Origin of the sequence: Arenimonas oryziterrae DSM 21050 = YC6267, assembly GCF_000420545.1 — a bacterium.
In the GTDB taxonomy this organism is placed as follows: domain Bacteria; phylum Pseudomonadota; class Gammaproteobacteria; order Xanthomonadales; family Xanthomonadaceae; genus Arenimonas; species Arenimonas oryziterrae.
This window is the reverse complement of sequence record NZ_ATVD01000007.1, coordinates 1-57671: the sequence shown is the minus strand read 5'-3', so window position 1 is coordinate 57671 and position 57671 is coordinate 1. Positions and strand designations below refer to the sequence as shown.

Here is a 57671-nt window from a genome sequence, read left to right as displayed (position 1 = left end):
TTTCCCCCTGGACTCCATGCCCTGGCTCGAACTTTCCCTGCGCTGCCGCGCCGCCGATGAAGCGCGGCTCGAAACCGCCCTCGAGGATCTCGGCGCGTTGTCGGTGTCGCTGATGGACGCGGCCGATGCCGAAAACGAACAGGCGATCCTCGAACCGGGGGTCGGCGAAACGCCGCTGTGGCCCGACGTGACCTTGCTCGCTTTGTTCGCCGAAGACACCAACGAACACCTGCTGCTGCATGCGCTCGAGGCCTACGACGACAAACTCGACCTGTCGACGGCGCAGTTCCGTGTCGTCGCCGACCAGGACTGGGAACGCGCCTGGATGGATCAGTACGCGCCGATGCACTTCGGCACGCGCACCTGGATCATTCCCTGGAACATGGACGCGCCGCCGGAAGCCGAGGGTGCGGTCATCGTGCGTCTGGATCCGGGCCTGGCTTTCGGCTCGGGCACGCATCCGACCACCGCGCTGTGTCTGCAATGGCTCGACGGACTCGATCTGCGTGGCCAGACCGTGCTCGATTTCGGCTGCGGCTCGGGCATTCTCGCACTCGCCGCACTCAAGCTCGGCGCCGCGCGTGCGGTCGGCGTCGACACCGATCCGCAGGCGCTTGCGGCCAGCCACGACAATGCCGAACGCAATGGCGTGGGTGCGCAGTTGGCCGTATTCGGTCCCGAGGATGAACCGCGCGCGACCTATCCGGTCGTGGTCGCGAACATCCTGGCGTCCGCACTCGATGCCCTTGCAGAAACTCTCGCCGCGCGCGTCGCGCCCGGCGGCGTGATCGCCCTGTCCGGCATCCTGCACGGACAGGAAGACGCGCTGCTCGTTCGCTTCGCACCGTGGTTCGAATCGCTCGAAGCCACGCAGCTCGACGACTGGATGCGCATCACCGGCGTGCGCAAGACCGACGGGGCGAAGGCATGAGCTCGCCCTCGCCGGATTTCCTGCAACCGTCCGCCCCGGCGCCGAAGGCCCCGGGACATCGGTTCTGGTTGTGGTTCGCGTTGCCTTGGCTGGTGCTCGCCCTGTTGATCCAGATCGCGGTGGCCGATCGCGCACGTTTCGCCGCCGATCCGCTCTGGCGTCCGCGCATCCAGGCGCTGTGCGATTTCCTGCGCTGCGAGCTGCCGGCCTGGCACGAGCCCGACGCATTCCATGTCACCTCGCGCGAAATCCGACCGCATCCCTCGGTGCCCGGCGTACTGCTGGTGTCGGCGAGTTTTCGCAACGACGCCGCGTTTCCGCAGCCGTGGCCGCAGCTGGAACTGTCGCTATCCAATCTCGATGGCGATGCGCTCGGTCTGCGCCGTTTCAGCCCGCACGAATATCTGGGCAGCGAACCGACGACGATGCAGATCGCGTCCGGACAATCGGCGAGCATCACGCTCGAGGTGCTCGATCCGGGCAAGCGCGCGGTGAGTTTCAATTTCGGATTCCGCTGATCCCCGGACCGGTGAATCATCGGCCCGGCGCGGGGCAAGATGCGTGCCTGCCTGACTTTTGTCTTGTTCCGTCAAGCGTTTGCGACCACGATGGCGCCGAGAAAATTTGCGGGGTAGACTGCGCGTCCGCCCGTCACCGGCGGCCCGCAGGGAAGCGGACAAAACTACGGAGCCCCCTGACTGTGAATTCTCTCCACGCATTGCGCGCGGACCCCGCACCGCTTTCCCATCCGCAACCCGCGCTGCGCGATTACGTCGCCAAAGCTGTGCGTCGTTATCTGCTGGATCTGGGCGAGTGCGAGTCGCACGAACTCTACGACATCGTGCTGCGCGAGATCGAACATCCGATGCTGGAAGAAGTGATGCGCCATTGCGACGGCAACCAGAGCCGTGCCGCGGCGACGCTGGGCATCAACCGCGCCACGCTGCGCAAGAAACTGCGCGAACACGGCCTAGCCTGACGCTGTTTCTACCGGCCGGGAAGGCTATAATTAGCGCCTTTCCCGGGGTGTCCTCCATGTCTTCCGACCGTTTGCCCGTGCGCCGGGCACTGCTTTCTGTTTCCGACAAAACCGGCGTGCTCGAGCTGGCCCGCGCCCTGGCCGGACTCGGCGTCGAACTGCTCTCGACCGGCGGCACGGCCAAGACCCTGCGCGAGGCGGGCATCGCGGTGCGCGATGTCAGCGACGTCACCGGTTTCCCGGAAATCATGGACGGCCGCGTAAAGACCCTGCATCCGAAAATCCACGGCGGCCTGCTCGGCCGCAGCGGCACCGACGACGCGGTGATGGCCGAACACGGCATCGCGCCGATCGACCTGCTGGTGGTGAACCTGTATCCGTTCGCAGCGACCGTCGCCAAGCCCGACTGCGGCTACGACGATGCCATCGAAAACATCGACATCGGCGGCCCGGCGATGTTGCGTGCCGCCGCGAAGAATCATGCGCGCGTCAGCGTCGTCGTCGATCCGGCCGACTATGCCGTGCTGCTCGACGCCCTCGCCGCGGGCGGCACCACGATCGCGCAACGTCGCGGTTTCGCGGCCAAGACTTATGCGCACACCAGCGCCTACGATGGCCAGATCACGCAGTGGCTGTCGCCGAGGGCAGCTGATCCGACCACGCCGGAAGCCTGGCCGCATACCTTCAACCTTTCGCTCGATCTGGCGTCGGCGCTGCGCTACGGCGAGAACCCGCACCAGCGCGGCGCGCTCTACATCGAGAAGATCGCGCCGCAGGGCATCGTCGCGACCGCGCGCTTCCTGCAAGGCAAGGAGCTGTCGTACAACAACCTTGCCGATGCCGATGCCGCGCTCGAATGCGTCAAGGCCTTCGATGCGCCGGCCTGCGTCATCGTCAAACACGCCAATCCCTGCGGCGTCGCGGTCGCGGCCGATTTGCTGACTGCCTACGATCGCGCCTATGCCGTGGATCCGACCTCGGCCTTCGGCGGCATCATCGCCTTCAACCGGCCGCTCGATGCGGTGACCGCGGCGGAAATCCTCAAGCGCCAGTTCGTCGAAGTCGTGCTCGCGCCGGCGATCGCCGCAGACGCGCTGCCGCATTTCGCCAAGAAGCCGAACGTGCGCGTGCTCGCGACCGGCGAACTCGGCGCCGGCCATGGCGCGCTGGAATTCAAACGCATCGCCGGCGGCCTGCTCGTGCAGGATGCCGATACAGACCAGCTGCAAGCGGCCGATCTCAAGATCGTCAGCAAGCTCGCGCCGACGCCGGCGCAGATGAGCGACCTGCTGTTCGCCTGGAAGGTCGCGATGTACGTGAAGTCCAATGCGATCGTCTACGCGCGCGATGCCCAGACGATCGGCATCGGCGCTGGCCAGATGAGTCGCGTGGTCAGCGCGAAGATCGCCGGCCTCAAGGCCGAAGAGGCGGGCTTGGTCGTGCCCGGTTCGGTGATGGCGAGCGATGCGTTTTTCCCCTTCCGCGACGGCATCGATGCGGCGGCGGCGGCCGGCATTTCGGCGGTCATCCAGCCCGGCGGTTCGATGCGCGACAGCGAAGTCATCGCCGCCGCCGACGAGCACGGCATGGCGATGGTGTTCACCGGACGCAGGCATTTCCGGCACTGAGATCAGCGTAGCAGCCAGCTTGCTGGCGAACAGCGATTAGGTCGCCAGCGAGCTGGCTCCTACACAGAGGAAGCGCAATGAAGATCCTGGTCATCGGCAGCGGCGGTCGCGAACATGCCCTCGCCTGGAAACTCGCGCAATCCGCCCGCGTAAGCGAAGTTCTCGTCGCTCCGGGCAATGCCGGCACGGCGCGCGAGCACAAATGCCGCAATCTCGACATCGCGGCGAGCGATCTCGACGCCCTGCTCAATATCGCCGAAACCGAGGGCGTGGCCTTGACCGTCGTCGGCCCGGAAGGTCCGCTGGTCGCGGGCATCGTCGACCGTTTCCGCGCAGCCGGCCAACCGATTTTCGGGCCGACCGCCGCCGCCGCGCAGCTGGAAGGCAGCAAGGCCTTCGCCAAGGATTTTCTCGCCCGCCACGGCATTCCGACGGCGTACTACGGCGTGTTCACCGACACCGCCGCCGCGCTGGCCTACGTGCGCGAAAAAGGCGCACCGATCGTGGTCAAGGCCGACGGTCTCGCGGCCGGCAAGGGCGTGATCGTCGCGATGACGCTCGCCGACGCCGAAGCCGCGGTCGTCGACATGCTGTCGGGCAATGCGTTCGGCGCTGCGGGCGCGCGCGTGGTCATCGAGGAATTCCTTGATGGCGAGGAGGCGAGTTTCATTTCCATGGTCGACGGCCGCACCGCGCTGCCGATGGCGACCAGCCAGGACCACAAACGCGTCGGCGACGGCGATACCGGTCCCAACACCGGTGGTATGGGCGCGTATTCGCCCGCGCCCGTGGTCACTGCCGACGTGCATGCGCGCGTGATGCGCGAGGTCGTCAATCCGACCGTGCAAGGCATGATCGCCGACGGCATGCCGTTCACCGGATTTCTGTACGCGGGCCTGATGATCGATGCGCAGGGCGCGCCGAAGGTCATCGAATTCAATGTGCGTTTCGGCGATCCGGAAACACAGCCGGTCATGCTGCGCCTGCAATCGGACCTGGTCGCCCTGGTCGAGGCGGCGATCGCGGGCCGGCTGCACGAGGTCCGCGCCGACTGGGACGATCGTCCGTCCCTGGGCGTGGTCATGGCGGCGGCGAATTATCCCGAGGCACCGCGCACTGGCGATGTCATCCGCGGGCTTGACGCCGAGGCGCCGGCGGGCAGCAAGGTCTTCCATGCCGGCACGCGCCTGGTTGACGGCCAAGTGCTCACCAGCGGCGGTCGCGTGCTCTGCGCCTGCGCGCTGGGCGAGAGCGTGATCGACGCACAGCACCGCGCCTACGCGGCGGCCGCGCAGATCGGCTGGGACGGCGAATTCCATCGTCGCGACATCGGCTGGCGCGCCATCGCACGCGAACGCGGCTGATCCCCGCCCGCAGGAGCCCGCTTGCTGGCGATCACGGCGATTGGCCAGCAAGCTGGCTCCTACAAGGAATTTTGTTAGGCTTCCGGCATTACAGGGGAGCCCCATGGCCCACAACCAGTTTTCGCTGCTCGGCGTCCGTCGTTTCGCTCCGTTTTTCGTCACGCAGTTGCTGGGCGCGTTCAACGACAACGTGTTCCGCAACGCCACCCTCGCCCTGATCACCGTGCACATGGGCCTGAACACGGACGAGCAGTCGACCTACACGAATCTGGCGCCGGCCCTGTTCATCCTGCCGTTTTTCTTCTTCTCGGCGATCGCCGGGCAGCTCGCGGAGAAGTACGAGAAGACCCGCATCATCCGCGCGGTCAAGATCTTCGAGATCGTCGTCATGGCGATCGCCGCCTGGGGCTTCTACGGCCACCATGCCGGCCTGCTGCTGGTCGTGCTGTTCCTGATGGGCCTGCATTCGACCGTGTTCGGACCGATCAAGTATTCGATCCTGCCGCAGGCCCTGCACCCGGAAGAACTCACTGGCGGCAACGGCCTGGTCGAGAGCGGTACCGCGATGTCGATCCTGCTGGGCATGATGCTGGGCATCGGCCTGATGACCTCGGGCAGCCCGACGCCCGCGTCGATCGCGGTCATCGCGATCGCCCTGATCGGCTACGCCGCCTCACGCTTCGTGCCGTCGGCGCCGCCGACCTCGCCGGACCTGAAGATCAACTGGAATCCGATCACCAGCAGCTGGCCGATCCTCAAGCTGTGCATGAAGCAGCGTGCGGTATTCAATTCGGTGCTTGGCATTTCCTGGTTCTGGTTCTTCGGCACCGCGCTGACCGCGCAGCTGCCGGTCTACGTCGAGGTCAATCTCGGCGGCACCGGCGAAGCCGACAAGAGCGCACTGATGATGCTCGCCCTCGGCGTGTTTTCGATCGGCACCGGTATCGGTTCGCTGCTGTGCGAGAAGCTCTCCAACCGCACCGTGGAGATCGGCCTGGTGCCGCTGGGCGCCTTCGGCATCACCGCGTTCGGCATCGATCTGTATTTCGCGCGTTCGGGCCTGGCGCCGACCGCTGGCCTGGATCTCATGGGCTTCGTGCAGGCCGCCGGCAGCTGGCGCATCCTCATGGATCTGACCCTGATCGGCGTGTTCGGCGGCTTCTTCCTGGTGCCGCTGTTCGCGATGGTGCAGAGCCGGACGCCGCGCGGCGAACTCTCGCGCGTGATCGCGGGCAACAACATCCTCAATGCCGGCTTCATCGTCACCGCCGCGGTGTTCGGCATCGTCGCGCAGAAATTCCTGCACTGGACGATCCCGCAGTTCTATCTGGCGATCGCGATCCTCAACGGCATCGTCGCGATCTACATCTTCTCGCTGGTGCCCGAATTCCTCATGCGTTTCCTCGCCTGGGTCTACGTCAAGCTGCTGTATCGCGTTGACGTGGCGGGTGTCGAGGACAACGTGCCCGACGAAGGCCCGGCGCTGCTGGTGTGCAACCACGTCAGCTACATGGACGCGCTGATACTGAGCAGTGCGATTCCGCGACCGATCCGCTTCGTCATGTACTACAAGATCTTCCGCACGCCCGGTGCGGGCTGGATCTTCAAGGCCGCGCGCGCGATTCCGATCGCCGGCGCCAAAGAAGACGCCGCGCTCATGGATCAGGCCTTCGAGGAAGTCGATGCCGCACTCGCCGAAGGCGAGCTGGTCTGCATCTTCCCGGAAGGACATTTGACCAAGGACGGACAGATCGCGCCGTTCCGCGGCGGCGTCGAGCGCATCCTCGCGCGTCGCGCGGTGCCGGTCGTGCCGATCGCGCTCAAGGGCATGTGGCTGAGCATGTGGAGCAAGCGCGATTCGCGCCTGGGCCGCCTGCGCCTGCCGCGGCGCTTCCGCGCCGAGGTTGAAGTCGAAGCCAGCGCGCCGGTCCCGGGCGAAACCGCGACCGCAGCCGCCCTGGAAGCCAAGGTGCGCGCCCTGCGCGGCGATCGCGCCTGACGCGCCGCCGCCGCGTTTTGCTTGACCGACCTTCGCCGCGCCGCTAGCGTGTAAGGCCAATCCGGAGATGCCTCGATGAACCAGCCCGTAGTCCAGAACCACATGATCTGGGCCGTCATCTCGACGGTCGTCGCCACGCTCGCCAGCATGATGGCTTGCTGCTGCCTGCCGCTGGGCCTGCCCTCGGGCATCGCCGCGATCGTCTACGCCAGCAAGGTCAACCCGCTGCTCGCTGCGGAAAACGAAATCGGCGCCATGGAAGCATCGCGCAAGGCGAAGATGTGGTGCTGGGTGACGACCATCCTCGGCAGCGTGTTCCTGATTCTCGTCGTGCTCTCGTTCGTGCTGCAGATGCTGGGCGTGGTCAACGAAGACTACCTCGAAGATCTGAAGCGGCAGATCGAGGCCGGCCGCCACTGACATGCCGGCGCGGCACTGGCTGTGGCTCGTGCCGGTCGGCCTGTTCGGGGCCGCCGGCATCTGGGCGCTGCGCACGTTCGATCCCAATGTCGCGGGTAATCCGTTTCTGCCCTGCGTTTTCCACAGCCTGACCGGCCTGTATTGCCCCGGATGCGGCGCCACGCGCGCGCTGCATGCCCTGGTGCATTTCGATTTGTTGCGCGCCTTGAGCATGAATGCCCTGCTCATCGTCGGCGCGCCGATCGGCGGCCTGCTCGCCCTGCGCGCTTTGCACAAATTGCCTGCGTGGACCGATGCCTGGCTGCGCCCGATCGCCAATCCCTGGCTCTGGGCCGGACTGGTGACGCTGTTCGGTGTGCTGCGCAACCTGCCGTGGCTGCCGTTTTCCTGGCTCGCGCCGGGTTAGACCGGTCGCCGCGCGATCGCGCTCAGTTGACGAAGCCGGCGACGACGAAAATCGCGATCATCGCGAGCCACAACAAGAGGATGCGCCAGACCAGGCTCATCGCATCGCGCAGTTCCAGCAATGCCGGCGCCTGCGCAGGACCGTCGATCGCGTAGGCGTCTTCCTCGATCAGTTCGCAGACCACGCTCGCGCGCGCGGCAGCACCAAGAAATCCGATATCCAGGCGCAGGCCGCCGCTCGCGTGCCAGTCGCGCCATGCCGCGAGCACGCTGTCGAAATTCGCGGCCAGGGCCAGGCCAAAACTGATCAGATGCGCGACCGGCCAGTTCAGGATCGCGACAAACAAGCGCGCGGCCTGGCTCTGCGCGGGTGGCAAGGTGCGCTGTGCTTCGCCCTGCGCGCTCAGCGACACCAACCGATAGAGAATCGCCCCGGCCGCGCCGAGCAGCAGAAACCAGAACAGCACGCCGAACCAGCGCCACAGCGCGCAGCGGAATACCGCTTCGACCAGCACCGGGCCTTCGATGACCGGATCGCCGCCCTCGGGAAACAAGGCGGCGGCGGCCGCGCGCCGCGATTCGGGATCGGGCGCTTCGATGACCGCATCGACATCCAGATCGAGATCGCGCGGACCCCAGGTGTAGAGCAGGGCCAGCAGCGCAAAACCGAAGGCTGGCAGACCGTAGAAACGATCGCCGAGCAGCCACTGGCCGGCACCGATCGCGAGCACCGGCACGCCCACGCCGATCAGCAGACCGAATCGTCCCTGCCAGACATGCTGGCCGCCGAGCACGCGACCGAGCCACTGCAACCACGCGATGAACCAGCCGTAGCGACGCAGGCCGATCAGTCCCGGCGCGATATGCCCCAGGACGAGCGCAAGCACGACGGCGATGAGGGTCAGGGCCATGAAGGTTTCAGTGGCATCCGGTCGCAATGGCAAGGATTGTAGTGCATGACGTGGGACCTGACCGTCGCGTCGCCGCGCCGGTCGGCGGGACCCGGGCGCGGACCGCCGCGCGTCAGGGCTGCTGGGCCAACCAGTCGTCGATGAGCCAACGCGAGATCGACAGGCTCGGCGACAGCCGCACCTCGCCGGTGACGGCGCCGTCACGCAATTCTGCGGCGGTGAACCAGCGGGCTTCTTCCAGCTCCTCACTGACCTGCGCGGGCTGCGGCTGCGCCTGCGCGTGGAAACCGAGCATCAGGGCGCTAGGGAACGGCCAAGGCTGCGAGCACGCGTACTGGCAGGCGTCGACGCGCACGCCGGCTTCCTCCATGACTTCGCGCACGACGGTCTGCTCGAGCGATTCGCCCGGCTCGAGGAATCCGGCCAGCACCGACCAGCGTTTCGGCGGCCAGCTCGCCTGCCGGCCCAGCAACAGGCGCTCGCCATCGCTGACCGCGACGATGATCGCCGGATCGGTGCGCGGATAGTGTTCGATGCCGCATTGCGGGCAGCGCGCACAAAAACCGCCGCGCTCGAGCACGAGGGCGCCGCCGCAGGCACCGCAGTAGCGGCTGCGCTGCTGCCAGTGCAGCAGCGCGCGCGCCTGCGCGAACACAGCGGCAGGCAATGCCGCCCAGCGCGTGCCGGCGCTGCGCAGGTCGAGGGTTTGCGCGGGCAGTTCGGGCAGGACTTCGGCAGGCAGCGCAAACCAAGCCTGGCCGCCCTCATCCAGGCCCAGGAAGCTGGCGATCTCGGGACGCTGCGCGAGGCATTGGCCGCCGCGCGGAAATTCGGGCTGATCGTCGCTGCCGGCGAAACGCGCCTGGCCTTCGACGTCGAGAATCAGGACGGGCGCATCGGGCCAACAGGCGTCGAGCGCGGCGGCATCCTTGCGCAGGTGTTCGGCGCGGTCCAGACCGGCGTGCTGGAACGCATAGCGCCGCGGTGTCGGCGTCACACCGAGAAACTGCTGCCGCAACCGCAGGTGGTCTTGGCGTTCGGATTTCGGATGACGAACTGCGCCCCCTGCAGGCTTTCGCGATAGTCGACTTCGGCGCCCATGAGGTATTGCAGGCTCAGCGGATCGACCAGCAAGGTGACGCCGTCGCGTTGCAGGGCCAGATCGTCCTCGCCCTGCTGCTCATCGAATTCGAACCCGTACTGGAAGCCCGAACACCCGCCGCCGCTGATGTACACGCGCAGCTTCAACGCCGGATTACCTTCCTCGGCGATGAGGTTGGCGACCTTGGCTGCCGCCGCCGCGGTGAAGTCGAGCGGGGCGTCGATCGTCTGATAGCTGGGATGCATGTCCATGGGTTCTAGATGGCTTCGCTCGGGCGCGCTTTCAAGCGCAGGGTCAGGCGGCCACTTCCGGTTCGATCGGGCCGAGCAGTTGCGCAACCGGCGCATCGGCATGGATCAGGCGACCGGTGATCATCGCGCCGGCGGCCATTTCCACGATCTTGTAGTGAATATTGCCGTGCACACGGGCGTTCGCCGCCAGTTCGATGCGCTCGCTGGCATACACCTCGCCGTGCAGCTGGCCGGCGATCACCGCGATCGGCGTGCGGACCTCGCCTTCGATCTGGCCCTGTTCGGCGACCGTCAGCACGGCCGCGCTGCCGTCTTCGGCGATGACCTTGCCGATGATCTTGCCTTCGACATACAGGCCACCGGAAAAGGTGATGTCGCCGCGGATGGTCACCCGCGGACCGATCAGCGTTTCCACGGTATTGGTGCCGTTGCGTGCGCTCTTGCCTTTATCGCCGAACATCTCACTCTCCTGTCTTCTTGTCCGACCAGGCAAAGGCCTGGTCGACGGTGTTGCCATCGGCGTTCAGCTGGACGCGGACGCGTTGGGGGGTAAAACCCGGCGGCAGCATCACACTGCCTTCGAGCTGCTGAAAATAGCGGAACGAGAACGGCTGCCCGGGCGACGCCGGCTTCTGCAGCAGATCGTCCCATTTGACGCTGCCCAGCTTGCCGCCGCGCACGCCTTCGACCGACAGGCGCATCTGGCCCTTGCTGATCGCGCCGCGGTTGATGTTCTGGGTCAGGGTGACGGTGTAGTGCCAGGTGCCGCCGGCCTCGGGGGCGAACACGGCCTCGTGCACGCTCAGGCCGTGGCGCTGGCCGGTCGAACCGACCAGGCGTTCGTAAAAATCGACGTCGGCGCGCAGGCCGGACACTTCTTCCTCGCGCTCGGACAGCGTCGACTGCAGCTCGATATTGGCGTTGCGGCTGATCTGGTCGGAGCGGCGCAGGGTCGCGACCTGCTGCCGCAGCTGCCGCAATTCGGTATGCGCGTCCTCGAGCTGGTCGCTGCTGCTGCCCAGGGCGCTGCGCGCCGCCGACAGGGACGGGGCCGCCCGGCTCGATGCGAAGTACCAGGTCCCGGCCACGGTCAGCGGCCACAGCACGGCCACCAGCCACCACCAGCCCCGCTGATACGGGCGGTGCGGGACGATGACGAAACGGGCGGGATCCGGGCCGGGGGAGCTCATCGGGGAAGGATACCGGGCGGGGGCGGGGGGATAAAGGAAAACAGGCCCCGGACTCAGCCTGCGTGCAGCCGGAAGCGGGCTATATTTGCCCTGTTCGCGCCGTAGGCGCGGGGGAGAGTGTGATGACCGAAGCCCATCTTTTCGCCCTCGGGATCGCCCTGGCGGCCCTGTCCGGCGTGCGCGCCTACCTGACGGTGTTCGGCGTCGGCCTGGCCGGCCTGCTGGGCTGGGTGGACCTGCCCCCGGCGCTGGCCGCCACGACCTCGCCCTGGGTGCTCGCGACCGCCGGCTCCCTGACCGTCATCGAGTTCACCTTCGACAAGATCCCCGGCGTGGATTCGGGCTGGGACCTGGTGCAGACGCTGTTGCGTGTCCCGGTCGGGGCCTTCCTCGCGGCCGCCACGCTGTCGCCGGACGGCCAGCTCAGTGGCGGCGCCCTCGCCATCGGCGCCAGCGCCGCCTTGCTCACGCATGCGGTGAAGACCGGCACGCGCGCGCTCATCAACACCTCGCCCGAGCCGATGTCGAACTGGACCGCGTCGGTCGGCGAAGACGTCGTCACAGCCGGCGGACTGGCGATCGTGTTCGCACATCCGTGGTTGGCCTTGAGCCTGATCCTGGGTGTCGTGCTGAGCTCGGCCCTGCTGGTGCTATGGCTCGCACGCAAGGTCCTGCGACTGCTGTCTCCGCGCACCAGCGCCGGCTGATTGTCCTTGCGATCGACGTGGCCGCGTTGTGCCGGTAACCACCGGGACCGATGGCACCCTGACAGCCGCTTGACGCAGGGGGCATAATCCTTGGCCACAGGGGGCCACGCGATGAATCTTGACGACGAGTCCCAACTCGCCGAACTGCGACTTGCCTTCCAGCGTCATCTGCCACGACGCGTGGAGGTGATCGCGCGCCGATTGCAGCGTTTCCTGCAATCGGGCTGGGACATCAACGGCCTGGCGCTGATCCATGCCGACGCGCGGCGCCTGGGCGATGTCAGTGCCCGGCACGGTTTCGCCGAAGCGGGCGAGCATCTCGTTGGCCTCGCCGATCTGCTCGACGAAACCCTGTCGCTGGAAACCCTGCCCGACCCGACCGTCGGCGAGCGTCTGTGGAACCTCACCGAACATCTCGTCGCCGTCGTGCCGCGCGCGCCCGAACCGGTGCGCGATACCGCCCCGCGCCAGCTGGGCAATTCCGATCGCGCCGAATCGCCGCCCTTGAGCTGGTGGCGTCGCTGGGGCGAAGACGCGGCTGCGCCAAAGTTCGAGGCCGAACCGGCGCCCGGCGCCTATTCCGACAGCGCGGCCAGCGGAAAAATCAGTCCCGATCCGGGGCACCACGTCGACCCCGGCGCGAACGGTCACGACGACAGTCTCGACGGCATCGTGCTGACCGACGAGGCCTTCTCCGGCGATTTCACCGTGCAGCCGCTCGCGATCACGCCGGCCTTCGCGGCGCCCGCGCGCCCGACGCCCGCGCCGGCTCCCGCGCCTGCCGTGGCGCGTGCCCCCGCAGCCCCTGCGCCTGTAGTCGCGGCGGCCCGATCCGCGCCTACGCCGGCTCCGGCACCGGTAGCGGCACCGATTCCGACCAACGCGCCACCCGCCGCCGAACCTGCGCGCGCGGCGCTCGCTTCGGGATTGCGCCTGTATCACCTCACCAATCACGGACCGCTGTCGCTCGAACTCGACCAGCGCTTGGAAGCGCAGGGCGTGGAAGTCGAGTTGCTCGAGGACATCGAGGAACTTGGCGAACTGCTCGGCGCGCTGCCGGCCGATGTGGTGCTCATCGATGCCGAGTTCAACATGCTGCTCGAGGACATCGGCGAGATCGTGCGGCAGACGCGTCAACGCACCAACAAACGATTGCTGCTGGCGGCGATCAGCGACGCCGACGATGTCAGCCTGCGGCTGTCGGCGCGGCGCGCCGGCGTCGATGCGCTGATCATCGGACCCGACAGCGTCAACGACGTGATCCGGCGCCTGCAGGCCCTGGTCGATCCCGAGCGCGAAGTGCCCTATCGTGTGCTGATCGTCGAAGACGACCGCAGCCAGGCGCTGTTCGCGGAAGGCATCCTGCGCAATGCCGGCATGGACACCCAGGTCGTGCTCGACGCCTTGGGCGTGATGCCGACGCTCGAACAGTTCCAACCCGATCTCGTGCTGATGGACCTGAATATGCCCGGCGCCAACGGCATCGAGCTGACCGCGCTGATCCGCGAGCAGGAATCGTTCATGCACACGCCGATCGTGTTCTTGTCGGGCGAAAGCGACGAAGACCGCCAGTTCGATGCGATCGATGCTGGCGGCGACGACTTCCTGGCCAAGCCGATCCGGCCACGCCACCTGATTTCCGCCGTGCAGAACCGCGTACGCCGGCATCGCGCGCTGGAAACCCGTCGCAGCAAGCGCAGCAACGGCAAGGATCCGGGCACGGGCCTGATCGAGCGCGCGGAACTGCTGGAGACGATCGCCGAACGCCTCGCCCGCTCGGAGACGCAACGCAGCGGCGGCGTGCTGTTCCTGGAAATCGAGAGCCTGAGCCTGCTGCGCGAGCGCATGGGCCTGACCGCGCTCGAACAACTGATGTCCGACGCCAGTCGCCTGGTTACCGGCACCGCCGGCGATGCCGGCGTGGCGCGCTTCGGTGACGGCAGTTACCTCGTCTACGACGCGCAACGCGACGATGCGGCGCTCGATACGCTGGCCGCGCAGTTGCGCGGCGTGCTCGTCCAACATCCGTTCCAGGCCCAGGGCCATCCGCTGCGCCTGCGCGTGTCGGTCGGCGTCTGCGCCTTGCGCCATGGTTTCACCGAGACGACGGCGCTGCTGAATGCGGTGGAAAAGGTTGCACGCGAAGCGCGTACGCACGAACGCGGTGTGCGCCGTTACGAACCGCCGAAGTCGTCGGAAGCGTCGCGCGAAGCGGCATTGCTCGCGCAGATTCGCGAAGCGGTCAGCCATCACCACCTCGAGCTGCTCTACCAGCCGGTGGTTGCGGTGGCCGGCAGCGACGACTCGCAGTTCCAGGTGCTGCTGCGCATGCGCGACAGCCAGGGCCGCCTGTTGTCGGCGGCAGAAGTGATCCCGATGGCCGAACGCGCCGACTTCATCGTCGACATCGACCGCTGGGTGACCATGCAGGCGCTGGCGCTGATCCGCGACCGGCGTTCGGAAGGCCGGTCGCTGCGCCTGTTCGTCACGCAATCGCCGCTGACGCTCGCCGATCCCGCACAGGCGACGTGGCTGAAGACCGAGCTGACCGCGCATGACGTTCCGGGCACGTCCCTGGTCATCGAACTTCGCCTGGAAGACGCCGCCGTGCATGCCGCGACCGTGCGCCAGTTCTGCGATGCGATGGTCGCCGACGGCGTGCAGTTCTGCCTGAGCCAGTACGAGGCCGGCACCGACGCCGAGGGCCTGCTTGAACAGCTGCCGCTGGGCTTCGTAAAGCTGGCACGCAAATACACTTCCGGCACCCTGACTTCGCAACTGCGCGACGAACTCAAGACCTTGATCGCGCGCGCGCACCGCCGGGGCCTGGAAGTGATCGGGCACGGCGTCGAGGACGCGCAATCGGCGGCGACGCTGTGGATGAGCGGCATCGATTTCATCCAGGGCAATCTCGTGCAACAGGCCAACCAGGACCTGGACTTCGATTTCAACCAGGCGGTGCTTTGAATGAATCGCTTCAAGCCCAACGACGCCCTGCTCGTGCGCTGGCTGGCGATCGCCGGTGCCGGCGGAGCGGCGACGGCCGCGGCGTTCGCGCACTTCAAGGACAATCCTCTGTGGGCGACCTGCGCGCTCATCGCGGCCCTGCTGGCTGCGGCCGGCATCGCCGGACTGTGGCGCGCGTTTCATCTGCGCAACCGTGCGCTGGATGAATACAGCCACGAACAGGGCGAACAGAAACGCGAGGTCAGCGCGCTGCAGCAGGAGCTGGAAATCCATCGCCAGCTCGAGCGCGAGCTGACTGAGGCCAAGCAGGCGGCGGAGTCGGCGATGATGGCCAAGGGCGAATTCCTCGCCACCATGAGCCACGAAATCCGCACGCCGCTCAACGGCATCATCCCGATGCTCGACCTGCTGATGGCTTCGCGTCTGCCGCCGGACCAGCACGACATCCTGCGCACGGCCTATACCTCGGCACGGCAGATGCTGCGCATCGTCGACGACATCCTCGACTATTCCAAGCTCGAAGCGAACAAGCTCCAGCTCGAATCGACCAGCTTCAATCTGCGCGAACTGATCGATTCGGTGATTCGCCTGATGGAGAAGCCGGCCGAAGCCAAGGGCCTGCGCCTGAGCTTGCAGATCGATGCCGCCGTGCGTCTTCCGGTGCGCGGCGATCCGGTGCGTCTGCGCCAGATTCTTACCAACCTGATCAGCAACGCGGTGAAATTCACCGAGCGCGGCGCGGTCAGCCTGCAGATCACCCGCAAGGGCGAAACGCGCACGCAGCACGAACTGCGCTTCGAAGTGCGCGACACCGGTATCGGCATCGCCCGCCAGAATGCGCAGAATCTGTTCCGCGCCTTCAGCCAGGCCGATGCGTCGACGACGCGCCTGTACGGCGGCACCGGCCTGGGCCTGGTGATCTGCAAGCGCATCGTCGATCTGATGGGCGGCACGATGGGTGTCGACTCCGAACCCGGGCGCGGTTCGATCTTCTGGTTCGAGATTCCGCTGCTCAAGGCCTCGGGTGACATCCAGAACCAGCGCGCCGACCTCAATGGCGCGCGCATCCTGCTACTGAGCAACGATGCCGCCGTGCGCCAGCGCCTGCAGAAGGCGATGCCGGACTGGGGTGCGCAGCTGACGGAATCCGAAGCGACCCAGGACGCCCTGACGCAACTGCGCACCGCGATCACCCGCGGCAACAACTGGGCGTTCGATCTGCTGATCGTTGATCTGCAAAGCGTGCGCGCGACGGCGATCGCCCTGCACCGCAATCTGCGCCGCACGCCCGAGCTCGAAGATTTGCGCGTGATCTATCTGCAAGGCAGCGAGCCGGCCGCACCGGAACTCGCGGCCGGCGGTCATGCGCTTATGCTGCCGCGTGCGATCGGCAATGTGGAATTCCGCACGGCGGTGAATAATTTTCTGTCCGCGCCCGTGGTCATCCATCACCCCGAACCCGAACCGGCGCCCGCGCCACCGCCGGAACCGGCCCCGCGCGAACCCAGCGACCCCGCACCGGCGCCGAAGCTGCGCGGCCGTGTCTTGCTGGTGGAGGACAATCCGGTCAATCAAATGGTCGCACAGCGGCTTATCGGCATGCTCGGCCTGTCCTGCGAAACCGCCGACAACGGCGAAAAAGCACTCGAGCGCATGAATGCCGGGCACCTGGATCTGGTGCTCATGGATTGCCAGATGCCGGTCAAGGACGGCTACAGCGCCGCGCGCGAGTGGCGCCAGCATGAAGCCGCACACAAGTTGCCGCGCCTGCCGATCATCGCGATGACCGCCAATGCGATGGCCGGAGACCGGCAGAAGTGCCTGGACTCGGGCATGGACGACTATCTCTCCAAACCGGTGGATCGCCGCTTGCTGGAATCCTCGCTTGCGCGCTGGCTGCTGAAGTCGCCCGCCGCCCTGGTGGCGCCGGCGAAATCTGCGGCACCGGTGGCGCCGGTTGCTGCCGCACCCGGTCCGGTAGCGACCCCTGCGCCGGCTGCCGCGGCACCGGCGACCGCGCGGGTCGCACCCGCGCCCGCCGCCCCCCCCGCCCCCGTGGTTGCACGTCCGGTGGCCGCGCCGCAGCCGCTGCCCGCCGCGCCGGAAGCGACACCGCCGGCACCGGTCCGTCGCCCGCTGCCCTCGCCGCCCCTGCCCGAACCCGCAACCGCGATGCCGCCCATCCAGCCGTTCCCGGCCCGGGCGACGCCGCCAGGACAGGCGCCGGCACCGGCCCGCGTCGCCACCCCGATGCCCGCGGCGGCCCCGCCGCCCGCCGCCGAAGCTCCGGCACCGCCGCCGCCCGTGCTGGCGATGGAAGTGCTCGACGAGCTCAAAACGATCATGGGCCAGGAATACCTGGGCCTGGTCAAACTGTTCCTGGAAGACGCGCCCAATCACATCCAGCAACTGGAAACTGCCGCGGCGACCAACGATATCGCCGGCCTCGTCGCCCCCGCGCACACGCTGAAATCCTCGAGTGCCAACCTCGGCGCCCTGGCCCTGTCGGCCGCCGCCAAGCGCATCGAGTTGGGCGCGCGCACGGGTGCCTTGCCGCGTGCGACGGTGGCCGTGCTCATGTTGGAGACGGAATTCCAGCGCGCGCGGACGGCCTTGCAGGCGCTGTTCAAACCGCCCGGCTAGCAGCCGCGGCATGCGCAAAGAAAAACCCGGCACGAAGCCGGGTTTTTCATGTGGTCGTCGATCAGCGACCGATCAATCGCCGATCTTGGTCTGCAGGTACGCCGGCTCGCCCAAACGCGCGATCAGGCCCAGCTGCGTTTCCAACCAGTCGATGTGCTCTTCTTCCGAATCCAGGATCGACGCGAACAGATCGCGCGACACATAGTCGGCCACCTGCTCGCTATGCGCGATCGCCGCCTTGAGGTCGGGCACGGCGAGGTATTCGAGCTTGAGATCGCATTCGAGCGCTTCTTTCGGCGATTCGCCGATGAGCAGCTTGCCGAGATTCTGCAGGTTGGGCAGACCGTCGAGGAACAGGATGCGCTCGATCAGGCGATCGGCGTGCTTCATCTCGTCGATCGATTCCTTCCACTCATGCTCGGCGAGTTCCTTCAGGCCCCAGTTCTTGTACATCTTGGCATGCAGGAAGTACTGGTTGATCGCGATCAACTCGTTGTACAGGCACTTGTTGAGGAATTCGATGACCTTCGCGTCGCCTTTCATTGTCGTGCTCCATTGCGGACGGGAGGCACTCTAGCGCAGCCCGTTGGGAGCTGGCGAAACGACAATCGCTTGTATTTCCGCGTGTGCGACGCGGGCTCAGGCGGCCGCGGAAAAAACCGCAAGCTCGAGCGGTTTGGCTTCGGCGAGGATGTCCGCGGCCTGTTCGCGGCAGGAACCACAGGTCGCGCCACAGCCGGTCCGCATGGTCAGCTCGTGCAGATCACGGCAACCCTCGTCCGCCGCACGGCGGATTTCGCGATCGGTGACAGCGTGGCAGATGCAGACGTACATGGCCGGCCTCGGATGAGAACGGTTCGCATTTCATCTCAAATGAGAATCAATGTCAACACTCGGGCGGCCTGGCCGCCCCGCCTCAGCCCGCCGAACGCAGGGGACGGTTGCGCGGGCGCTCGGAGTGGTCCGGTCCGATTTGCAGATTCTGCGTCGGAACGGCCTCTTCTCCGGCGATCGTGCGCGCAAAATCGGACAAATGATGTAGCGCGCGGATATAGACCTCGCGCTTGAACTGCACGACATTCTCGACCGGATACCAGAAATCGACCCAACGCCAGGCGTCGAACTCGGGCTTGTCGGTCAGATCCAGGCACAGGTCGGTTTCTTCGCCGGTCAGGCGCAGCAGGAACCAGACCTGCTTCTGGCCGATGCAGGTCGGCCGGCTACCCCGGCGCACGCAGCGTCGCGGCAGGCGATAACGCAGCCAGCCGGGGGTCGACCCCAGCACTTCGACGTGCCCGGGCAACAGTCCGGTTTCCTCGCGCAACTCTCGGTACATCGCCTCGAGCGGGGTCTCATCGGTGTTCATGCCGCCTTGCGGAAACTGCCAGCCGTCCCGGTTCACCCTGCGGGCCCAGAACAACCGACCATCCGTGCGCATGAGCACGATGCCCACATTGGGGCGGTAACCGTCCGGATCGATCACGAAACGGACTCCAAATTCACTGCGATCAAGCCTGCCACACGAGCGCGGCTGCGGACAAGCGCGGCGAATTCCGTTGACAGGGTGGGCGCTTACAGGGAAAATTTGCGGCCCCGCAGAATTTGGCGGGAACAGCGTGGCTATGTAGCTCAGCCGGTTAGAGCGTGGCACTCATAATGCCGAGGTCGGTGGTTCGAGTCCACCTATAGCCACCATTCGAAATCCGCTCTCTCGCGTCCCGAAAGCCCGCCCGCTGCGGGTTTTTTCTTGCCCGGAAATCCGGTCATTCGCCGGGCAGGCGGGTATCGTGGGAAGCCGCCCGTCCGACCGGAACCGCCATGGATATCTTCAAGATCTTCCGCATCGAAGCGGCGCATCGCCTGCCGAATGTCCCGGCCGGACACAAATGCGCGCGCCTGCATGGCCATTCGTTCGCGATCGAACTGCAAGTCGGCGGCGTGCCGGATGCGCGCTCGGGCTGGATCATGGATTTCGGCGACGTGAAGAAGATCTTCCAGCCGATCTACGACCAGCTCGACCACCACTACCTCAACGACATTCCCGGCCTGGAAAATCCGACCAGCGAGATGCTCGCGATCTGGATCTGGGACCGCCTCAAGCCGGCGCTGCCGGCCTTGAGCGAAGTGATCGTGCACGAGACCTGCACGTCCGGCTGTCGTTACCGCGGCGCCTGAGACGAATCAGACGCCGCGCCGGCGTCAATGCGCGGGCAAGGCCCGCGCCGGTGCCACCGCCCCGTGATTGCGCGCGATGAGCAGATACACCACCGGCACCACGAACAGCGTCATCATCGTGCCGAAACTCATGCCGCCGACGATCACCCAACCGATCTGATGCCGCGCTTCCGCACCGGCGCCCGAAGCGATCGCGAGCGGAATCGAACCCAGCACCATCGCACCGGTCGTCATCAGGATCGGGCGCAGGCGCAGCGTCGCCGCTTCGACGACCGCATCGAATTTGGCACGGCCCTGCTCCTGCAGCTGATTGGAGAACTCCACGATCAGGATGCCGTGCTTGGACACCAGGCCGACCAGGGTGACCACACCGATCTGCGTGTAGATATTCCACGACCCGGTGATATGCCACAGCCCGAAACCCGCACCGAAATTCAGCAGCACCAGACAGGCGAACGCGCCGAACACCGCCAGCGGCACCGACACCAGGATCACCGCCGGATCGACGAAGCTTTCGAACTGCGCCGCCAGCACCAGATAGATGAAGGCCAGCGCCAGCACCAGCATGATGGTGAAATCGCTGGACGACTCGCGGAACTCACGCGACTGCCCGCTGAGATCGTAGAGCGTGCCCGGCGCCGATTCCTGCAGCGCCTTTTCCATCCACTTCAGTGCTTCGGCCTGTGAATAGCCCGGAGCCAAACCGGCGCTGATCGTCGCCGCGCGCAGCTTGTTGAAGTGATTGAGCTCCTTCGCCGCGACCGTTTCGGTCACCGACGCCAGATTGTCGATCTGCACCATCGACCCATCGCTGGCGCGTACGAACATATTGCCCAGGCTTTGCGGCGTGCGGCGCGCGTCGTCGGCGACCTGCACGATGACGTCGTACTGCTCCGATCCACGCTTGAAGCGTGTCACGCTGCGGCCACCGAGCATCGTCTCCAGCGTGCGACCTACCGTGGTCACGCTGCTGCCGACTGCGGCGATCTTGTCGCGATTGACCTCCACGCGCAGCTGCGGCTTGTCGAGCTTGAGATCGGAATCGGGCGTGGTGAGCTGCGGATTCTCCGCCATCTTCGCCAGCAGCTTCTTGACCACCGCATCCAGGTCCTCCCAGGTGCCCGTGGTCTGCACGATGAAACTCACCGGCTGACCAAAACCACCCTGACCCAGCGGCGGCGGCGTGACCGGGAACGCATTCAGACCGGTAATGCCCATGAACTGCGGGAACAAGCTGCCGGCGACATCCTTGGCACTGCGATCGCGTTCGGACCAGTCCTTCAGACCGACGAAACCGATCGCCGAGGTCACGCCGTTGAAACCGACGATCTCGAAGACGCGGTCCTTCTCCGGCACCTTCATCAGGATGCTTTCCATCTGCTTGCCGTAGCGGTCGGTGTAATCGATCGTCGAGCCTTCCGGCGCCGAGGCAAAGCCGATCACCAGGCCCTGGTCTTCTTCCGGCGCCAATTCGGTCGGCAACATCAACTTCAGGCCGAAGATGCCCAGGAACAACACCAGCGCCAAGCCCACCACGAACCAGCGCAGGGAAAGCGCACCCTTGAGCAGGCGGCGATAGCCATTGTCGAGCCCGATCAGCACGCGCTCGCCGAACTCGAAGAACTTGCCATGCTGCGTTTCGTGGCGCAGCAGCTTCGAGCCCATCATCGGCGACAGCGTCAGCGCGGTGAAGCCCGACACCAGCACGGCGCCCGCGAGCGTCAGCGCGAACTCGATGAACAGCTTGCCCGTGCGGCCGGTCGAAAACACGAACGGCATGTACACCGCCGTCAGCGTCAGCGTCATCGCGACGATGGCAAAACCGATCTCCTTGCTGCCCTTAAGCGCGGCCTTGAACGGCGTCATGCCCTCTTCGACATGGCGATAAATGTTTTCCAGCATGACGATCGCATCGTCGACGACCAAACCGATCGCCAGCACCATCGCCAGCAGCGACAAGGTGTTGATCGTGAAGCCGAACAGGTACATCAACGCGAACGCGCCGATCAGGGACACGGGAATCGTGACGATCGGGATCAGCACTGCGCGCCAGCTGCGCAGGAACAGGAAGATCACCAGCACCACCAGCAACACCGCCTCGCCGACCGTCTTGTAGACCTCGTCGATTGATTTCTGGATGAAGATCGTGGTGTCGTAGGCAATCTCGACCTTCATGCCCTCGGGCAGGGTACGGGTGATTTCCGGCAGCATCTTTTTCAGCGCCGCGGAAATATCCAGCGGATTGGCGACCGCCTGCTTCACCACGCCCAGTGGAATCGCGTTGATGCCGTTGTAGCGGGCACGGAAGCGCGAGGAGTCGGCACCGAGCTCGACTTTGGCGACATCGCCCAGGCGCACGAGATAGCCGTTGGCGTCCTTGAGCACGATTGCTGCGAATTGCTCGGGCGTTTTCAGATCGGTTTCCGAGAGCACGGTGAACTCGCGCTGCTCGCTTTCGACGCGACCGGCGGGGATCTCGATGTTCTGTGCCCGCAGGGCCGTTTCGACATCCGTCGTGGTCAGGCCCGCGCCGGCCAGGCGCTCGGGATCGAGCCACACGCGCATCGCGTAACGGTTGCCGTACACCTGCGCCTGCGCCACGCCGGGAATCGTCTGCACGCGATCCTTGACGATGCGCGTGGCGAAATCGGCGATCTCGATCAGCGAATGGCGGTCGGACGAGAAGGCGAGGTAGATGATCGGCTGCGCATCGGCTTCCTGCTTCTGCACGATCGGCTCGTCGGCCTCGTCCGGCAAGGCGCCGCGTGCCTGGGCGACGCGATCGCGCACGTCCGACGCCGCGGCGTCGGCATCGCGGTTGAGATTGAAGCGCACCGTCACCTGGCTCGACTCGGCGCGGCTCACCGACTGGATGTAGTCGATACCCTCGATGCCCGAGAGCGCGTCCTCGATGGGCTTGGTGATCTGAGATTCGATGACCTGCGCGTTCGCGCCCGGATAACCGGTCGCGACCGTCACCACCGGCACGTCCACATTCGGAATCAGACGCACCGGCAGGCGCGTGTAGCAGATGAATCCGACCAGCAGCACCACCAGATTCAATACCGTCGCCAGCACCGGGCGACGGATGGAAAGATCGGAGAGAACCATGGGCGGCCGTCCTTAGTGCGCGGCAGGTGCGGCGGCGGGAGCCGGTGGTGCGGCGGCCGTCGCCACCTTGGCGCCATCGCCGATTTTCTGCTGGCCGGAGGTGATCACTTCGTCGCCGGCTTTCAGGCCTTCGACGATTTCCACCCAGCCCGGCTGACGCGCGCCCAGCGTGACCGGCACGAGCTTGGCGATGCCGTCGACGACGACGAACACCATCTTCTGTTCGCCGTTCGGCCAGATCGCCTGCTCGGGCACCATCAAGGCTTTGGCATTGGTGCCGAATACGACCTGCACGCGCGCGAACAGACCCGGGCGCAGCTTAAGATCGGCATTGGCCACGCGCGCGCGCAGCGAGGCGCTGCGGCCGGCGGCATCGATCGTCGGCGCGATCGCGACGACTTCGCCTGCGAAGGTTTCACCCGGATAGGCATCGACGGAGAGATTCACCGCCTGCCCGACTTTCATCTTGCCCAGCTGCACTTCCGGCACGCGGAAATCCACTTCCATCGGGTCCATGCGCACCAGATCCACCAGCGCCTGGCCGGCGGTGACGTAGTCGCCGACACTGACTTCGCGCAGACCGACGACGCCGTCGAACGGCGCGCGGATCTGGGTCTTTTCCAGTCGCGTACGCGCCGAGGCGGCACGGGCCTGGTCGACGCCGAGCGACGCGCGTGTCTGGTCGACATCGGCTCGGGCGACGAGCTGCTTGCCAGCGAGTTCGTTCGCGCGCGTGTTCGCACGGCGGCTGTTCTCGAGGTTGGCATTGGCTTCGTTGAGATCGGCCTGGGTCAGCGCCGCATCCAGGCTGAACAACAGCGAGCCCGCGCTCACGCGCTGCCCTTCGGTGAAACCGATGCGTTCGATCTTGCCGGCGATTTCCGGACGGATTACCGCGGATTCGTCGGCGCGCAGGCTGCCGACGGTTTCGAACTGGCTGGGCAGCGCGCGCGCTTCGACCTTCGCCGTTTCGACCTGCGTGGGCGGCATGCCGCCGCCGGGAGGTCCCCCCGCCCCTTCCGGCGCAGACGAGCCGCACGCCGAGAGCAACAGGACCAGGGAGGGAAGAAGCGGAATCAGGAGCCGGCGCATGCGAAGACCTCGACGCGGGACGAAAAGAAGCGGGCGATTACTATACCGGCCAGTTTAGCTAATTCGAACCCCCGACTTCCCCTGCCGGAAGTCCCGACTTCAAAATGCCATCGGCAGTTGTTTCGCGAACACATTGGGCGAAGTGCCCGGTGCATGCGGCAGGCGGCCCAGGCAGGGCGTCGAGAGATTGGCGCTCAGCGCCTCGAAATACGCGTCGGCGAAATCCAGTTGTGCCTGCGTGCTGTTGCCGATCCAGCCGACGAGCGTGTGGCCGTCGCTGCGGATCGCGCGTTCGCTCAGGCGCGCATGGTTGATGCAGCCCAGCCGCAGATCGACCACGAGGATCACCTGCAATTGCAGGGCGGCCACCAGATCCCCCTGGTCGATGCTTTCCGACAGCGGCGCCAGCCAGCCGCCGACGCCTTCGACCAGCACGGTATCGGCGCGCTCGGCCAGCTGGCGATACGCGGCGAGCATCGGCGCGAGTTCGAGCGTCACACCCGCACGCGCGGCGGCGATTTGCGGTGCGGTCGCCTCGGGCAAGGCATAGGGATTGACCAAGGCGTAGTCGCAACCGGGCTCGCTTGCCGCCTGCAAGGCCAGCGCATCGTCGTTGCGCCAGCCCGCTTCGCTCCAGCGGCAACCGCTGGCGACCGGCTTCATGCCGATCGCGCGCTGCCCGCGCGCACGCAGCGCGTGCAGCAGGGCCGTGCTGACCACGGTCTTGCCCGCATCGGTATCGGTGCCGGTGACGAACAGGCCGCGCGCGCTCATGCCGTCGCCTCGTCGCCAAAACGAAGGCGTGCCCGGGCGGCGGCGCGCTTGCGCACGACCCACGCGAAATTCATCAGGAAATAGATCATGCCAGGCAGGGCCGCGAACCATGCCGCCGGGTGTACCGGCATCATCATCGCCAGGACAAAAGACAGCGTCGCCACGGCCGCCGACCAGCGCCAGCTCGCCACTTCCGCGGCGGTCTGCGCGGCTTCTTCCACGCTCAGGCCCAGTTCCCGGCGCTGACGCAAGGCATAGGAATACAGCGCGGCGAGTACCAGGGACATCGTGCCGAACGCCACCGCGTACACCATGAACATCGTGCCGAGCTCGGCGAAGCTCTGGAACCCGGTGATCGGCCACGGCAGCCATCCGCGCGTCATCCACGCGAAGAAGGTGCCGAACAACAAGCGCAGCGGATGCACGTAGATCAACACCAGGAACACCAGCAGCAGACTGAGCAACGTACTGCGGCCATCGTCGAGTCCGTAACGCCGGCTCCAGCGCACATGCGCATGCCAGAACAGCGCGATCTGCAGAAAGCAGCCGGCAAAGGCCGGAATGCCGCGCATCGCCAGCACCAGTTCCGGAATGTTCTTGGGTACCTCGTTCGCCGAAATGACCAGCAGGCTCAACGCGAACGCGAAAGCCGCGTCGACGAAGGCTTCCAGGCGCGTGACCTGGGCGCCGCGTTCGCGGAAGCCATCCTTCATCGTCGGCAGGTCGGCCAGCGGGGTCTGGGTCATGGCGGGACTTTAGCAGGCCACAGGGCGGGCGCTGCTACACTTGCCATCCCCGTTGCGAGTGCCCCCGATGTTCGCCAACGCCAGCCTCACCGGCAGCAAGTCCGAGCAATACCGCCAACTCGCCGAGCAGGCGCGCGGCCTGCTGCACGGCGAACGCGATCGCATCGCCAACGCCGCCAACCTGTCGGCGCTCGTGTACCACGCACTGCCCGCGCTGAACTGGGTCGGTTTCTATTTCTGGGATGGCGCCGAGCTGGTCGTCGGACCGTTCCAGGGCCAGCCGGCCTGCGTGCGCATCGCCCTGGGTCGCGGCGTCTGCGGCACCGCCGCCGCGAGCCGGCAGACGCAGCGCGTTCCCGACGTCGAAGCGTTTCCCGGACATATTCCCTGCGACTCGGCCTCACGGTCGGAACTGGTCGTGCCCCTGTACCGCGGCGAGCAATTGGTCGGCGTGTTCGATCTCGACAGCCCCGAACTCGACCGCTTCGACGACGAAGACCAGACCGGGCTGGAAACCCTCGCCACGATTTTCCTGGAGTCGCTGACGTGAGCACCGAGAAGCTGCGCAATATCGGCCCCAAGAGCATGGCCTGGCTGCGCCAGACCGGCATCCGCACCCTGGCCGATCTCACCGCCGCCGGCTCGTTGCCGGCGTTCGTGCGCATCAAGCGCGCCGGCTTCAAGCCCAGCCTGAATCTGCTGTACGCGCTCGAAGGCGCGATCCTCGACTGCCACTGGCAGGAAATTCCGGAAGAGCGCCGCACCGCACTCATTGCCGCCGCCGAGTTGGAAATCGCCAAATTGCCCAAGGGTCGCGGCAAGGTTCAGCCCGCCGCCGGCGCGGTCACCACCACGCATATGCAGAGCGATCCCGACGAGGGCGCGATGCCCGAACAGAATTTCGGCTTCGACGATCCCAGCGGTTCGCACGACAGCGACTGACCTCGCCCCATCGGCGCCGCGTCGCCGGTCAGAAATCCCAGCGCAGCTCCGCCGACCAGGTGCGCTGGTTGTACGGATGGAAATTCCAATAGGTGCGATTGCCCAGGTTGTCCACGCCCAAGGCCGCGCTCCAGTGCGCGTCGTAGGTGTATTTCGCGCGCAGGTCCACGACGAGGAACGGGCTGGTGCCGGTATAGGCATCGCTGTGGACGTCGCTATTGTCGAGCGTGTTGAACTGCTTGCCGCTGTAGCGCGCGCCGGCCGTGAGGCTCCACTTCGTGCCCCAGGGATAAGTCGCCAGCAGATTCGCGCGCCAGCGCGGCACACGCGGCTGCCACTTGCCGACGCTGGCCGGAAAACCCGCGTTCTCGCGGAGCACTGAATCGGCGAAGGTCAGACTGGCATTGATCTCGAGGCCGTCGAGGCCGACATCGAACCAGTTGCCGGCCCATTCGACGCCGAGCGTGCGAATCGCATCGACGTTCTGGATCGAGGTGATGTTCGGTGTCAGCGTGACCTTGGTCTGCGAATACAAGGCATCGCGCGTGCGTTCGTGGAACACCGTGGCGCGCCAGTTGCCGCGCACCGTCGTGTGCAGCACGGACAGCTCGGACGTGAGCGAACGCTCCGGCTTCAGGCTCGGGTCGTTGTTGACGATGACGTTCGTGGCAATCGACCCCTGGTAGAGCTCGCTGACCGTCGGAAAACGCAGCGCCCGCCCGAGGGATCCGCGTACCGTCCAATCCGGCGTCAGCGCGAAGGCCAGCGCGGCTTTCGGCGACAGCGCACGATCGCGGCGGCCGGGCAAGCCCAGTAGCGTGTTCGCGTTGGCCAACAGACCGTTGCGGGCCGTCCACTGCTCCGAACGCAGACCCAGGGTGCTGGTCCAGCGCGTCGATCCGCGCCAGGTGTCCTGGACGTACAGACTGCGCAGTTCGGTTTCGCCGGCAAACGCAGAAAAGCGCGACTCGCCCCGGCCATGGATCCAGTCGCCGGTGTTGTAGACAGTCGTTTTCAGCGTGTACCGGTCGTCCTGCAAACCCAGCTCGAGCACATGCGCCGGGGTCGGTCGCCAGGTGACGGCGACCGCCGCGGTATTCCATCCGGTGCCGCCGCTGTCGGCGATACGACCGGCACCGCCCGCGTCCGCCTGCGGTCGCGCGCCCAGGGGCGAACGGATACGGTCGGTCACGTAGTCGTAGCGGCTGGCGCTGATCGCGTAGTCCCAGAGGCCGCCGGTGCTGCGCTTGAGCGACAACCCGTGGATGCGATGCTCGAGCTCGGCGCGCTGCAGCGAAATCGCCGTAGCCGGCACGGCGTAACTGCGGCCATCGATCTGCACGTTGCCGCTGTAGACGGGCAGGCCCGCAGCATCGTGCAGATAGGTCTGAGAATCGCGCTGCACCTCGTTCTTCCAGCGCGCGAACACATAGCTCAGGCGCAGGTCGTCGGTGAAATCGTAGGCGAGCTTGAGCTTGGCGTAATCCTGGACGGTCTGCGTGCGGCTCGTCGCGCCGAGCAGGAGCCAAGGTTGCTGGCGGGGATTGTTGCCGGGCACCGCGCCATCGACCGGGGTGCCTGCGCCGGCACTGCCGCTACTGGTCAGCACGTTCGCAAAGCCGATCGGATGGCCGTCGCTGTCGAGGCGATGGAGGGAGAGCCAGGCAGAAAAGTCGCCCCAGCGATCGCCGATCGAGACACTCGCCGTCTTCGCCGGATAGGAGTCGCTCGTCCGGTAGAGCTTGAAGCGTTCGACGGAATAGCCGGCTTTGGCGTGCGCCTCGAACCGGTCGGGCATGCGCGTCACGTAGTCGACCACCGCACCGACCGAATTGCCGGCGTAGGCGGCCGAGAACGGACCGTAGAGCACGTCGACGCGCTCGATCTCTTCGGGCGACACCAGTCCCCAGCGCGGCGTGAAACTGGCGCCGTTGCCGAGCAGGTTCGACAGCAGGATGCCGTCCGCATACACGAGCGAACGCGCGCTGTTGCCGGTACCCGACGCGCGCGTGGCGAGCACGGCATGGTCATAGTCGCCGATGTAGCGCTTGCGCACGAGCAGGCTGGGGAAATACTTCAGCGCGTCTTCGGCATCGGTCGCATTGATCTTGCGCTCGACGTCCTCGCCGAGGATACCTTCCATCGTCGTCGGAATCTGCGTGGGCAGCGATGTGGGGCGCGTGCCGAGCACGGTGACCGTGCCGAGCGTGGCATCGGCGGCGGCGCTGCCCGTGGTCGCGCTCGCGGCGTCGGTGATCGGCGTCGCGCGCACCGCGCCCGGACACGCGGCGAGCGCGGCGGCCAGACTGAGGAAAAGGCGGCAGCGGGACACGACAGCTCCAAACCCGGGCGGTGCCGGATCAGCGGAAGGGAAGGATCAGGAGGTCATTGTCCCGGGGCTGGTGGCCGCGCGGAATGCGACACAGTGTCGCAGGCCCGGACTCGCGCCCGCGGTCAGCGCTCGCCGTGCGGCTTCTTGCCGAGCTTGCGCTGCAGGCTGCGCCGATGCAGGCCCAGGGCGCGCGCGGCGGCGGAGACGTTGCCGGCATGCTCGGCCAGCACGCGCTGCAGGTGTTCCCATTCCAGACGGCGCGGATGCACCGGCGTCGCGGGAATCGGCGCCGGCGCGGCCGTGGCGAACAGCGCGGCGAGAATCTCGTCGACCTGCGCAGGCTTGGGCAGGTAGTCGTCGGCGCCGCGCTTGATCGCTTCGACCGCCGTGGCGATGCTCGCGTACCCGGTCAGCAACAGGATGCGCGCCTGCGGCTGCCGCGCGCGCAGATCGGCGAGCAGATGCAAACCGCTTTCCTCGCCCAGGCGCAGATCGACGATCACACCGTCGAAAGCCTGTGTCGCCGCGACCAGCGCCGATGCACCGTCGCCAGCCTCGACGACGGCATACCCTCGGCGCGACAGGGCGCGCGCCAGCACGCGACGGAAACTTTCGTCGTCGTCGATCAGCAGCAGGCGCGGCAGGTTCATGCGGTGTCCCGCAGCGACAGGGCACTGCGCGGCACATGCAGCACCGCCTCGGTGCCGCCGTCGGGCACCGGCCAGAGCTGCAGGCTGCCGCCGAGCGATTCCAGACTGGTGTTCGACAACAGCAGACCCAGGCCCAACCCGGCCGGCTTGCCGCTGGCACCGGGCGTGGGCGCGCCAGAAAATCCGGGGCCGTGATCGCGAACGCGCAGCTCGAGATCGCCGGCGCGCGAATCCACGCGCAGCTCGATGTCCTCTCGCCCGGATTGCAGGGACGCGTCCAGCGCGTTGTCGAGCAGGTTCAGCACCGCCTGCGACAGGCTGATGTCCGGCAGCAGCGACAGATCGCCAAGTTCCTCGATGCCCGCGAAGCGCACCCGCGCCTGCGGCCGCACGATCTTCCAGCGCGAAACCAGCTGTCGCAGCCAACTCGCGACGGCGAGGCGCTCGGCGGGTTCGCCGCGGGCACTCGCGCCCAGGGCCTGCACCGAACGCCGGCAATGTTCGATCTGTTGCGCCAGCAAGGTCAGGTCTTCGGCAAGCGTGCGGTCGTCGGGTCGCACCTGGCGCAATTCGTCGACCAGGGTCGCCATGGTCGCGAGCGGCGTGTTGATCTCGTGCGCGGTCCCGGCCGCCTGCACGGCGAGACTGAGCAGGGTGCGCTCGCGCGCATCGCGTTCGCGCATCGCCGCCAGCGTGCGCCGCTGCGCCGCCACGCGCGCAGCCAGACGCAGCGCGAAGGCGGTAAGCAGCACCAGCGACAGCAGAAAGTTCACCCACATGCCCATCAGGTGCAAGGACATCGCATTCGCGCCAGGCAGCGAAGGCAGGGGCTTGGCGTGCACCATGAGCACGCCATAGGCGACCGCGGCGAGCACCGCCAGCACAATGACCCGGCTCGCGGGCAGCACCGTCGCCGTCAGCGCGATCGGCAACAGGAACAGAGACACAAAAGGATTCGCCGCACCGCCGGTCCAGTACAACAGCCAGGCGAGCACCCCCAAGTCGAGCGCCAGCCCGAGCATGATCCGCCCGTCGCCGGCGGCAGCCTGCGGCAAGCGCCGGAACAGCACCGCATTGAACAGCGCCAACACGGCCACGGCGCTCCACAAGGGCGCGTAGTCGAGATGCATATGCAGCACATAGCGCGCCGACAGCAGAGTGACCGCCTGCGCCGCGATGGCGCACCAGCGCAGCCACGCCAGCGTGGTTTCTAACTCGGCGAGCGCGTCGCGCACGGGCGCCTTGGCAGCGGTTCGCGTGCTCAGCGCACGACCGCGTAGTCGCGCGCGTCCTCGCGCCAGCGGGGCGTGGCACGAATCACCGGCAGCACCTGGGCCACGTCGTCGACCAGCGACCACATTGCGGCATGCTCGGTGTTCATGAACTTCTCGGCGATCACCTGTTCCATGAAGCCCTGCAGCGGCGCGTAGAAATTGCGCGTGTTGAGCAACACGATCGGATTGAAATAGATGCCCAGGCGCTTGAGCGTCAGCGCCTCGAACAATTCCTCGAGGGTGCCGCAACCGCCGGGCAAGGCGATGACGGCGTCCGATCCGGTCAGCAGCTTGTGCTTGCGCTCGCGCATGTCCTCGACCAGTTCGAGCTGGGTCAGGCCGGGGTGACCCCATTCGAGATCGGCCATGAACCGCGGCAGGATGCCGATGACTTCGCCCTGGCGGGACAGAGCGCCGTCCGCGACCGCGCCCATCAAGCCCTGCGAACCGCCGCCGTAGACGAGGGAATGACCGTCGGCGGCGATCGCCTGGCCGAGCGCGAAGGCGGAGGCATGGAATTCCGGCGCAACCTGCGCACTCGACGCGGCGTAAACACACAGACGCATCGGCTTATTCCACCGTCACGGATTTGGCGAGATTGCGTGGCTTGTCGACATCGGTGCCGCGCTTGAGCGCCGTGTGGTAGGCGAGCAACTGCACCGGGATGGCGTGCACCACCGGGCTGAGCAGGCCGACATGACGCGGCGTGCGGATGACATGCACACCTTCCGACTCCAGGAAATGGCTATCGGCATCGGCGAACACGAACAACTCGCCGCCACGCGCACGTACTTCCTGCATGTTCGACTTCACTTTTTCCAGCAGCGTGTCGTTGGGTGCGATGACCACGACGGGCATTTGCGCATCGACCAGAGCCAGCGGGCCGTGCTTGAGCTCGCCGGCCGGATAGGCCTCGGCGTGGATATAGGAGATTTCCTTGAGCTTGAGCGCACCCTCGAGCGCGATCGGATAGTGCAGGCCGCGGCCCAGGAACAGCGCGTGCTGCTTGGGCGCGAACTTCTCCGCCCACAGGTTGATCTGCGGCTCGAGGTTGAGCGCGTGCTGCACGCTGCCGGGCAGGCGACGCAGGGCGTCGAGCAGCTCGGCCTCTTTCGCTGCGTCCAGGCGACCGTGCAGTTTCGCCAGCGTGCCGGTCAGCGCGAACAGGGCGATCAGCTGCGTGGTGAACGCCTTGGTCGACGCGACACCGATTTCGGCGCCGGCACGCGTGTAGAACACCATGCGGCTGGCGCGCGGAATGGCGCTTTCCTGCACATTGCAGATCGACAGCGTGTGCTCGTGCCCGAGCGACTTGGCGTATTTGAGCGCCTCCATCGTGTCCAGGGTTTCGCCCGACTGCGAGATCGTCACGATCAGATGGCGCGGATTGGCGACCGCGGCGCGATAGCGGTATTCGCTGGCGATCTCGACGCTGCAGGGCAGGCCGGCGATCGCCTCGATCCAGTAGCGCGCGGTGAGCCCGGCGTAGTAGCTGGTGCCGCAGGCGAGGATCTGCACGCCGTCGATGTCGCGCAGGCGCGTCGCGGCTTCCGGTCCGAACAGCACCGGCGAGAAGCCTTCGGCGATCACCGGCTCGATCGTGTCGGCCAGGGCGCGCGGCTGCTCGTGGATCTCTTTCTGCATAAAATGGCTGTACGGGCCCAGCTCCATCGATGCGAGCGACACGTCGGACACATGCACCTCGCGCTCGATGCGGGCGCCCGCACCATCGAACACGCGCACGCCATCACGGCGGATTTCCGCAACGTCGCCCTCTTCGAGGAAGATCACGCGACGCGTTGCCGAAATCACCGCGGACACGTCGGAGGCGACGAAATTCTCGTTCTCGCCCAGGCCGACCAGCAGCGGACAACCCATGCGCGCGGCGATGAACCGGTCCGGATCGCGCTTGCTGACCACGGCGATCGCGTACGCGCCGATCAGTTCGCGCACAGCGCGCTGGGTCGCGAGCAGCAGGTCGCCCTCGGTCTTGAGGTAGTGCTGGATCAGATGGGCGATGACTTCGGTGTCGGTCTGCGACTCAAAGGTGTAGCCGAGTTCGCGCAGGCGCGCGCGTTGCTCTTCGTGGTTCTCGATGATGCCGTTGTGCACGATCGCGAGCTCGCCATCGCTGATGTGCGGGTGCGCATTGCCTTCGGTGACGCCGCCATGCGTGGCCCAGCGCGTGTGGCCGATGCCGAGCAGGCCGGCGAGACCTTCGCTTTGCGCGGCGCTTTCCATCTCGGCCACGCGACCGGTGCGGCGCACGCGACGCAGTTCATCGGTCAGCACCGCCAGTCCGGCGGAATCGTAGCCGCGATATTCCAGACGCTTGAGACCATCGACCAGGAAAGGAACCACATCCCGCTGGGCGATCGCCCCGACGATTCCGCACATAGATCACCTTCGCTGGCAAAGCGTGATTTTAGCGCATTTGAAAAACACCTCCGGCCGACGCTTTGCGGCCGCGAAGGCGGCGTCCGCCGCCCGGCCGGCGGACGCCGGGCGGACACGCCGGACACGTTCTGCGACCCGTAAATATCCTTGAAATTCAATGCGATGCCTGTTGGCACAATTCCTGCTGAATCGTTCCTGTCCACGAACGAGAACCCCCATGATCCGCGACACCTCCGCCCAAGACCAAGTTCTGAGCCCGCCCCCCGGATCGTCGGGCAAGCGCCGCCTGGGATGGATCGCTGCGATCGTCGTCGTCGTGGCGCTGATCGGTTCGCTCGTGGCCGCGCGCAGCGGCAGCTCCCGCTCCATCGACGGCGCGCGCCTGCGCATTGCCGACGTGAGCCGCGGCACCCTGGTGCGCGATGCCTCGGTCAACGGCCGCGTCGTCGCCGCCGTCAGTCCCACCCTGTACGCACCGGCCGTGAGCACGGTCACCCTCAAGATCCATGCCGGCGACACCGTCAACAAGAACGATGTGCTCGCGGTGCTCGATTCGCCCGAACTGAGCAATGAGCTCGCGCGCGAACAGTCCAGCCTCGAACAGCTCGAAGCCGAAGTCGCACGCCAACGCATCCTCGCCCAGAAGCAGGAACTGATCGCCCGCCGCGACGCCGACGAAGCCGAAGTGGCGCGGGTCGGCGCGCAGCGCATCCTGCAGCGCACCGAAAAGGGCTACAAGGCCGGCGCGATCGCCGAAGTGGAATTCCTGCGCGCGCAGGACGCGATGAAGAGCGCGGAAATCCGCAGCAAGCAGGCCGCGCAGGCCTCGGGCCTGGAAAGCCAGGACGTCGGCCTCGAACTCAAGACCAAACTCAGCCAGCTGCAGCGCCAGCGCCTGGTGGTGGCCAACATCCAGCGCCGCGTCGACGAACTCACTGTGCGCGCACCGGTCGACGGCGTCATCGGCACGCTGTCGGTCGCCGACCGCGCCGTGGTGCCGGTGAATGCGCCGTTGATGACCGTGGTCGATCTCTCGCGCCTGGAAGTGGAACTGGAGATCCCGGAAAGCTACGCCGACGATCTGGGCCTGGGCCTGTCGGCGGAAGTGAGCATCGGCGCGATCAACGCGACCGGCAAGCTCTCGGCGATTTCCCCGGAAGTGGTCAAGAACCAGGTGCTTGCGCGCGTTCGCTTCAACGGCGCGCAGCCAGCCGGCCTGCGCCAGAACCAGCGCGTCAGCGCGCGCATCCTCATCGAGGAAAAGCCCAACGTGCTGATGCTGCCGCGTGGTCCGTTCGTCGAGAACGAAGGCGGCCGCTTCGTCTACGTCATGGACGGCAGCATCGCCGTGCGCCGCCCCGTACAACTGGGCGCGACCAGCGTGAGCGCCGTCGAAATCCTTCAGGGCTTGAAGGTCGGCGACCGCGTGGTGATCGCCGGCACCGATGCCTTCGACAACGCCGAACGCGTTTCCGTCAACGACTGATCCCTTTCAACCAACGAGCACGCCAGGAGCCTCCCCATGCTTCGCATGACCAATCTCAGCAAGGTCTACCGCACCCACATGATCGAGACGCACGCCTTGCGCGGCTTCGATATCCACGTCAAGGAAGGCGAGTTCGTCGCGGTGACCGGTCCGTCCGGCTCGGGCAAGACCACGTTCCTGAACATCGCTGGCCTGCTCGAGGAGTTCTCCGGCGGCGAGTTCCTGCTCGACGGCGTCAACGTCAAGGGCATGGACGACAACGCGCGCTCGAAGCTGCGCAACGAGAAGCTCGGCTTCATTTTCCAGGGCTTCAACCTGATCCCCGATCTGAACCTGTTCGACAACATCGACGTGCCCTTGCGCTATCGCGGCTTCAATGCCGCCGATCGCAAGACGCGCATCGAGGATGCGCTCGGTCGCGTGGGCCTGGCCTCGCGCGCCAAGCACTTCCCGGCCGAACTGTCCGGTGGCCAGCAGCAGCGCGTCGCGATCGCGCGCGCCCTCGCCGGCTCGCCCAAGCTGCTGCTCGCCGACGAACCGACCGGCAACCTCGACACGCAGATGGCGCGCGGCGTCATGGAGCTGCTCGAGGAGATCAACAGCCAGGGCACCACGATCCTGATGGTGACCCACGATCCGGAACTCGCCGCGCGCGCCCAGCGCAACGTGCACATCATCGATGGCCAGGTCTCGGACCTGCTGCGCGAGGCCAACGCCTCGCTCGCCGCCGTCGTCGCCGCGACCGTCTGAGGAGTCCGCCATGTTCGGCTATTACTTCACGCTGGGACTGCGCAGCCTGCGCCGCAATCCGGTGCTGACCGCGCTGATGATCGTCACCCTCGCCGTCGGCGTCGCCGCCAGCATGGCGACCCTGACCGTGCTCTACGTGATGTCCGGCGATCCGATCCCGCACAAGAGCGATCGCCTGTTCGTGCCGCGCCTGGACAACAGCCAGCTTAATGGCTACACGCCGGCCGATGAGCCGAGCGACCAGATGGTCTATCGCGACGCGGTCAATCTGCTCGCCAGCGGCCAGGGCGTGCGTCGCACGGCCGTGTACGGCATCAACTCCGGCATTGAAAGCGGCCGCGCCGATCTGCCGCCGTTCCTGGTGCAGGGCGTGGCGCCGACGCTGGATTTCTTCGCGATGTTCGAAACGCCCTTCCTCTACGGCGGCCCGTGGTCCAAGGCCGACGAGGAAGCCAAGCGCGACGTCATCGTGCTCAACCGCAAGACCAGCGAGAAGCTGTTCGGCCAGACCAATCCGGTCGGCAAGCGCATCCGCATGGAAGGCTCCGACTTCCAGATCGTCGGCGTGCTCGACAGCTGGAATCCGCTGCCGCGCTACTACCGTTTGATCAATGGCAACGGCGGCAGCTTCACCGGCGAGGACGAGATCTTCATCCCGTTCCAGACCGCCGTGCGTCACGAGATGAACAACAGCGGCAACAACAACTGCAGCGGCGATGGCGCCGGTCCCGGCTGGCAGGGCTGGCTGGACTCGGAATGCGACTGGATCCAGTTCTGGTTCGAAGGCGCGTCCGCCGCCGACCAGGCGAAGATCAAGGACTACCTGGCCGCCTACATCACCGACCAGAAAAAGCTCGGCCGCTACCCGCGCCCCATCAACACCCGCGTGGAGAACGTCAACGAGTGGATGGAACACCTGGGCGTGGTCAGCAAGGACAGCAAGCTGTCGACCTGGCTGGCGATGGGCTTCCTGCTGGTCTGCCTGGTGAACACCGTCGGCCTGCTGCTGGCCAAGTTCTCGGCACGTGCCGGTGAAGTCGGCGTGCGACGCGCGCTCGGTGCCACGCGCAAGGACATCTTCCAGCAATACCTGATCGAAGCGGGCGTGGTCGGTCTGGTCGGCGGATTGATCGGTCTGGTGCTGAGTTTCGCCGGCCTGTGGCTGATCTCGCTGCAATCCGACGAGATGGCCTCGGTCACGCACATGGACTGGGCGATGCTCTGCCTCACCATCGTGCTCGCGATCACCTCTAGCATCGTCGCCGGTCTGCTGCCGACCTGGCGTGCCTGCCAGGTGACGCCCGCCCTGCAACTGAAGACGCAATAAGGAACGACCATGGAAATCCGTCCGATCCTCTCTTCCCTGCTGCGCAACAAAACCGGCGCCCTGCTCATCGCCGCACAGGTGGCACTGAGCCTGGCGATCGTCGCCAACGCGCTGTACATCATTCGCGACCGTCTGGCGTTCGCCGCGCGTCCCAGCGGCATTCCCGACGAGAGCTCGCTGTTCCACATCGACATCGCCACGCTCAAGGATCCGGAGACGCCGCAGGAAAAGATCGCGATGCAAAAACGCGATGAAGAAGTCCTGCGCGCCGTGCCCGGCGTAGTCTCGGTGACCTGGACCAACATGGCGCCGCTGACGCAGTCGGGCTGGAACATGGGTCTGTCACTCAAGCGCGAGCAGACCGACAGCTCGGCGCAGACGGCCATGTACTTCGGCCCGGGCTCGTTCGTGAAGACCTACGACCTGAAGCTGGTCGACGGCCGCGACTTCACCGAAGAGGACGTCTTCGAAAACGATCCCGACAAATCGGAAATCATGGGCGAGAACGCGATCGTCACGCAGGCGCTGGCCAAGAAGCTGTTCCCGACCGAAAGTGCCGTCGGCAAGCAGATCTTCATCGGCAACGGTCCGCGGGCACAACCGCTGCGCATCGTCGGCGTCGTCGAAAAGCTGCAGACGCCGTGGACGCAAGCCGGCGAACGCGCGGAGATCTCGATGATCCTGGCGACGCGGCGCGTGCAGAGCTATTCGATGTTCTCGGTCCGCACCGAACCCGGACAGCGCGACCGCGTCATGAAGGATGCCGAAGCCGCCCTGCTCAAGATCATGCCCGGCCGCATGGTTATCCAGAACAAGTCGATGGACGAAGACCGCGTCGATCGCTATCGCGACGATCGTGCCGTGGCCTGGATGCTCGTCACGGTGACCGTGCTGCTGTTGCTGGTCACTGCCAGCGGCATCGTCGGCATGGCGACGTTGTGGGTGAACCAGCGCCGCAAGCAGATCGGTGTGCGTCGTGCCCTGGGCGCTCGTCGTTTCGACATCCTGCGCTACTTCATCACCGAGAACCTGATGATCACCACCGGTGGCGTCGCCGCCGGCCTGGTACTGGCCGTGGCCCTGAACCAGCTGCTGGTCAGCCAGCTCGAGCTGACCAAGTTGCCGCTGGGCTATCTGGCAGCGGGTGCGGCCACGCTGTGGGCGATCGGCGTGCTGGCGGTCTACGGCCCGGCCTGGCGTGCGTCGAGCATCTCCCCGGCCATCGCCACGCGCAGCGCGTGACGGTAACCTAGGCGCATGCCGACTGTACTGATCATCGACGACAACCCCTCGGTCGCGACCGCGCTCGAGGTGTTGTTTTCCCTTCACGACATCGCCACCGTGCGCGCCCTGTCTCCCGACGAAGGCCTGGCACTGCTGGCGCGCACGCCGGTGGATCTGGTCGTGCAGGACATGAATTTCAGCGCGGACACGACCTCGGGCGAAGAAGGTGTCGCCCTGTTTGGCGAAATCCGCGCACGTTTCCCGGACCTGCCGGTGATCTTGCTGACCGCCTGGACGCATCTGGATGCCGCCGTGCAACTGGCCAAGGCCGGCGCCGCCGACTATCTGGCCAAACCCTGGGACGACCGCCGCCTGATCGCGACGGTCGAAAATCTCATCGAGCTTGGCCAGGCCAATCGCGAACTGCAGCGGCGCGTGCAGCGCGAACGCAAGCACCGCCACGAACTGGAAAAACGCTTCGATCTGCGCGGCGTCGTCTGGAGCGACCCGGCCACCGAACGCGTGCTGACCCTCGCCTGCCAGGTGGCGCGCGCGGATGTGCCGATTCTCGTGACCGGACCCAATGGCGCGGGCAAGGAGCGCATCGCCGAAATCATCCAGGCCAATTCCTCGGTCAAGGAAGGACCGATGGTCACCCTCAATTGCGGCGCGCTGCCCTCGGAACTGATCGAGGCGGAGCTGTTCGGCGCCGATGCGGGCGCCTTCACCGGCGCGAGCAAGGCCCGCGAAGGAAAATTCGAGGCCGCCGACGGCGGCACGCTGTTCCTGGACGAGATCGGCAATCTGCCGCCGAGCGGACAGATGAAATTGCTGCGCGTGCTCGAGACCGGCCGCTTCGAGCGTCTGGGATCGAACCGGGAACGCCAGGTGAAAGTCCGCGTGATCAGCGCGACCAATGCCGACCTGCCGGGCATGATCCGTGCGGGCAGTTTTCGCGAAGATCTGTTCTATCGCCTCAACGTCATCGAGCTGCGCCTGCCGCCGCTGTCGGAGCGATCCGGCGACATCCTGCCCTTGGCCCTGCATTTCCTCGGCGAGGGTCGGTCCCTCGACGAGGCCGCACGCGCGGCATTGCTTGCGCATGCGTGGCCGGGCAATGTCCGCGAGCTCAAGAACGTCATGCAGCGCGCGAGCCTGCTCGCCGCGCAGCCGATCATCGGCGTCGGTGATCTGGGCCTGCCGCAGGCGCCGGCCGCGACCGCATCGGTCAACGACGCCGAACCCGATCGCGACAGCATCGAACGCGCGCTCGCCCGCGCCGCCGGCGTCGTCGCGCAAGCCGCCGCCGACCTGGGCCTGAGCCGCCAGGCCTTGTACCGGCGCATGGAACGCCTGGGCATCGCCCGTCCCTGACATGGGCCTGCGCGCGCACCGCCGATCGCTGGCCGCGCGCCGATTGGTGCTGATGCTGCCCCTGCTCGCGATCACGGTCGTGCTGGTGCTCGTGCTCGACTATTTTTTCGCCGACAGTCCCGTGCTGGTCGGCAGTCTCAGCCTGCTGCTGATGTTACCGGTGGCGATGTGGCTGATCCGTTTGCAGTTACGCCCGATGCTGTCGCTGTTTCGCGCGCTCACCGGCAGCGTCACCAGTTTTCGCGACGGCGATTTCAGCTTCAGCCTGCGCTGGCCCGGCCGCGACGAACTCGGCGATCTGGTCGACGCCCACAACGAGTTGGGCAATGTCCTGCGCGAACAGCGGCTGGGCCTGGTACAGCGCGAACTGCTGCTGGACACCATGGTGCAGAACACGCCGGTCGCGATGCTGCTGGTCGCCGAAGGCGGTCCGATCGTCTACGGCAATCTCGCGGCGCGGCGCCTGCTCAACCAGGGACGCAAACTCGAAGGCCATGCGCTGGACGCGGTGCTCAAGCTCGCCGCCACACCGCTGCGCGAAGCCATGGCGCGCGGCGGCGACGGTCTGTTCTCCGTGGGCGAGGACGATGAGGAAGAAGTATTCCATCTCGCGCGTCGCGGCTTCCGTCTCAATGGCCGCGCGCATGAATTGCTCCTGCTGCGCCAGTTGACCGTCGAACTGCGCCGGCAGGAAGTGCAGACCTGGAAAAAAGTCATTCGCGTGATCAGCCATGAACTCAACAACTCGTTGGCGCCAGTGGCTTCGCTGGCGCACTCGGGCGCGGAGCTGGTGCGGCGCGGTCAGATCGAGCGCTTGCCGGAAATCCTTGGCACGATCGAGGAGCGCGCACGCCATCTCGAAGGCTTCATCCGCGGCTACGCGCGCTTCGCGAAACTGCCCTCGCCGCGCCTGGAAACGGTGACCTGGCCGGAGTTCGTGTCGCGGCTCGCTTCGCAGATCGCCTTCGGCGTCATCGGCGACCTGCCCGAGGAAGCGGCGCGCTTCGATCTGGCGCAGATGGAACAGGCGCTGTTGAATCTGCTGAAGAACGCGCATGAATCGGGCTCGGCGGCCGGCGACGTGCAGCTGAGTGTGCGCCGGCATTCGGGCACGCTGCGCATCGAAGTGCTGGACCGCGGCACCGGCATGAACGATGCGGTGCTCACCAATGCGCTGGTGCCGTTCTACTCGACCAAACGCAGCGGCACCGGCCTGGGCCTAGCACTCGCCCGCGAAATTGCCGAAGCGCACGGCGGCCGCATCGCCTTGGGCAATCGCGAAGACGGCGGACTGATGGTCGCGCTGGTGTTGCCGGCCTGAAAGCGGCCGGCCTGAGGACGATCAGGGCTTGCGGGTGGGTCGCTTCCAGCCGGGCACGGTCTGCTGGCGACCACGCGACACCGTGAGCTCGCCGTCCGGTGCTGGCTTGGTGATGACCGAGCCCGCACCGATGGTCGCGTCGCGACCGATGGTGACCGGCGCGACCAGCGAGGAATTGGAGCCGATGAACGCGCCGTCCTCGATGCGCGTGATCGACTTGTTCACGCCGTCGTAGTTGCAGGTGATCGTGCCCGCACCGATATTCACGCCGGCACCGATGTCGGCATCGCCCAGATAGCTCAGATGGTTGGCCTTGGAACCCGGGCCGAGTTTCGCTTTCTTGGTCTCGACGAAGTTGCCGACATGCACGCCATCCGCCAGCTCCGTGCCCGGACGCAGGCGCGCGAACGGCCCGATGCTGCAGGCGCCGAGCGTGCGAACGCCATCGATGTCGCAATGCGCCTGTACGACAGTGCCGGCGGCCAGCGTCGCGTCCTTGATGCGGCAGAACGGTCCGATGCGTACGCCTTCGCCGAGCACGATGTCGCCTTCCAGGATCACGTCGACATCGATTTCCACGTCATGCGCCACGCTCACGCGGCCGCGCTGGTCGAATCGTCCCGGGTCGGCGAAACGCACGCCCTGTACCGCCAGCGCCCGCGCCGCGCGCTGTTGATAGGCGCGCTCGAGCTGGGTGAGTTGCCAGGGGTCGTTCGCTCCCTCGGTTTCGACGGGGTCGGCGACGCGGACGAAATCGGCCGGCGCGAATTCCGCCGATGCGGCGGCGAAGACATCGGTGAGGTAATACTCGCCCTGTGCATTGGCGTTGCGCAGCTGACCGAGCCAGCGACGCAGGTCTTTGGCGTTCGCGGCGATGATGCCGGTGTTGACCAGGGTGATCGCGCGAACGTCGTCGTCGGCATCCTTCTGCTCGACGATCGCACCGACGTGACCGGTGGCATCGAGCACCAGGCGGCCATAGCCGGTCGGCTCGTCGAGTTCGGCGGCGAGAACGACCAGGACGTCGGGCGCGAGCAACAGTTCGCGCAAAGTCTGCGCACGGATGAGCGGCACGTCGCCATAGAGCACGAGCACGCGGGCATCGTCGGGAATGGCCGGCATGGCCTGCTGCACCGCATGTCCGGTGCCCAGCTGCTGAGCCTGCTCGGCCCAATGCAGGTCGGTCTGCGCGGCGAATGCGGCGCGCACCTGGTCGCCCCCGTGGCCATACACGATGTGGATCGCGGCGGGCGCGAGCTCGCGCGCCGCAGCCACGACGTGCGCGAGCATCGGCAGGCCGGCGATCGGCTGCAGCACTTTCGGGCGCGCCGACTTCATCCGCTTGCCTTCGCCGGCGGCAAGAATGACGACATGCAACGGTGCGGACATGCGAACCTCGCTGGGAACCCCGGGCCGGCCTCGCGTCCGGGCGGAAGCGAGTTCTGCGACAATCTTAGCAACTGCCGGCAGCCCATCAACGCCATGCCCGAGATCCGCGCCGTCGCGACACCCTCCGATCGCGCCTGGCTCGTCCTGCTGAGCGTGGGTCTGCCGCTGCTGTTGCTGGCCCTGCTCGGCCAAGACACCAACTGGGACCTGCGCAACTACCACCTGTACAACCCGCATGCCTGGCTGCAGCAGCGCGACGGTCTGGATATCGCCCCGGCGCAGTTGCAGTCCTGGCACAACCCGCTGCTGGACGTGCCGCTGTACCTGATGACGCAGGCGCGCTGGCACGGCGCCTGGATCGGACTGTGGCTGACGTTACCGACCCTGCTCGCGATCCATTGCCTGCTGCGACTGCAGCGCCAGCTCACGGACGGGCCGGTGCCGCGCAGCGCGAGCCTGGCGCTGACGGTCATCGCCCTGCTTGGCGCGGGCGCCACCACAGCACTGGGCAGCAGTTTCAACGACGCCTTCGTCGCCGGCGGCATGCTGGCGGCGTTGTGCTGCGTGGTCGGCCCGACACCGGTGCGGCCGCGCGCTTGGCTGATCGCGGGAGTGATAGCTGGCGCGGTCATGGGCCTGAAGCTCACGGCCGCGCTGTATTGCCTGGGACTGGCGGGAGCCGCCGCTGTCGGCGGACCGATGCGCGGGGCGCCGCAACGTCTGCTGCTGCTGGCCCTCGGCGGACTGCTCGGTTTTGCACTCACCTACGGTTACTGGGCTTGGCACCTGTTCGTGCTGCACGGCAATCCGGTGTTCCCTTACTTCAACCAGGTGTTCCAGTCGCCCGACGCCTTGCCTGTGGCGATCGAGGATCGCCGCTACCGGCCGAAGACGGTCATGGATGCGTTCTGGGTGCCGCTGCGTCTGCTGCAGGAATCGATGCGGTACTCGGAAGCTCCCCTGCGCGATCCACGCATGCTGCTGGGCGTGCTGGCCTGGCCGGCGCTGGCGCTGCTGCGTCCGCGCCTGGCGGCGATGACGAACGACCTGCGCATCGTGCTCGCATTTTTTTTCGTCTCGTTCGGACTGTGGTTGGTGCAGTACGGCATCTACCGTTACCTGCTGCCGCTCGAGATGCTGTCCGGACTGGCGGTGGTGCTGCTGCTCGCCCGCCTTCCGCGGCGCTGGCGCGGTGCGGCGCAGCTCGCCGCCGTCATCGTGATCGTCGCGAGTACGGTGCAACCGCATTGGGGACGCGCGCGTTTCGCACCGGCGCTGACCACGATGACGCGGCTACCGGCGAATTCGCTGGTGGTCATCAGCAGCTGGGATCCGCTCGCACATGGCGTGCTGCGCCTGGAGGGTCGCGTGCCGGTGCTGTCGATGCACAACAATTTCATGTGGCCCGATCGCTGCACGCGCTTGCAGGAACAAGTCTGGACGCGCCTTGCGACGCATGAGGGGCCCCTATGGCTACTGCGCGAAGGCGGCGACCGCGTCGACGATCAAGAGTCGCAATTGGCAGCGTATGGCTTGCAGCGCGCAGGCGCCTGCCGCGATCTTCCGACCGACTACGAAACGCTCAGCCTTTGTCCGCTGGTCCGTCATCCCGTGCCCGCGACCTGTCCGCCGTCGACGGCAGGATCTGGTCGGTAAGCAGGCGCATCAACTCCTGGCTGCGGCGGTTGACGGTGTCCAGGATCAGGCCCGTGGCGAGCGACAACAAGGCCGTCAGCACGAGGGCCGATGCCAGGACAGCCGTCGAGGGATGCGTCACGGCGCCAGTCAGAGCGAACTCGCTGATCACCACGCTGCCGAACGCCAGCCCGGCGAGCGTGCAGGCGATCGCGATGAGTCCGAAGAACAGCAGCGGGCGATGGTCCTTGTACAGGAACAGGATCGTACGCAGCACGCGGAAACCGTCGCGGAAGGTATTGAGCTTGGAATGGCTGCCTTCCGGCCGCGATCCGTAAGGGACCGGTACTTCCCGCAACACCATGCCCTGGGCGAGCGCGAATACCGTCATTTCGGTTTCGATTTCGAAACCCTGCGAGAGCACCGGCATCGAGCGCACGAACCGGCGATTGAACGCACGATAGCCGGACAGGACGTCGGCGATACGCGTTTGGAACAGACTGGAAATCACCGTGCGGACCAGACGATTACCGAACCCATGGAAACGCCGGAATGCCGAATCGGCATGCGCTTCCAGGCGCGTGCCCACCACCATGTCGGCTTCGCCGGCCAGCACCGGCGCGAGAACGCGCTCGGCATGATCGGCCGGATAGGTGTCGTCGCCGTCGACCATCAGCAGGACATCGGCATCGACGTCGCGGAACATGCTGCGCACGACATGGCCCTTGCCCTTCGCCGGCACCGCGATCACCCGTGCACCGGCCGCACGCGCGAGCGCGGCAGTTTCGTCGGTGCTGGCGTTGTCGAACACGTAGATCGCCGCCTGCGGCAAGGCCGCGCGGAAATCCGCCACGACCTTGGCCACGGTCAATGCCTCGTTGTGGCAGGGAATGAGTACGGCGATGCGGACGTCGGCGGTCATGGCTCGGGCGATCGGGTTTCCGGCGGGCATTGTCGACGAAGTCGGCGGCAAAGTCCCTCGTTTGCAGGCCCGGCGCGCATTGCTAGGATGGCTGCATGCGTCTACCCCCGTGGCATCCGCACCTGCGCCAAGGCAGCCTGTTCCTGATCGTCGGCGGCGCGCAGCTGCTGCTCGATACCGCCGTGTTCATCCTGAGCACGAGCCTGGGTGTGCCGGTCGGTCCGGGCAATGTCCTGGGCCGACTCAGCGGTGCGGCGCTGGGCTTCTGGTTGAATGGTCGCTACACCTTCGCCGAGAACGGGCAGGCGCGTCTTTCGCGGCGACACCTGCAACGGTTCGCGTTCGCCTGGTTGCTGCTGACCGCGCTCAGCACCGTGGTCCTGCAGTGGGTCGCGAGCCGACACGCACTGCAGGGCGCCTGGCTGGCGAAACCGGCGGTGGAGGCGGTCATGGCCGCAATCGGCTTCGTGGTCTGGCGACAGTGGGTGTTTCGCTGAGAGGTCGGATACAAAAGAAAACGCCGGCACGTGGCCGGCGTTTTTCCTTCAGCGTCTTGGCGTCGATCAGTGCTTGAGGTTCTTGCGCAGGCGCTCGAGGGCCTGCATCTGCACCAGGCTCATCGCCAGCTGGTTCTGTGCTTCTTCCAGGCTCATGTTGCTGTCCTTGCCGGACAACGCACGCTCGGCCTCTTCCTTCGCCGCCTGGACCTTGCCCTCGTCGATGTCCTGACTGCGGATCGCGGTATCGGCCAGCACGCTGACGACCTGCGGCTGCACTTCCAGGATGCCGCCGGACACGACGATGTCGAGCTTGTCGCCGTTGGCGAGCGTCAACACGACCTTGCCGGGCTTGAGACGGGTGATCAGCGGCGCGTGGCGCGGCACGATGCCGAGCTCGCCCATTTCGCCGGTGGCGACGACCATCTGCACGTCGCCGTGGAAGATCTCTTCCTCGGCGCTGACAATGTCGCAACGAATGGTGCTCATGGTGTTCTCGCTTTGATTCGTGGGCGGGCTGCGGCGAACGGCAGGGCGGGCTCTCGCTCAGTCCTTACGGTTCGCCGCGGGCGTATCAGGCCTTTTCCGCCATTTTCTTGGCTTTCTCGAAGGCTTCTTCGATGCCGCCGACCATGTAGAACGCCTGCTCCGGCAGATGGTCGCATTCGCCTTCGCAAATCATCTTGAAGCCGCGGATGGTGTCCTTGAGCGTGACGTACTTGCCCGGCGAACCGGTGAAGACTTCCGCGACGTGGAACGGCTGCGAGAAGAAGCGCTCGATCTTTCGCGCGCGCGACACGGCCTGCTTGTCTTCTTCCGACAGCTCGTCCATGCCCAGGATCGCGATGATGTCCTTGAGTTCCTTGTACTTCTGCAGCGTCGCCTGCACCTTGCGCGCGACGTCGTAGTGCTCGTGGCCGATCACGTTCGGGTCGAGCTGGCGCGAGGTCGAGTCGAGCGGATCGACGGCCGGATAGATACCCAGCGAGGCGATGTTACGGCTCAGCACGACGGTCGCGTCGAGGTGGGCGAAGGTCGTGGCCGGCGACGGATCGGTGAGATCGTCGGCGGGCACGTAGACGGCCTGGATCGAGGTGATCGAGCCGGTCTTGGTCGAGGTGATGCGCTCCTGCAGCACGCCCATTTCTTCGGCGAGCGTCGGCTGGTAACCCACGGCCGACGGCATACGGCCGAGCAGCGCGGACACTTCGGTGCCGGCCAGCGTGTAGCGGTAGATGTTGTCGACGAACAGCAGCACGTCCTTGCCCTTGCCCGACGCGTCTTTCTCGTCGCGGAAGTACTCGGCCATGGTCAGGCCGGTCAGCGCGACGCGCAGACGGTTGCCCGGCGGCTCGTTCATCTGGCCGTACACCATCGCGACCTTGTCGAGAACGTTGGAGTCCTTCATCTCGTGGTAGAAGTCGTTGCCCTCGCGGGTACGCTCGCCCACGCCGGCGAACACGGACAGACCCGAGTGCGCCTTGGCGATGTTGTTGATCAGCTCCATCATGTTGACGGTCTTGCCGACGCCGGCGCCGCCGAACAGGCCGACCTTGCCGCCCTTGGCGAACGGGCACATCAGGTCGATGACCTTGATGCCGGTTTCCAGCAGTTCGTTGGTCGAGGACTGCTCTTCGTACGACGGGGCCGCGCGATGGATTTCCCAATGATCGGTCGCCTTGACCGCACCGGCTTCGTCGATCGGGCTGCCGAGCACGTCCATGATGCGACCGAGCGTGCCGGCGCCGACGGGCACGGAGATCGCCTTGCCGGTGTTGACCGCCAGCAGATTGCGCTTCAGGCCGTCGGTGGAGCCGAGCGCGATGGTGCGCACGACGCCGTCGCCGAGCTGCTGCTGCACTTCCAGCGTGATCTCGGTACCGGTCACCTTCAGCGCGTCGTAGATCTTCGGCACGTCGTCGCGGCCGAACTCGACGTCCACGACGGCGCCGATGATCTGCACAATCTTGCCCTGGCTCATTTTCGTATCCTCTGAGAAGCGTTTGTTTTCTTTGCCGGAGCGTCGCGGTCGCGCCGCTCCGGCATCAATGGGGTTTAGACCGCTGCGGCGCCGCCGACGATTTCCGAGATTTCCTGGGTAATCGCAGCCTGGCGGGCCTTGTTGTAGATCAGGTTCAGCGTGCCGATGAGCTTGGTGGCGTTGTCGGACGCGGACTTCATCGCGACCATGCGCGCGGCGTGTTCGGACGCGAGGTTTTCCAGGACGGCCTGGTAGACCAGCGACTCGACGTAGCGCGTCATCACGTGGTCAAGCACGGCTTCCGCGCTCGGCTCGTAGATGTAGTCCCAGTCATGCTTGCTCTGCAGCGTCTCGGACGCCGGCAGCGGCAACAGCTGGTCCTGGCGCGGCTTCTGCGCCATAGTGTTGATGAAATCGTTGTAGCAAAGGAAGACGCGGTCGAGGTTGCCGGCGCTGTAGCCGTCCAGCATGACCTTGATCACGCCAACCAACTGGTCGATGTGCGGCTTCTCGCCCAGGTGCGTGACCGAGCCGGCCATCGTCACCTTCAGACGACGGAAGAAGGTCGACGCCTTCTGGCCGATGCAAACGACATCGACGTCGACGCCCTTGCCCTGCCACTCGCGCATGTCGACGAGAATCTTGCGGAACATCGCCGAGTTCAGGCCGCCGCACAGACCACGGTCGGTCGACACGATGACATAGCCAACGCGCTTGATCTGCGCGTGTTCGGCCATGAACGGATGCGTGTATTCCGAATTGGCCTTGGCGATGTGCCCGATCAGCTGCGTCATCAGGCGCGCATACGGGCGCGAGGCCTTCATGCGTTCCTGCGCCTTGCGGATTTTCGAGGCCGAGACCATTTCGAGCGCGCGGGTCACCTTGCGGGTGTTCTGCACGCTCTTGATCTTGGTTTTGATTTCCCTGCCGCCTGCCATGTCTCTTCCTTATTTGTAGGAGCGCCGCGAGGCGCGTTTGTTGCGGCTTTCGCCGCTCCTACGAATTGCTTACCAGCTGCCGGTGGTCTTGAACTCGGAGATCAGCTTCTTGAACGAAGCCTCGATGTCCTTGTCCCAGGCGCCGGTTTCGACGATCTGCTTCTGCAGGTCGCCGTAGCTGTTGGTCATGTGCGCATGCAGACCGGCCTCGAACGGCAGGATCTTCGCCATCGGCACGTCGTCGAGATAGCCTTCGTTGACGGCGTAGATCGACAGCGCCATCTGCGCGATCGACATCGGCGCGTACTGCTTCTGCTTCATCAGCTCGGTGACGCGCTGGCCGCGCTCGAGCTGCTTGCGGGTGGCTTCGTCGAGATCGGAGGCGAACTGCGCGAACGCCGCCAGCTCACGGTACTGCGCGAGCGAGATACGGATGCCGCCCGACAGCTTCTTCATGATGCTGGTCTGGGCCGCACCACCGACGCGCGACACCGAGATGCCGGCGTTCACGGCCGGACGGATGCCGGCGTTGAACAGGTCGGTTTCCAGGAAGATCTGGCCGTCGGTGATCGAGATCACGTTGGTCGGCACGAACGCCGAGACGTCGCCGGCCTGCGTTTCGATGATCGGCAGCGCGGTGAGCGAGCCGGTCTTGCCCTTGACGGCGCCCTTGGTGAACTTCTCGACGTATTCCTCGTTGACGCGCGCGGCGCGCTCGAGCAGACGCGAGTGGAGATAGAACACGTCGCCCGGATACGCTTCGCGACCCGGCGGACGGCGCAGCAGCAGCGAGATCTGGCGGTAGGCCACGGCCTGCTTGGACAGATCGTCATAGATGATCAGCGCGTCTTCGCCGCGGTCGCGGAAGTACTCGCCCATCGTGCAGCCGGAGTAGGCGCTGATGTACTGCATCGCGGCCGACTCGGACGCGGAGGCGGCGACGACGATCGTGTGGGCGAGCGCGCCGTTGTCGGCGAGGCGGCGCACGACGTTGGAGATCGTCGAAGCCTTCTGGCCGATCGCGACGTACACGCACTTAACGCCGGTGCCTTTCTGATTGATGATCGCGTCGACGGCCATCGCGGTCTTGCCGGTCTGACGGTCGCCGATGATCAGCTCGCGCTGACCGCGGCCGATCGGGATCATGGCGTCGACGGACTTGTAACCGGTCTGCACCGGCTGCGAGACCGACTTGCGCCAGATCACGCCGGGGGCGACCTTCTCGACCGGCTCGCTGAGCGCGGCGTTGAGCGGACCCTTGCCGTCGATCGGCTCGCCGAGCGCGTTGACGACGCGGCCGAGCAGTTCCGGGCCGACCGGCACTTCGAGGATGCGGCCGGTGGTCTTGGCGACATTGCCTTCGCGGACGTTCTTGTAGTCGCCGAGCACAACGGCGCCGACCGAGTCGCGCTCGAGGTTCAGCGCCAGGGCGTAGGTGCTATCGGGCAACTCGACCATTTCGCCCTGCATCACGTCGGCCAGGCCGTGGATGCGCACGATACCGTCGGACACGGAGGTCACGGTGCCTTCATTGCGCGCTTCGGCGGTCAGCTTGACCTTTTCGATGCGGGTCTTGATCAGTTCGCTGATTTCGGACGGATTGAGCGTCTGCATGGGAGTGTCCTGGATGGCCGAGCAATGCCGGCTTGGTTCAAAGGAAAATCTGGAATCAGTTCGCCAGCGCCGCCCCGAGGCGCGCCAGCTTGGTACGGAGAGAACCGTCGATGACGATGTCGCCGGCGTCGATCACCGCGCCGCCGATCAGGCTGTCGTCGATGGCCGTGCTGACTTCGACTTCGCGACCGAAACGCTTCTTCAGCGAATCCGTCAGCTTGGCCAGTTCGGCGGCGTCGAGCGCCTTGGCGGAGGTGATGGTCGCCTTGACCACCTTCTCCGCATCCGCGCGCAGCTGATCGAACAGACCGGAAATCTCCGGCAGCAGCGGCAGTCGGCGGTTTTCGCCGAGAACCACGAGGAACTGGCGGAAACTGGCGTCGGCATCAGCCGGCAGCAGCACGTCGATGAGTTCGCCAGCCGCCAATCGCGGATTGCCGAGCACGGACTGCACGAGCGGGTGGTTGACGGCGACGGCCGCGAAACCGAGCTGCTGCGAGAACTGCGGCAGGCGACCCTGTTCGCGCGCCAGCGAGAACGCGGCGCGAGCATAGGGACGGGCGAGGGTGAGGGCTTGGCTCATGTCGTCGGGCTTCCGAGTCGGTTCAAGTCGGCGCTCAGATTTCGGCGGCGAGTTCGTCGAGCAGCGCCTTGTGGGCGTTGCCGTCGATTTCGCGACGAATCAGCTTCTCGGCGCCGGCAACGGCGAGCGAGGACACCTGCTTGCGCAGATCTTCCTTGGCACGCGTCGTCGCGGAAACGATTTCGGCCTGGGCGGCCGCTTTCTGGCGGTTGCCTTCGACGATCGCTTCTTCTTTCGCGGCGTCGACGATCGCGTTCGCACGGGCCTCGGCCTGGGCGATGATCTCGCCTGCCTTGGTACGGGCTTCACGCAAGGCCTCGTTGACCTTTTCTTCGGCCTGGGCGAGATCTTTCTTGCTGCGATCAGCGGCCGCGAGGCCGTCGGCGATTTTCGCCTGGCGCTCTTCGATCGCCGCCATCAGCGGCGGCCAGATGAACTTGGCGGTGAACCAGATGAGGATCGCGAACGAGATCATCTGACCCAGTAAAGTCATGCCGATATCCATGACGTCTCCTGAAATCTATTTGCAGGCCAAGGCTTTCGCCTCAGCGCGGAACTCCGCGCAGCCTGGGCTGCGCGGCGCCTCCATGGATCGCTTTCTTAGCCCGCGACGAGCTTCGAGAGCAGCGGGTTGGCGAACGCGAAGAACATCGCGATGGCCACGCCGATCAGGAACGCGGCGTCGATCAGACCGGCGAGCAGGAACATGCGGCCCTGCAGCATCGGGACCAGCTCCGGCTGACGAGCGGCCGACTCGAGGAACTTCGAGCCCATGATGCCGATGCCGACGCAGGCGCCGATCGCGCCGAGGCCGATGATGATGCCGAGGCCGAGCGAGGTGTAGGCCTGAACGAGAGCGGTAGCAGCGAGAAGGTCCATGTGAATCTCCTAAACGTTTCGATGATGTGTTGCGGTGGAAGGGAAAAATGAAGCGGCTTAGTGATGCTCGTGCGCCATCGAGATGTAGACGACGGTAAGCACCATGAAAATGAAGGCTTGCAGGCCGATGATCAGGATGTGGAAGATCGACCAGCCGGCGTTGATCAGCACGCCCATGCCGAAGCCGAAGCTGCCGGCGACGGCACCCAGCGACCACATCGACATCAGGCCGGCGATAAGCATGAAGACAAGCTCGCCGGCGTACATGTTGCCGAACAGTCGCATGGCCAGCGACACCGGCTTGGACAGGTATTCGACCAGGTTCAGGAAGAAGTTCGGGATCGCGAGAACGATTTTTGCGACGGTGCCGTGCGCGTGGAACGGCGCGGTGAACAGCTCCTTCGTGAAACCCCAGCCGCCCTTCGCCTTGATCGAATAGAAGATCACCAGGAAGAACACGGTGATCGACATCGCGAAAGTAGTGTTGACGTCGGCGGAAGGAACCATGCGCCAGTAGGTGTGATGCGCGGTCTCGTGACCGGCGAGCTTCTGCACGCCGTAGCCGATCAGATCGAGCGGCAGCAGGTCCATCGCATTCATGAGGAAAACCCACATGAAGATGGTCAGTGCCAGCGGCGCGATGAAACGGCGGTCGCCATGGAACACGTCCTTGACCTGGCCGTCGACGAATTCGACGATCAGCTCGACGAACGCCTGGCCTTTGCTCGGCACACCGGAAGTCGCCTTGCGCGCCCGGAAGAACAACCAGCCGGCGAACAGGGCGCCGAGGAGGAAGGACACCAGGATCGAGTCCCAATGCACGCCCTTGTCGCCCAGCAACGCCGTGTTGTGCGTCAGATGGTGCTGAATGTATTCGGTCAACCCGCCCGTGCTCGGTTCAGCGCTCACAGAGACACCTATGCTTGAAATTTGCCAATGAGTAGGAATGCGGCGGTGGTACTCGCAAACCCTGCCAGCAAAGGCAGGGGCGGCAGCCCGAATCGGGCGAGCGCCAGATACAGCGCTGCAAGTACAACCACCCACTTCATTACGATGCCGACCAGCAGACCAGCGAGTGCCAGCCCGGCAGAAGGTGTTTGCGCGGACAGCGATCGCCAGGCGAGGAGAAGACTCCCCAACACCACGGCGCCCCCACCTGCTCCCGCCGCCAAGGCGGCACGCGCGTCCTGCACGAGAAAGGCCATCGCCACCATTGCCGCCACGCCCGCCTGGATGGCGATCGCGCGAAAGGCCAGGCGACGATTTGCGGCCATCGAATTGCGCACGCGTATCACCCGGACCAGCGGTTGGTGGCAGCGAAAACCGCCCTGCCAAGACGCAAAAGTATAGCAGCCGGACTTTGTCTCGGACAACCCGGAAACCACTGAAAAACTAGGTTCGCTGGCTCGGATGCCGAGGCATACTGCAGTCGAGTTCACAACCCTGAAGCGCTTGCGCGTGATCGGCTTTCGGCGACGGCTTGCACCCTGGCAAGGGCGGCCCAAAAGGGACGCGCCGCGGTCCGCTTTTTGGCCATTTATTGACCACCCTGACGCGGCAAATATGGCTCAAGATTGCCGGCCCAAACTGGCGCGCGAGTGCCATCTGAGGGCGCGAAATTTCACCGACACTGGCATCCCTTTTTGCCGCCGCAAAAAAGAAGAAGGCCAGTCCATGTGGACTGGCCTTCTGGGGTAAAAACCCTGGCGATGACCTACTCTTGCATGGCTTAAGCCACACTACCATCGGCGCGGTTGCGTTTCACTTCCGAGTTCGGGAAGGGATCGGGTGGTTCCACAACGCTATGATCACCAGGGAGAGGGTGGAGGGTCGCGATTGACGGAATGATGCTGATTTCCGCCTCACGCGCACGCTCTCGCATACGGTGCTGCTAATAAGGGGGTGATGTAGTGAGCGCTTTGACAGTCATCGACGTGATCGTCGAGGTTAAAGCAACTTGAGGTTATATGATCAAGCCGCACGGATCATTAGTATCGGTTAGCTCAACACATTGCTGTGCTTACACACCCGACCTATCCACCAGGTAGTCTTCCTGGTTCCTTTAGGGGACTTGTGTCCCGGGAGATCTCATCTTGAGGCGCGCTTCCCGCTTAGATGCTTTCAGCGGTTATCGCTTCCGAACATAGCTACCCGGCAATGCCACTGGCGTGACAACCGGAACACCAGAGGTTCGTCCACTCCGGTCCTCTCGTACTAGGAGCAGCCCCTCTCAAATCTCCAACGCCCACGACAGATAGGGACCGAACTGTCTCACGACGTTCTGAACCCAGCTCGCGTACCACTTTAAATGGCGAACAGCCATACCCTTGGGACCGACTACAGCCCCAGGATGTGATGAGCCGACATCGAGGTGCCAAACACCGCCGTCGATATGAACTCTTGGGCGGTATCAGCCTGTTATCCCCGGAGTACCTTTTATCCGTTGAGCGATGGCCCTTCCATACAGAACCACCGGATCACTATGACCTACTTTCGTACCTGCTTGATCCGTCGATCTCGCAGTCAAGCACGCTTATGCCATTGCACACAGTGCGCGATGTCCGACCGCGCTGAGCGTACCTTCGTGCTCCTCCGTTACTCTTTGGGAGGAGACCGCCCCAGTCAAACTACCCACCATACATGGTCCCCGGCCCGGATAACGGGCCCAGGTTAGAACGTCAAGCACATCAGGGTGGTATTTCAAGGATGGCTCCACGCAAGCTAGCGCCTGCGCTTCAAAGCCTCCCACCTATCCTACACAGACGAACTCAACGTTCAATGTAAAGCTATAGTAAAGGTTCACGGGGTCTTTCCGTCTTGCCGCGGGAACGCTGCATCTTCACAGCGATTTCAATTTCACTGAGCCTTGGGTGGAGACAGCGCCGCTGTCGTTACGCCATTCGTGCAGGTCGGAACTTACCCGACAAGGAATTTCGCTACCTTAGGACCGTTATAGTTACGGCCGCCGTTTACTGGGGCTTCGATCAAGAGCTTCGCCTTGCGGCTAACCCCATCAATTAACCTTCCAGCACCGGGCAGGCGTCACACCCTATACGTCCACTTTCGTGTTTGCAGAGTGCTGTGTTTTTGATAAACAGTCGCAGCGGCCTGGTTTCTGCGGCCCTGACAAGCTCAGCTACGCACGTAGCCACTCATCAAGGCGCACCTTCTCCCGAAGTTACGGTGCCATGTTGCCTAGTTCCTTCACCCAAGTTCTCTCAAGCGCCTGAGAATTCTCATCCTGCCCACCTGTGTCGGTTTACGGTACGGTCTGCGTGACCTGAAGCTTAGAGGCTTTTCCTGGAAGCGTGGTATCAGTGACTTCGTCCAATAGGACTCGTCTCGGTGCTCGGCATAAAGAAGCGCGGATTTGCCTACGCTTCATGCCTACCTCCTTTCCCCCGGACAACCAACGCCGGGTACACCTAACCTTCTCCGTCCCCCCATCGCAGTCACGCGAGGTGCTGGAATATTAACCAGCTTCCCATCGACTACACCTTTCGGTCTCGCCTTAGGGGCCGACTCACCCTGCGTCGATTAACGTTGCGCAAGGAAACCTTGGGCTTTCGGCGTGGGGGTTTTTCACCCCCATTATCGTTACTCATGTCAGCATTCGCACTTCCGATACCTCCAGCAGACTTTTCAATCCACCTTCGCAGGCTTACGGAACGCTCCTCTACCGCGCATCCACAACGTGAATGCACCCCGAGCTTCGGTATATCGCTTAGCCCCGTTAAATCTTCCGCGCAGACCGACTCGACCAGTGAGCTATTACGCTTTCTTTAAAGGGTGGCTGCTTCTAAGCCAACCTCCTGGCTGTCTATGCCTTTCCACATCGTTTTCCACTTAGCGATAATTTTGGGACCTTAGCTGCGGGTCTGGGTTGTTTCCCTTTTCACGACGGACGTTAGCACCCGCCGTGTGTCTCCTGCATAGTCTGTCTTGGTATTCGGAGTTTGCAATGGTTTGGTAAGGCGCAATGCCCCCCTAGCCATAACAGTGCTCTACCCCCAAGAAGATTCGTGCAAGGCGCTACCTAAATAGCTTTCGAGGAGAACCAGCTATCTCCGGGTTCGATTAGCTTTTCACTCCTAATCACACCTCATCCCCTACTTTTGCAACAGGAGTGGGTTCGGGCCTCCAGTGCGTGTTACCGCACCTTCACCCTGGGCATGACTAGATCACCCGGTTTCGGGTCTATTGCCTGCGACTATTCGCCCTATTCAGACTCGGTTTCCCTTCGCCTCCCCTAGACGGTTAAGCTCGCCACAGACAATAAGTCGCTGACCCATTATACAAAAGGTACGCAGTCACCCCACGAAGGGGCTCCCACTGCTTGTACGCACACGGTTTCAGGGTCTATTTCACTCCCCTCTCCGGGGTTCTTTTCGCCTTTCCCTCACGGTACTGGTTCACTATCGGTCGGTCAGGAGTATTTAGCCTTGGAGGATGGTCCCCCCATATTCAGACAGGGTTTCACGTGCCCCGCCTTACTCATTTTCATCATCGTGGCCCTTTCGCATACCGGGCTATCACCGTCTATGGCCGGCCTTTCCAGACCGTTTTGCTAAAACCACAATGACTTAAGGGCTGCTCCCCGTTCGCTCGTCACTACTGGGGGAATCTCGGTTGATTTCTTTTCCTATGGCTACTTAGATATTTCAGTTCACCACGTTCGCCTCCAACAGCTATGTATTCACTGTTGGATACTCCTTGCGGAGTGGGTTTCCCCATTCGGACATCTCCGGATCAATGTCTGTTGCCGACTCCCCGGAGCTTTTCGCAGGCTGCCACGTCCTTCATCGCCTCTGACCGCCAAGGCATCCACCGTGTGCGCTTATTCGCTTGACCATATAACCCCAAGTCGCCTCAGGGTCATCATTGCTCGCGAATGAACAACAACAACTTCAAATTTTAGGCCCTTTCAAGGGCCCGCCTTAGCCTCTACGACACGTCTTGATGACAGTTTCGTCTCAAACGCTCGCTACATCACCTATTTTCAAAGAACACGATTCCGGCCTCAAAGCCGGATCGATATATTTTGTGTGCGCTGTCATTCCATACAACCTGGTGGAGCCAGTCGGGATCGAACCGACGACCCCCTGCTTGCAAAGCAGGTGCTCTCCCAGCTGAGCTATGGCCCCAAATAACTTCTTCGTCGCTTGGCTTTGCCAAACGCAAAAATGGTGGGTCTAGGAGGACTCGAACCTCCGACCTCACCCTTATCAGGGGTGCGCTCTAACCACCTGAGCTACAGACCCAGGCCGGATCAATTGTTGGAATGCAGGAAACTTGTGCGGACGCCTGCGAAACAGCGTCGTCTTTGCTCAAAAGGAGGTGATCCAGCCGCACCTTCCGATACGGCTACCTTGTTACGACTTCACCCCAGTCATCGGCCACACCGTGGCAAGCGCCCCCCTTGCGGTTAAGCTACCTGCTTCTGGTGCAACAAACTCCCATGGTGTGACGGGCGGTGTGTACAAGGCCCGGGAACGTATTCACCGCGGCAATGCTGATCCGCGATTACTAGCGATTCCGACTTCACGGAGTCGAGTTGCAGACTCCGATCCGGACTAGGATGGGGTTTCTGGGATTGGCTCCACCTCGCGGTATCGCAACCCTCTGTCCCCACCATTGTAGTACGTGTGTAGCCCTGGCCGTAAGGGCCATGATGACTTGACGTCATCCCCACCTTCCTCCGGTTTGTCACCGGCAGTCTCCTTAGAGTTCCCGACATTACTCGCTGGCAACTAAGGACAAGGGTTGCGCTCGTTGCGGGACTTAACCCAACATCTCACGACACGAGCTGACGACAGCCATGCAGCACCTGTCTCACGGTTCCCGAAGGCACCCCTCGATCTCTCAAGGGTTCCGTGGATGTCAAGGCCAGGTAAGGTTCTTCGCGTTGCATCGAATTAAACCACATACTCCACCGCTTGTGCGGGCCCCCGTCAATTCCTTTGAGTTTCAGTCTTGCGACCGTACTCCCCAGGCGGCGAACTTAACGCGTTAGCTTCGACACTGAGAGCCTAGTTGCTCCCAACGTCCAGTTCGCATCGTTTAGGGCGTGGACTACCAGGGTATCTAATCCTGTTTGCTCCCCACGCTTTCGTGCCTCAGTGTCAGTGTTGGTCCAGAGAGCCGCCTTCGCAACTGATGTTCCTCCCGATCTCTACGCATTTCACTGCTACACCGGGAATTCCACTCTCCTCTACCGCACTCTAGCGCGCCAGTATCCATCGCCATTCCCAGGTTGAGCCCGGGGCTTTCACGACAGACTTAACGCACCACCTACGCACGCTTTACGCCCAGTAATTCCGAGTAACGCTTGCACCCTTCGTATTACCGCGGCTGCTGGCACGAAGTTAGCCGGTGCTTATTCTTTCGGTACCGTCATGACTCCCGGGTATTAACCGGTAGCTTTTCTTCCCGAACAAAAGTGCTTTACAACCCGAAGGCCTTCTTCACACACGCGGCATGGCTGGATCAGGCTTGCGCCCATTGTCCAATATTCCCCACTGCTGCCTCCCGTAGGAGTCTGGACCGTGTCTCAGTTCCAGTGTGGCTGATCATCCTCTCAGACCAGCTACGGATCGTCGCCTTGGTGGGCCTTTACCCCGCCAACTAGCTAATCCGACATCGGCTCATCCAATCGCGCGAAGCCTTGCGGTCCTCCGCTTTCAACCGTAGTTCGTATGCGGTATTAGCGTAAGTTTCCCTACGTTATCCCCCACGACAAGGTAGATTCCGATGTATTCCTC

Annotated in this window: 50 protein-coding genes, 3 tRNA genes and 3 rRNA genes; 23 read left to right on the top strand and 33 right to left on the bottom strand. The window is 65.0% G+C overall.

The features are described from left to right. The first annotated feature begins 16 nt into the window (after positions 1-16). From prmA to G467_RS0114155, 8 genes are all read left to right on the top strand, one after another. On the top strand, positions 17-931 hold the full coding sequence (gene prmA / locus G467_RS0114190) for a 50S ribosomal protein L11 methyltransferase (RefSeq protein WP_022970397.1): 915 nt from the start codon (positions 17-19) through the stop codon (positions 929-931). Continuing rightward, positions 928-1449: a DUF3426 domain-containing protein gene (locus tag G467_RS0114185; RefSeq protein WP_022970396.1), complete on the top strand. Its 522-nt coding sequence runs from the start codon at positions 928-930 to the stop codon at positions 1447-1449. Before prmA ends, G467_RS0114185 begins: the two co-directional genes overlap by 4 nt. A gap of 182 nt (positions 1450-1631) precedes the next feature. Beyond that, complete coding sequence (gene fis, locus G467_RS0114180) at positions 1632-1910, top strand: DNA-binding transcriptional regulator Fis (protein ID WP_081644702.1); 279 nt, start codon at positions 1632-1634, stop codon at positions 1908-1910. Between the two features lie 56 nt (positions 1911-1966). Further along, complete coding sequence (gene purH / locus G467_RS0114175; protein ID WP_022970394.1) at positions 1967-3538, top strand: bifunctional phosphoribosylaminoimidazolecarboxamide formyltransferase/IMP cyclohydrolase; 1572 nt, start codon at positions 1967-1969, stop codon at positions 3536-3538. 77 nt (positions 3539-3615) lie between these two features. After that, entirely contained in the window at positions 3616-4902 is a 1287-nt protein-coding gene (gene purD, locus G467_RS0114170; protein WP_022970393.1) for a phosphoribosylamine--glycine ligase, read from the top strand. Between the two features lie 103 nt (positions 4903-5005). Then, on the top strand, positions 5006-6901 hold the full coding sequence (locus G467_RS0114165) for an MFS transporter (protein ID WP_022970392.1): 1896 nt from the start codon (positions 5006-5008) through the stop codon (positions 6899-6901). Between the two features lie 75 nt (positions 6902-6976). Next, positions 6977-7321, top strand: a complete 345-nt coding sequence (locus G467_RS0114160; protein WP_026802714.1) for a CD225/dispanin family protein — start codon at positions 6977-6979, stop codon at positions 7319-7321. Position 7322: 1 nt separating this feature from the next. Further along, positions 7323-7727 carry a DUF2752 domain-containing protein gene (locus G467_RS0114155; RefSeq protein WP_022970391.1) on the top strand — a complete coding sequence of 135 codons (405 nt, stop codon included), beginning with the start codon at positions 7323-7325 and terminating at the stop codon, positions 7725-7727. 22 nt (positions 7728-7749) lie between these two features. Here the strand turns inward: G467_RS0114155 and G467_RS0114150 are convergent, their stop codons facing one another. The 5 genes from G467_RS0114150 to G467_RS0114130 all read right to left on the bottom strand — a co-directional run bounded on the left by G467_RS0114150 (position 7750) and on the right by G467_RS0114130 (position 11180). Continuing rightward, entirely contained in the window at positions 7750-8637 is an 888-nt protein-coding gene (locus tag G467_RS0114150) for a membrane protein (RefSeq protein WP_022970390.1), read from the bottom strand. Between the two features lie 112 nt (positions 8638-8749). Then, positions 8750-9634, bottom strand: a complete 885-nt coding sequence (gene nudC / locus G467_RS0114145; RefSeq protein ID WP_026802712.1) for an NAD(+) diphosphatase — start codon at positions 9632-9634, stop codon at positions 8750-8752. Beyond that, the gene (erpA, locus tag G467_RS0114140) at positions 9631-9990 is read right to left on the bottom strand and encodes an iron-sulfur cluster insertion protein ErpA (RefSeq protein ID WP_022970388.1); all 360 of its coding nucleotides are present in this window, start codon (positions 9988-9990) and stop codon (positions 9631-9633) included. The genes nudC and erpA overlap by 4 nt, the downstream gene beginning before the upstream one ends. Before the next feature lie 43 nt (positions 9991-10033). Then, the gene (locus G467_RS17035; protein WP_022970387.1) at positions 10034-10450 is read right to left on the bottom strand and encodes a bactofilin family protein; all 417 of its coding nucleotides are present in this window, start codon (positions 10448-10450) and stop codon (positions 10034-10036) included. 1 nt (position 10451) lies between these two features. After that, complete coding sequence (locus tag G467_RS0114130; protein ID WP_022970386.1) at positions 10452-11180, bottom strand: DUF6776 family protein; 729 nt, start codon at positions 11178-11180, stop codon at positions 10452-10454. 122 nt (positions 11181-11302) lie between these two features. Here G467_RS0114130 and G467_RS0114125 point away from each other — a divergent pair, with 122 nt between their 5' ends. From G467_RS0114125 to G467_RS17025, 3 genes are all read left to right on the top strand, one after another. Beyond that, positions 11303-11887 carry a DUF4126 domain-containing protein gene (locus G467_RS0114125; protein WP_022970385.1) on the top strand — a complete coding sequence of 195 codons (585 nt, stop codon included), beginning with the start codon at positions 11303-11305 and terminating at the stop codon, positions 11885-11887. A 111-nt stretch (positions 11888-11998) separates the two neighbouring features. Further along, a complete protein-coding gene (locus G467_RS17685) occupies positions 11999-14854 on the top strand; it encodes an EAL domain-containing response regulator (protein WP_022970384.1) in 2856 nt (951 codons plus the stop codon). Further along, positions 14855-17497 (top strand): hybrid sensor histidine kinase/response regulator, encoded by a 2643-nt coding sequence (locus tag G467_RS17025; protein WP_022970383.1) that lies wholly within the window; start codon positions 14855-14857, stop codon positions 17495-17497. A gap of 72 nt (positions 17498-17569) precedes the next feature. Here the strand turns inward: G467_RS17025 and bfr are convergent, their stop codons facing one another. The 3 genes from bfr to G467_RS0114090 all read right to left on the bottom strand — a co-directional run bounded on the left by bfr (position 17570) and on the right by G467_RS0114090 (position 18980). Continuing rightward, positions 17570-18040 carry a bacterioferritin gene (gene bfr, locus G467_RS0114100; RefSeq protein ID WP_022970382.1) on the bottom strand — a complete coding sequence of 157 codons (471 nt, stop codon included), beginning with the start codon at positions 18038-18040 and terminating at the stop codon, positions 17570-17572. A gap of 96 nt (positions 18041-18136) precedes the next feature. Beyond that, positions 18137-18331, bottom strand: a complete 195-nt coding sequence (locus G467_RS0114095) for a (2Fe-2S)-binding protein (protein ID WP_026802710.1) — start codon at positions 18329-18331, stop codon at positions 18137-18139. A gap of 82 nt (positions 18332-18413) precedes the next feature. Continuing rightward, on the bottom strand, positions 18414-18980 hold the full coding sequence (locus tag G467_RS0114090) for an RNA pyrophosphohydrolase (protein ID WP_022970381.1): 567 nt from the start codon (positions 18978-18980) through the stop codon (positions 18414-18416). A gap of 135 nt (positions 18981-19115) precedes the next feature. Between G467_RS0114090 and G467_RS0114085 the strand changes: the two genes are divergently transcribed. Together G467_RS0114085 and queD are read left to right on the top strand one after the other, a co-directional pair. After that, a tRNA-Met gene (locus G467_RS0114085) sits at positions 19116-19192 on the top strand. 123 nt (positions 19193-19315) lie between these two features. After that, positions 19316-19672, top strand: a complete 357-nt coding sequence (gene queD / locus G467_RS0114080; protein ID WP_022970380.1) for a 6-carboxytetrahydropterin synthase QueD — start codon at positions 19316-19318, stop codon at positions 19670-19672. 24 nt (positions 19673-19696) lie between these two features. Here queD and G467_RS17020 read toward each other — a convergent pair whose 3' ends face one another. The 4 genes from G467_RS17020 to G467_RS17005 form a co-directional block, all read right to left on the bottom strand. Next, the gene (locus G467_RS17020; protein ID WP_022970379.1) at positions 19697-22783 is read right to left on the bottom strand and encodes an efflux RND transporter permease subunit; all 3087 of its coding nucleotides are present in this window, start codon (positions 22781-22783) and stop codon (positions 19697-19699) included. Positions 22784-22795: 12 nt separating this feature from the next. Further along, a complete protein-coding gene (locus G467_RS17015) occupies positions 22796-23773 on the bottom strand; it encodes an efflux RND transporter periplasmic adaptor subunit (protein WP_051130494.1) in 978 nt (325 codons plus the stop codon). Between the two features lie 201 nt (positions 23774-23974). Next, positions 23975-24649 carry a dethiobiotin synthase gene (gene bioD / locus G467_RS17010; protein ID WP_022970377.1) on the bottom strand — a complete coding sequence of 225 codons (675 nt, stop codon included), beginning with the start codon at positions 24647-24649 and terminating at the stop codon, positions 23975-23977. Next, a complete protein-coding gene (locus G467_RS17005; RefSeq protein WP_022970376.1) occupies positions 24646-25395 on the bottom strand; it encodes a TMEM175 family protein in 750 nt (249 codons plus the stop codon). Before G467_RS17005 ends, bioD begins: the two co-directional genes overlap by 4 nt. Positions 25396-25462: 67 nt before the next feature. Here G467_RS17005 and G467_RS0114055 point away from each other — a divergent pair, with 67 nt between their 5' ends. Continuing rightward, positions 25463-25945, top strand: a complete 483-nt coding sequence (locus tag G467_RS0114055; protein ID WP_022970375.1) for a GAF domain-containing protein — start codon at positions 25463-25465, stop codon at positions 25943-25945. Then, positions 25942-26337 carry a TfoX/Sxy family protein gene (locus tag G467_RS0114050; RefSeq protein ID WP_022970374.1) on the top strand — a complete coding sequence of 132 codons (396 nt, stop codon included), beginning with the start codon at positions 25942-25944 and terminating at the stop codon, positions 26335-26337. The genes G467_RS0114055 and G467_RS0114050 overlap by 4 nt, the downstream gene beginning before the upstream one ends. Before the next feature lie 28 nt (positions 26338-26365). Here the strand turns inward: G467_RS0114050 and G467_RS0114045 are convergent, their stop codons facing one another. The 5 genes from G467_RS0114045 to glmS all read right to left on the bottom strand — a co-directional run bounded on the left by G467_RS0114045 (position 26366) and on the right by glmS (position 32990). Further along, a complete protein-coding gene (locus tag G467_RS0114045; RefSeq protein WP_022970373.1) occupies positions 26366-28669 on the bottom strand; it encodes a TonB-dependent receptor in 2304 nt (767 codons plus the stop codon). A gap of 122 nt (positions 28670-28791) precedes the next feature. Then, complete coding sequence (locus G467_RS0114040; protein ID WP_022970372.1) at positions 28792-29319, bottom strand: response regulator transcription factor; 528 nt, start codon at positions 29317-29319, stop codon at positions 28792-28794. After that, on the bottom strand, positions 29316-30554 hold the full coding sequence (locus tag G467_RS0114035; protein ID WP_022970371.1) for an ATP-binding protein: 1239 nt from the start codon (positions 30552-30554) through the stop codon (positions 29316-29318). Before G467_RS0114035 ends, G467_RS0114040 begins: the two co-directional genes overlap by 4 nt. Positions 30555-30580: 26 nt before the next feature. Beyond that, positions 30581-31159 carry an LOG family protein gene (locus G467_RS0114030; RefSeq protein WP_022970370.1) on the bottom strand — a complete coding sequence of 193 codons (579 nt, stop codon included), beginning with the start codon at positions 31157-31159 and terminating at the stop codon, positions 30581-30583. 4 nt (positions 31160-31163) lie between these two features. After that, positions 31164-32990: a glutamine--fructose-6-phosphate transaminase (isomerizing) gene (gene glmS, locus G467_RS0114025; protein ID WP_022970369.1), complete on the bottom strand. Its 1827-nt coding sequence runs from the start codon at positions 32988-32990 to the stop codon at positions 31164-31166. A gap of 217 nt (positions 32991-33207) precedes the next feature. Here glmS and G467_RS0114020 point away from each other — a divergent pair, with 217 nt between their 5' ends. Genes G467_RS0114020 through G467_RS0113995 form a run of 6 tightly spaced genes read left to right on the top strand, consistent with a single transcriptional unit; the run spans position 33208 to position 40472 of the window. Continuing rightward, positions 33208-34476: an efflux RND transporter periplasmic adaptor subunit gene (locus G467_RS0114020; protein ID WP_022970368.1), complete on the top strand. Its 1269-nt coding sequence runs from the start codon at positions 33208-33210 to the stop codon at positions 34474-34476. A gap of 36 nt (positions 34477-34512) precedes the next feature. Further along, positions 34513-35226, top strand: coding sequence for an ABC transporter ATP-binding protein (locus tag G467_RS0114015; protein ID WP_022970367.1), 714 nt, complete (start codon positions 34513-34515; stop codon positions 35224-35226). A 10-nt stretch (positions 35227-35236) separates the two neighbouring features. Beyond that, positions 35237-36553, top strand: coding sequence for an ABC transporter permease (locus tag G467_RS0114010; RefSeq protein WP_022970366.1), 1317 nt, complete (start codon positions 35237-35239; stop codon positions 36551-36553). A 9-nt stretch (positions 36554-36562) separates the two neighbouring features. Beyond that, a complete protein-coding gene (locus G467_RS0114005) occupies positions 36563-37795 on the top strand; it encodes an ABC transporter permease (protein WP_022970365.1) in 1233 nt (410 codons plus the stop codon). A gap of 15 nt (positions 37796-37810) precedes the next feature. Beyond that, complete coding sequence (locus tag G467_RS0114000; protein ID WP_022970364.1) at positions 37811-39151, top strand: sigma-54-dependent transcriptional regulator; 1341 nt, start codon at positions 37811-37813, stop codon at positions 39149-39151. Between the two features lies 1 nt (position 39152). After that, positions 39153-40472 (top strand): sensor histidine kinase, encoded by a 1320-nt coding sequence (locus tag G467_RS0113995; protein WP_022970363.1) that lies wholly within the window; start codon positions 39153-39155, stop codon positions 40470-40472. A 21-nt stretch (positions 40473-40493) separates the two neighbouring features. Here the strand turns inward: G467_RS0113995 and glmU are convergent, their stop codons facing one another. Beyond that, positions 40494-41861 (bottom strand): bifunctional UDP-N-acetylglucosamine diphosphorylase/glucosamine-1-phosphate N-acetyltransferase GlmU, encoded by a 1368-nt coding sequence (gene glmU, locus G467_RS0113990; protein WP_022970362.1) that lies wholly within the window; start codon positions 41859-41861, stop codon positions 40494-40496. Between the two features lie 93 nt (positions 41862-41954). On the opposite strand from glmU, the gene G467_RS0113985 reads away from it, so the two are divergent. Then, positions 41955-43517 (top strand): hypothetical protein, encoded by a 1563-nt coding sequence (locus G467_RS0113985; RefSeq protein WP_022970361.1) that lies wholly within the window; start codon positions 41955-41957, stop codon positions 43515-43517. Here the strand turns inward: G467_RS0113985 and G467_RS17000 are convergent. Beyond that, positions 43444-44418: a glycosyltransferase gene (locus G467_RS17000; protein ID WP_022970360.1), complete on the bottom strand. Its 975-nt coding sequence runs from the start codon at positions 44416-44418 to the stop codon at positions 43444-43446. The genes G467_RS0113985 and G467_RS17000 overlap by 74 nt on opposite strands. A gap of 95 nt (positions 44419-44513) precedes the next feature. Between G467_RS17000 and G467_RS0113975 the strand changes: the two genes are divergently transcribed. Continuing rightward, complete coding sequence (locus G467_RS0113975; RefSeq protein WP_022970359.1) at positions 44514-44915, top strand: GtrA family protein; 402 nt, start codon at positions 44514-44516, stop codon at positions 44913-44915. A 66-nt stretch (positions 44916-44981) separates the two neighbouring features. Here G467_RS0113975 and G467_RS0113970 read toward each other — a convergent pair whose 3' ends face one another. The 14 genes from G467_RS0113970 to G467_RS0113905 form a co-directional block, all read right to left on the bottom strand. Further along, positions 44982-45404, bottom strand: a complete 423-nt coding sequence (locus G467_RS0113970; RefSeq protein WP_022970358.1) for a F0F1 ATP synthase subunit epsilon — start codon at positions 45402-45404, stop codon at positions 44982-44984. An 85-nt stretch (positions 45405-45489) separates the two neighbouring features. Beyond that, the gene (gene atpD / locus G467_RS0113965) at positions 45490-46896 is read right to left on the bottom strand and encodes a F0F1 ATP synthase subunit beta (protein WP_022970357.1); all 1407 of its coding nucleotides are present in this window, start codon (positions 46894-46896) and stop codon (positions 45490-45492) included. 74 nt (positions 46897-46970) lie between these two features. Beyond that, complete coding sequence (atpG, locus tag G467_RS0113960) at positions 46971-47834, bottom strand: F0F1 ATP synthase subunit gamma (protein WP_022970356.1); 864 nt, start codon at positions 47832-47834, stop codon at positions 46971-46973. A gap of 69 nt (positions 47835-47903) precedes the next feature. Then, positions 47904-49448, bottom strand: coding sequence for a F0F1 ATP synthase subunit alpha (gene atpA / locus G467_RS0113955; protein WP_022970355.1), 1545 nt, complete (start codon positions 49446-49448; stop codon positions 47904-47906). A 55-nt stretch (positions 49449-49503) separates the two neighbouring features. Continuing rightward, a complete protein-coding gene (locus G467_RS0113950) occupies positions 49504-50031 on the bottom strand; it encodes a F0F1 ATP synthase subunit delta (protein ID WP_022970354.1) in 528 nt (175 codons plus the stop codon). 34 nt (positions 50032-50065) lie between these two features. Continuing rightward, positions 50066-50536 (bottom strand): F0F1 ATP synthase subunit B, encoded by a 471-nt coding sequence (locus tag G467_RS0113945; protein WP_022970353.1) that lies wholly within the window; start codon positions 50534-50536, stop codon positions 50066-50068. Between the two features lie 95 nt (positions 50537-50631). Continuing rightward, positions 50632-50910 carry a F0F1 ATP synthase subunit C gene (atpE, locus tag G467_RS0113940; protein ID WP_022970352.1) on the bottom strand — a complete coding sequence of 93 codons (279 nt, stop codon included), beginning with the start codon at positions 50908-50910 and terminating at the stop codon, positions 50632-50634. A gap of 57 nt (positions 50911-50967) precedes the next feature. Further along, the gene (gene atpB, locus G467_RS0113935) at positions 50968-51819 is read right to left on the bottom strand and encodes a F0F1 ATP synthase subunit A (protein WP_022970351.1); all 852 of its coding nucleotides are present in this window, start codon (positions 51817-51819) and stop codon (positions 50968-50970) included. An 8-nt stretch (positions 51820-51827) separates the two neighbouring features. Then, positions 51828-52196: an ATP synthase subunit I gene (locus G467_RS16995; RefSeq protein ID WP_155844904.1), complete on the bottom strand. Its 369-nt coding sequence runs from the start codon at positions 52194-52196 to the stop codon at positions 51828-51830. 415 nt (positions 52197-52611) lie between these two features. Beyond that, positions 52612-52726: ribosomal RNA gene (gene rrf, locus G467_RS0113925) — 5S ribosomal RNA — on the bottom strand. Between the two features lie 151 nt (positions 52727-52877). Beyond that, positions 52878-55761, bottom strand: a 23S ribosomal RNA gene (locus tag G467_RS0113920). Positions 55762-55978: 217 nt separating this feature from the next. After that, positions 55979-56054, bottom strand: a tRNA-Ala gene (locus G467_RS0113915). 40 nt (positions 56055-56094) lie between these two features. Then, a tRNA-Ile gene (locus G467_RS0113910) sits at positions 56095-56171 on the bottom strand. A 69-nt stretch (positions 56172-56240) separates the two neighbouring features. Continuing rightward, a 16S ribosomal RNA gene (locus tag G467_RS0113905) occupies positions 56241-57671 on the bottom strand; the annotation flags it as partial.

Coding starts and splice junctions, on each gene's coding strand:
- prmA (WP_022970397.1), top strand. CDS start 17: ATGCCCTGGCTCGAACTTTCCCTGCGCTGCCGCGCCGCCGATGAAGCG.
- G467_RS0114185 (WP_022970396.1), top strand. CDS start 928: ATGAGCTCGCCCTCGCCGGATTTCCTGCAACCGTCCGCCCCGGCGCCG.
- purH (WP_022970394.1), top strand. CDS start 1,967: ATGTCTTCCGACCGTTTGCCCGTGCGCCGGGCACTGCTTTCTGTTTCC.
- purD (WP_022970393.1), top strand. CDS start 3,616: ATGAAGATCCTGGTCATCGGCAGCGGCGGTCGCGAACATGCCCTCGCC.
- G467_RS0114165 (WP_022970392.1), top strand. CDS start 5,006: ATGGCCCACAACCAGTTTTCGCTGCTCGGCGTCCGTCGTTTCGCTCCG.
- G467_RS0114160 (WP_026802714.1), top strand. CDS start 6,977: ATGAACCAGCCCGTAGTCCAGAACCACATGATCTGGGCCGTCATCTCG.
- G467_RS0114155 (WP_022970391.1), top strand. CDS start 7,323: ATGCCGGCGCGGCACTGGCTGTGGCTCGTGCCGGTCGGCCTGTTCGGG.
- G467_RS0114150 (WP_022970390.1), bottom strand. CDS start 8,637: ATGGCCCTGACCCTCATCGCCGTCGTGCTTGCGCTCGTCCTGGGGCAT.
- erpA (WP_022970388.1), bottom strand. CDS start 9,990: ATGGACATGCATCCCAGCTATCAGACGATCGACGCCCCGCTCGACTTC.
- G467_RS17035 (WP_022970387.1), bottom strand. CDS start 10,450: ATGTTCGGCGATAAAGGCAAGAGCGCACGCAACGGCACCAATACCGTG.
- G467_RS0114130 (WP_022970386.1), bottom strand. CDS start 11,180: ATGAGCTCCCCCGGCCCGGATCCCGCCCGTTTCGTCATCGTCCCGCAC.
- G467_RS0114125 (WP_022970385.1), top strand. CDS start 11,303: ATGACCGAAGCCCATCTTTTCGCCCTCGGGATCGCCCTGGCGGCCCTG.
- G467_RS17685 (WP_022970384.1), top strand. CDS start 11,999: ATGAATCTTGACGACGAGTCCCAACTCGCCGAACTGCGACTTGCCTTC.
- G467_RS17025 (WP_022970383.1), top strand. CDS start 14,855: ATGAATCGCTTCAAGCCCAACGACGCCCTGCTCGTGCGCTGGCTGGCG.
- bfr (WP_022970382.1), bottom strand. CDS start 18,040: ATGAAAGGCGACGCGAAGGTCATCGAATTCCTCAACAAGTGCCTGTAC.
- G467_RS0114095 (WP_026802710.1), bottom strand. CDS start 18,331: ATGTACGTCTGCATCTGCCACGCTGTCACCGATCGCGAAATCCGCCGT.
- queD (WP_022970380.1), top strand. CDS start 19,316: ATGGATATCTTCAAGATCTTCCGCATCGAAGCGGCGCATCGCCTGCCG.
- G467_RS17020 (WP_022970379.1), bottom strand. CDS start 22,783: ATGGTTCTCTCCGATCTTTCCATCCGTCGCCCGGTGCTGGCGACGGTA.
- G467_RS17015 (WP_051130494.1), bottom strand. CDS start 23,773: ATGCCGCCCACGCAGGTCGAAACGGCGAAGGTCGAAGCGCGCGCGCTG.
- bioD (WP_022970377.1), bottom strand. CDS start 24,649: ATGAGCGCGCGCGGCCTGTTCGTCACCGGCACCGATACCGATGCGGGC.
- G467_RS17005 (WP_022970376.1), bottom strand. CDS start 25,395: ATGACCCAGACCCCGCTGGCCGACCTGCCGACGATGAAGGATGGCTTC.
- G467_RS0114055 (WP_022970375.1), top strand. CDS start 25,463: ATGTTCGCCAACGCCAGCCTCACCGGCAGCAAGTCCGAGCAATACCGC.
- G467_RS0114040 (WP_022970372.1), bottom strand. CDS start 29,319: ATGAACCTGCCGCGCCTGCTGCTGATCGACGACGACGAAAGTTTCCGT.
- G467_RS0114030 (WP_022970370.1), bottom strand. CDS start 31,159: ATGCGTCTGTGTGTTTACGCCGCGTCGAGTGCGCAGGTTGCGCCGGAA.
- glmS (WP_022970369.1), bottom strand. CDS start 32,990: ATGTGCGGAATCGTCGGGGCGATCGCCCAGCGGGATGTGGTTCCTTTC.
- G467_RS0114020 (WP_022970368.1), top strand. CDS start 33,208: ATGATCCGCGACACCTCCGCCCAAGACCAAGTTCTGAGCCCGCCCCCC.
- G467_RS0114015 (WP_022970367.1), top strand. CDS start 34,513: ATGCTTCGCATGACCAATCTCAGCAAGGTCTACCGCACCCACATGATC.
- G467_RS0114010 (WP_022970366.1), top strand. CDS start 35,237: ATGTTCGGCTATTACTTCACGCTGGGACTGCGCAGCCTGCGCCGCAAT.
- G467_RS0114005 (WP_022970365.1), top strand. CDS start 36,563: ATGGAAATCCGTCCGATCCTCTCTTCCCTGCTGCGCAACAAAACCGGC.
- G467_RS0114000 (WP_022970364.1), top strand. CDS start 37,811: ATGCCGACTGTACTGATCATCGACGACAACCCCTCGGTCGCGACCGCG.
- G467_RS0113995 (WP_022970363.1), top strand. CDS start 39,153: ATGGGCCTGCGCGCGCACCGCCGATCGCTGGCCGCGCGCCGATTGGTG.
- glmU (WP_022970362.1), bottom strand. CDS start 41,861: ATGTCCGCACCGTTGCATGTCGTCATTCTTGCCGCCGGCGAAGGCAAG.
- G467_RS0113985 (WP_022970361.1), top strand. CDS start 41,955: ATGCCCGAGATCCGCGCCGTCGCGACACCCTCCGATCGCGCCTGGCTC.
- G467_RS17000 (WP_022970360.1), bottom strand. CDS start 44,418: ATGACCGCCGACGTCCGCATCGCCGTACTCATTCCCTGCCACAACGAG.
- G467_RS0113975 (WP_022970359.1), top strand. CDS start 44,514: ATGCGTCTACCCCCGTGGCATCCGCACCTGCGCCAAGGCAGCCTGTTC.
- G467_RS0113970 (WP_022970358.1), bottom strand. CDS start 45,404: ATGAGCACCATTCGTTGCGACATTGTCAGCGCCGAGGAAGAGATCTTC.
- atpD (WP_022970357.1), bottom strand. CDS start 46,896: ATGAGCCAGGGCAAGATTGTGCAGATCATCGGCGCCGTCGTGGACGTC.
- atpG (WP_022970356.1), bottom strand. CDS start 47,834: ATGGCAGGCGGCAGGGAAATCAAAACCAAGATCAAGAGCGTGCAGAAC.
- atpA (WP_022970355.1), bottom strand. CDS start 49,448: ATGCAGACGCTCAATCCGTCCGAAATCAGCGAACTGATCAAGACCCGC.
- G467_RS0113950 (WP_022970354.1), bottom strand. CDS start 50,031: ATGAGCCAAGCCCTCACCCTCGCCCGTCCCTATGCTCGCGCCGCGTTC.
- G467_RS0113945 (WP_022970353.1), bottom strand. CDS start 50,536: ATGGATATCGGCATGACTTTACTGGGTCAGATGATCTCGTTCGCGATC.
- atpE (WP_022970352.1), bottom strand. CDS start 50,910: ATGGACCTTCTCGCTGCTACCGCTCTCGTTCAGGCCTACACCTCGCTC.